At 70.0% G+C, this 57,671-nt stretch carries 37 protein-coding genes and 5 pseudogenes (2 of these 42 cut by a window edge); 12 read left to right on the forward strand and 30 right to left on the reverse strand.

The window, feature by feature from the left end; genetic code table 11:
* From AVL48_RS36175 to AVL48_RS36190, 6 genes and pseudogenes are all read right to left on the reverse strand, one after another.
* Positions 1 to 71 carry the 5' portion of a hypothetical protein gene (locus tag AVL48_RS36175; RefSeq protein WP_063054189.1) on the reverse strand. The gene continues 292 nt to the left of window position 1, outside the view, so 71 of the gene's 363 nt are visible here — the first part of the coding sequence; its start codon is at positions 69 to 71; its stop codon lies off the left edge, out of view.
* Between the two features lie 464 nt (positions 72 to 535).
* Positions 536 to 724 carry a DUF2188 domain-containing protein gene (locus AVL48_RS40425; RefSeq protein ID WP_279626633.1) on the reverse strand — a complete coding sequence of 63 codons (189 nt, stop codon included), beginning with the start codon at positions 722 to 724 and terminating at the stop codon, positions 536 to 538.
* 60 nt (positions 725 to 784) lie between these two features.
* Positions 785 to 1,588: pseudogene (locus AVL48_RS36180) on the reverse strand (manganese catalase); the annotation flags it as partial.
* A 493-nt stretch (positions 1,589 to 2,081) separates the two neighbouring features.
* The gene (locus AVL48_RS40430; protein WP_061981008.1) at positions 2,082 to 2,267 is read right to left on the reverse strand and encodes a hypothetical protein; all 186 of its coding nucleotides are present in this window, start codon (positions 2,265 to 2,267) and stop codon (positions 2,082 to 2,084) included.
* A 70-nt stretch (positions 2,268 to 2,337) separates the two neighbouring features.
* Positions 2,338 to 2,502 (reverse strand): annotated as a pseudogene (locus AVL48_RS40435) (long-chain fatty acid--CoA ligase); the annotation flags it as partial.
* Positions 2,451 to 3,218: a CoA transferase gene (locus AVL48_RS36190; RefSeq protein ID WP_061981007.1), complete on the reverse strand. Its 768-nt coding sequence runs from the start codon at positions 3,216 to 3,218 to the stop codon at positions 2,451 to 2,453. The pseudogene AVL48_RS40435 and the gene AVL48_RS36190, both read right to left, overlap by 52 nt.
* Before the next feature lie 140 nt (positions 3,219 to 3,358).
* Between AVL48_RS36190 and AVL48_RS40440 the strand changes: the two genes are divergently transcribed.
* The 4 genes from AVL48_RS40440 (at position 3,359) to AVL48_RS36205 (ending at position 5,689) form a co-directional block, all read left to right on the forward strand.
* Positions 3,359 to 3,556: a hypothetical protein gene (locus AVL48_RS40440; protein ID WP_244162449.1), complete on the forward strand. Its 198-nt coding sequence runs from the start codon at positions 3,359 to 3,361 to the stop codon at positions 3,554 to 3,556.
* Positions 3,557 to 3,594: 38 nt separating this feature from the next.
* Positions 3,595 to 4,284, forward strand: coding sequence for a PAS and ANTAR domain-containing protein (locus AVL48_RS36195; RefSeq protein WP_082857885.1), 690 nt, complete (start codon positions 3,595 to 3,597; stop codon positions 4,282 to 4,284).
* 101 nt (positions 4,285 to 4,385) lie between these two features.
* Positions 4,386 to 4,751 carry an STAS domain-containing protein gene (locus AVL48_RS36200; RefSeq protein ID WP_061981006.1) on the forward strand — a complete coding sequence of 122 codons (366 nt, stop codon included), beginning with the start codon at positions 4,386 to 4,388 and terminating at the stop codon, positions 4,749 to 4,751.
* Positions 4,748 to 5,689, forward strand: coding sequence for a sensor histidine kinase (locus AVL48_RS36205; protein WP_061981005.1), 942 nt, complete (start codon positions 4,748 to 4,750; stop codon positions 5,687 to 5,689). The genes AVL48_RS36200 and AVL48_RS36205 overlap by 4 nt, the downstream gene beginning before the upstream one ends.
* A gap of 40 nt (positions 5,690 to 5,729) precedes the next feature.
* On the opposite strand, the gene AVL48_RS36210 is transcribed toward AVL48_RS36205, so the two are convergent.
* Complete coding sequence (locus AVL48_RS36210; protein WP_061981004.1) at positions 5,730 to 8,444, reverse strand: ATP-binding protein; 2,715 nt, start codon at positions 8,442 to 8,444, stop codon at positions 5,730 to 5,732.
* A gap of 136 nt (positions 8,445 to 8,580) precedes the next feature.
* Here AVL48_RS36210 and AVL48_RS36215 point away from each other — a divergent pair, with 136 nt between their 5' ends.
* The gene (locus AVL48_RS36215; protein ID WP_061981003.1) at positions 8,581 to 8,943 is read left to right on the forward strand and encodes a nuclear transport factor 2 family protein; all 363 of its coding nucleotides are present in this window, start codon (positions 8,581 to 8,583) and stop codon (positions 8,941 to 8,943) included.
* Between the two features lie 98 nt (positions 8,944 to 9,041).
* Positions 9,042 to 9,476: a hypothetical protein gene (locus AVL48_RS36220; RefSeq protein WP_061981002.1), complete on the forward strand. Its 435-nt coding sequence runs from the start codon at positions 9,042 to 9,044 to the stop codon at positions 9,474 to 9,476.
* A 72-nt stretch (positions 9,477 to 9,548) separates the two neighbouring features.
* Here the strand turns inward: AVL48_RS36220 and AVL48_RS36225 are convergent, their stop codons facing one another.
* Together AVL48_RS36225 and AVL48_RS36230 are read right to left on the reverse strand one after the other, a co-directional pair.
* The gene (locus AVL48_RS36225; protein WP_061981001.1) at positions 9,549 to 10,877 is read right to left on the reverse strand and encodes an APC family permease; all 1,329 of its coding nucleotides are present in this window, start codon (positions 10,875 to 10,877) and stop codon (positions 9,549 to 9,551) included.
* Positions 10,878 to 10,972: 95 nt separating this feature from the next.
* Positions 10,973 to 13,702, reverse strand: a complete 2,730-nt coding sequence (locus tag AVL48_RS36230) for a SpoIIE family protein phosphatase (RefSeq protein ID WP_061981000.1) — start codon at positions 13,700 to 13,702, stop codon at positions 10,973 to 10,975.
* 519 nt (positions 13,703 to 14,221) lie between these two features.
* Between AVL48_RS36230 and AVL48_RS36235 the strand changes: the two genes are divergently transcribed.
* From AVL48_RS36235 to AVL48_RS39400, 3 genes are all read left to right on the forward strand, one after another.
* Positions 14,222 to 18,718 (forward strand): HAMP domain-containing protein, encoded by a 4,497-nt coding sequence (locus AVL48_RS36235; protein ID WP_208616230.1) that lies wholly within the window; start codon positions 14,222 to 14,224, stop codon positions 18,716 to 18,718.
* 14 nt (positions 18,719 to 18,732) lie between these two features.
* Positions 18,733 to 21,105 (forward strand): SpoIIE family protein phosphatase, encoded by a 2,373-nt coding sequence (locus AVL48_RS36240; RefSeq protein ID WP_082857886.1) that lies wholly within the window; start codon positions 18,733 to 18,735, stop codon positions 21,103 to 21,105.
* A 78-nt stretch (positions 21,106 to 21,183) separates the two neighbouring features.
* Positions 21,184 to 21,324, forward strand: coding sequence for a hypothetical protein (locus AVL48_RS39400; RefSeq protein ID WP_156515796.1), 141 nt, complete (start codon positions 21,184 to 21,186; stop codon positions 21,322 to 21,324).
* A 249-nt stretch (positions 21,325 to 21,573) separates the two neighbouring features.
* Here the strand turns inward: AVL48_RS39400 and AVL48_RS36245 are convergent, their stop codons facing one another.
* From AVL48_RS36245 to AVL48_RS39405, 3 genes are all read right to left on the reverse strand, one after another.
* A complete protein-coding gene (locus AVL48_RS36245; protein ID WP_061980997.1) occupies positions 21,574 to 22,128 on the reverse strand; it encodes a hemerythrin domain-containing protein in 555 nt (184 codons plus the stop codon).
* Between the two features lie 279 nt (positions 22,129 to 22,407).
* A complete protein-coding gene (locus tag AVL48_RS36250) occupies positions 22,408 to 22,692 on the reverse strand; it encodes a hypothetical protein (protein ID WP_061980996.1) in 285 nt (94 codons plus the stop codon).
* Between the two features lie 106 nt (positions 22,693 to 22,798).
* On the reverse strand, positions 22,799 to 22,966 hold the full coding sequence (locus AVL48_RS39405; RefSeq protein ID WP_156515797.1) for a hypothetical protein: 168 nt from the start codon (positions 22,964 to 22,966) through the stop codon (positions 22,799 to 22,801).
* Between the two features lie 687 nt (positions 22,967 to 23,653).
* Between AVL48_RS39405 and AVL48_RS36260 the strand changes: the two genes are divergently transcribed.
* On the forward strand, positions 23,654 to 24,799 hold the full coding sequence (locus AVL48_RS36260; RefSeq protein WP_061980995.1) for a hypothetical protein: 1,146 nt from the start codon (positions 23,654 to 23,656) through the stop codon (positions 24,797 to 24,799).
* Between the two features lie 97 nt (positions 24,800 to 24,896).
* Here the strand turns inward: AVL48_RS36260 and AVL48_RS36265 are convergent, their stop codons facing one another.
* The 10 genes and pseudogenes from AVL48_RS36265 to AVL48_RS36300 all read right to left on the reverse strand — a co-directional run bounded on the left by AVL48_RS36265 (position 24,897) and on the right by AVL48_RS36300 (position 31,325).
* A complete protein-coding gene (locus tag AVL48_RS36265; RefSeq protein WP_061980994.1) occupies positions 24,897 to 25,196 on the reverse strand; it encodes a hypothetical protein in 300 nt (99 codons plus the stop codon).
* Positions 25,189 to 25,542, reverse strand: coding sequence for a DUF3253 domain-containing protein (locus AVL48_RS36270; RefSeq protein WP_082857887.1), 354 nt, complete (start codon positions 25,540 to 25,542; stop codon positions 25,189 to 25,191). Before AVL48_RS36270 ends, AVL48_RS36265 begins: the two co-directional genes overlap by 8 nt.
* Before the next feature lie 50 nt (positions 25,543 to 25,592).
* Positions 25,593 to 26,381, reverse strand: coding sequence for an LLM class flavin-dependent oxidoreductase (locus tag AVL48_RS36275; RefSeq protein ID WP_061980993.1), 789 nt, complete (start codon positions 26,379 to 26,381; stop codon positions 25,593 to 25,595).
* A gap of 62 nt (positions 26,382 to 26,443) precedes the next feature.
* Positions 26,444 to 27,418: a glycine betaine ABC transporter substrate-binding protein gene (locus tag AVL48_RS36280; protein ID WP_061980992.1), complete on the reverse strand. Its 975-nt coding sequence runs from the start codon at positions 27,416 to 27,418 to the stop codon at positions 26,444 to 26,446.
* A 27-nt stretch (positions 27,419 to 27,445) separates the two neighbouring features.
* A complete protein-coding gene (locus AVL48_RS40445) occupies positions 27,446 to 28,351 on the reverse strand; it encodes an ABC transporter permease (RefSeq protein ID WP_341865672.1) in 906 nt (301 codons plus the stop codon).
* Between the two features lie 60 nt (positions 28,352 to 28,411).
* Positions 28,412 to 29,206: pseudogene (locus AVL48_RS40450) on the reverse strand (ABC transporter ATP-binding protein); the annotation flags it as partial.
* Between the two features lie 132 nt (positions 29,207 to 29,338).
* A pseudogene (locus AVL48_RS40455) lies at positions 29,339 to 29,809 on the reverse strand (ABC transporter permease); the annotation flags it as partial.
* Between the two features lie 205 nt (positions 29,810 to 30,014).
* A complete protein-coding gene (locus AVL48_RS36290; protein WP_061980991.1) occupies positions 30,015 to 30,365 on the reverse strand; it encodes a hypothetical protein in 351 nt (116 codons plus the stop codon).
* Between the two features lie 14 nt (positions 30,366 to 30,379).
* Positions 30,380 to 30,880 carry a TetR/AcrR family transcriptional regulator gene (locus AVL48_RS36295; protein ID WP_061981145.1) on the reverse strand — a complete coding sequence of 167 codons (501 nt, stop codon included), beginning with the start codon at positions 30,878 to 30,880 and terminating at the stop codon, positions 30,380 to 30,382.
* A 49-nt stretch (positions 30,881 to 30,929) separates the two neighbouring features.
* A pseudogene (locus AVL48_RS36300) lies at positions 30,930 to 31,325 on the reverse strand (winged helix-turn-helix transcriptional regulator).
* A 308-nt stretch (positions 31,326 to 31,633) separates the two neighbouring features.
* Here AVL48_RS36300 and AVL48_RS36305 point away from each other — a divergent pair.
* Entirely contained in the window at positions 31,634 to 32,056 is a 423-nt protein-coding gene (locus AVL48_RS36305) for a hypothetical protein (RefSeq protein ID WP_143104696.1), read from the forward strand.
* A 365-nt stretch (positions 32,057 to 32,421) separates the two neighbouring features.
* On the opposite strand, the gene AVL48_RS36310 is transcribed toward AVL48_RS36305, so the two are convergent.
* From AVL48_RS36310 to AVL48_RS36345, 8 genes are all read right to left on the reverse strand, one after another.
* Entirely contained in the window at positions 32,422 to 33,363 is a 942-nt protein-coding gene (locus tag AVL48_RS36310) for a TauD/TfdA family dioxygenase (RefSeq protein ID WP_061980989.1), read from the reverse strand.
* Positions 33,360 to 34,637, reverse strand: coding sequence for an ATP-grasp domain-containing protein (locus AVL48_RS36315; RefSeq protein WP_061980988.1), 1,278 nt, complete (start codon positions 34,635 to 34,637; stop codon positions 33,360 to 33,362). The genes AVL48_RS36310 and AVL48_RS36315 overlap by 4 nt, the downstream gene beginning before the upstream one ends.
* Positions 34,634 to 35,905 carry an ATP-grasp domain-containing protein gene (locus AVL48_RS36320; RefSeq protein ID WP_061980987.1) on the reverse strand — a complete coding sequence of 424 codons (1,272 nt, stop codon included), beginning with the start codon at positions 35,903 to 35,905 and terminating at the stop codon, positions 34,634 to 34,636. Before AVL48_RS36320 ends, AVL48_RS36315 begins: the two co-directional genes overlap by 4 nt.
* Positions 35,902 to 41,334, reverse strand: a complete 5,433-nt coding sequence (locus tag AVL48_RS36325) for a non-ribosomal peptide synthetase/MFS transporter (RefSeq protein WP_061980986.1) — start codon at positions 41,332 to 41,334, stop codon at positions 35,902 to 35,904. The genes AVL48_RS36320 and AVL48_RS36325 overlap by 4 nt, the downstream gene beginning before the upstream one ends.
* Positions 41,331 to 44,372, reverse strand: a complete 3,042-nt coding sequence (locus AVL48_RS36330; protein WP_061980985.1) for a non-ribosomal peptide synthetase — start codon at positions 44,370 to 44,372, stop codon at positions 41,331 to 41,333. Before AVL48_RS36330 ends, AVL48_RS36325 begins: the two co-directional genes overlap by 4 nt.
* Positions 44,373 to 44,463: 91 nt before the next feature.
* The gene (locus AVL48_RS36335) at positions 44,464 to 49,788 is read right to left on the reverse strand and encodes a type I polyketide synthase (protein WP_061980984.1); all 5,325 of its coding nucleotides are present in this window, start codon (positions 49,786 to 49,788) and stop codon (positions 44,464 to 44,466) included.
* Positions 49,789 to 49,798: 10 nt separating this feature from the next.
* Positions 49,799 to 53,257 (reverse strand): non-ribosomal peptide synthetase, encoded by a 3,459-nt coding sequence (locus AVL48_RS36340; RefSeq protein WP_061980983.1) that lies wholly within the window; start codon positions 53,255 to 53,257, stop codon positions 49,799 to 49,801.
* Positions 53,254 to 56,691: an AMP-binding protein gene (locus AVL48_RS36345; RefSeq protein WP_061980982.1), complete on the reverse strand. Its 3,438-nt coding sequence runs from the start codon at positions 56,689 to 56,691 to the stop codon at positions 53,254 to 53,256. Before AVL48_RS36345 ends, AVL48_RS36340 begins: the two co-directional genes overlap by 4 nt.
* A 673-nt stretch (positions 56,692 to 57,364) precedes the next feature.
* Here AVL48_RS36345 and AVL48_RS36350 point away from each other — a divergent pair.
* On the forward strand, positions 57,365 to 57,671 hold the 5' portion of the coding sequence (locus AVL48_RS36350; protein WP_061980981.1) for an HIT family protein. The gene runs 137 nt beyond the window's last position; only the first 307 of its 444 coding nucleotides appear in the window; it begins with the start codon at positions 57,365 to 57,367; its stop codon lies off the right edge, out of view.

Consider the following 57,671-nt stretch of genomic DNA (forward strand, 5'->3'; position numbering starts at 1 on the left):
TCGTCCAACGCCGGCGGGCCGCACGAAGCGTTCATGAACACGAGCACCAGACCGAACAGCACCAGTCTCACCGGAATCCCCCAGAGCCACCGTCTTCTCATACGAGAAGGGACGAGGGGACCGGCCGTTCCGGTTGCGTCGGTCCGCTCGTCATCGGCGTGGGCATGGAACGCCGCAAAGCACTCGGGCTTTGATCGCCGAGTGGGTCGGTCTTGCGAAGGGGAACTCGGGCCCTCACTCCGGCGGGCGGTCGTCCCGGCTCACCTGATGGGCCGGGTCGCCGCCACCTCCCGCATGCCGGCCATGTGCGCCGCCCCCTTCGGGGCCTTCCTCGTTGGCTGGCTGGCCACCACCTGCCAGCAACCGAACGGTCCAGGACAAACGCGCCAAGTAGCCTGACCGACGAAGGCCGCCCCGAGAAGTGCAGAGACTTCTCGAGGCGGCCGTTATCGAGCAGGAGTCAAGACCGCGCGGACGCACTCGCCTTTCTCGCTCTTGAACAAGTCGTAGGCGTGGGGCGCCGTCCAGCCGGGATTCAGCGTGAATCGCGGTGATAGTCCCGGCGCTGCCCGATCTGGCCGTCCCGGTTCCGGATGACGTGCTCCACCTTGCGCTTCTGCGCCATTTCCCGCCCTTGTGCGACGGCGTCGGTCTTGACATCGTGGGCGTTCGCGGCACGGGAACTGCCCACGAGCCGGTTCTTCCACCGCCCGTTTTCGAACAAGGTCTCGACGGCACCTTCACCGACAAGCTCATCGCGGTGGGCGTCATCACCCGGGCCGGTGGGCGCCGAAGTGCCATATAGGGCAGGATCCGGTGGCGGGGCGACGCCCGGACCGCCGAGCGCCTCAGGATCCATCAGGTACTCGAGACCTTCAGAGCCGCTGCTCCAGCCGCCTTTCGCGCCATCCGGCCCGTCGGAAAGATGCCAGATGGTGTTGTTGTGGTCCTGGTTCTCTTCGTCGAACAACGCCGACGGCGCGACGTCGCTTTCGAGCCCGTCGGCCTTCAATTCCTCGATCGCGGCCAGCCACTGCTTCTGATGTACCGTGTCGCGGGCGAGGTTGAACTGCAGCATCGCCTTCACGCCGGGATCGTCGGTCATGTTGTACAACCGCGCCGTCTGCAAGCGGCCCTGCGCCTCAGCGGCGACGTTGGCCCGGAAATCCGCCAGCAGGTTCCCGGACGCCACGACATAACGGCCGTTCCACGGCACGCCGTTGGAGTCCGCGGGCAGTGCCCCGCCACCGCCGACGATCGCCTGCTGCACATCCATCCCACCGATCGTCGCGGCCATCACCGGGTCCTTCACCGCCTCCGCGGTGACCGTGGCGGGAGCGCCTTCCAACAGCCGGGCGACCATGGTGGCGAGCATCTCCACATGCCCGATCTCCTCGGTCGCCGTGTCCATGATCAGATCCTTGTACTTGCCCTCCATCCGGCAGTTCCAGCCCTGGAACAAGTACTGCATCGTCACCGACATCTCACCGAATGCGCCACCGATCAGCTCCTGCAATTTCCGCGCGTAGACAGGATCCGGCTTTTCAGGTTTCGCTTCGAACTGCAGGAGCTTAGTGTGACGGAACATCGGCCCGGACCTTTCTTCGGCGCGCACCTGGCTTCTCGCCGGTGCTCTGCCCGCCGGATGCCCTCTGGCGCCGAAAATAATCATGTTCACGCTCGCAGGTGAAGGCACGGACGGCGCCGGTGCTTCTCTTCGACCTCGACGTGCAAGATCACCGGGCCGGCCTGTCGACGTCGACCACCCCTGGGGTTTCGGCAACTCACGTGAATGGGCCACCCCTTGCCCGGCGACCAGGGCCCCTGCCGAGCCGCTCTCGCCGTGCTCCGCGTCATCTCCACCCTTACCCCCTCACACGGCGGGCAAACGGGCGACATCACGACAGACCACGCCGACGCGCGAGTTCGGCCACCTTCCCGCACCCTCGGTCCAGGCCGGGCCATGACCGACGAGGACGGTGCCCGCGCCGGTCCTCGCGATCGATGTGTTCTCCCACCGTGACTTTGTCAGCAGGACGTCGCGACCGGGCGACCCGACGATCTCCAGCGCGCCTCAGGGTTCATCGCCCGAGACACGCGGCGGCGAGCCGGGTCAGCGTGCGGTGGCAGATTTCGCCGGTGCGCCCGAGCGGAAGTTCGGCGAGGACAAGCAGGAACTCCGGCAGTTTGGGAGTCGCGACGCCGTTGCCGGTAAGGAAGGCCGTGAGCTCCGCCAGCGCCGGTGAGCGTCCATTCCGGACAGTCACGCAGGCGGTCCGATCCCGGAGGCACGGGCAGGACCACGGCACCGACCGCGGGCACGGCCAGTTCCGCGATCACCGCGGCACGTCCGGTGGGCTCCCGTACCCCGACGATGTCCGTGGAGCCGCAGCCGGCGGCCTCCAGCCGCCCGGCCAGTTCCCGCGCCGCGGTGTCCAGTGCCGGGTAGGTCAGCGATCCCTCGTCGTCGATGACCGCTGTGCGCAGCGGATGCTCGCGCACCCGGTCACGGAACAACGAGTACAGATCCCTGTCCGGACAGTGTCCATTCGGACCCGCTCACGGCGCAGCTCGACCGGCACGAGGTCGGGCAGGACCACTCCGGTGGCGGAAACCCAGGTCATACGGTGAACTCCCACGGCGAGCGCGGCGAGGTCTTCGCAGACCGGCACGGTCAACGGCCGGTCACATCGCCGCCCGGCACCCGCGTTGAGCCGGGAGGCCGCGGACAGGAGCGACGAGTCGGCCCGCGTGGCGGCGCGCGCCAGTGCCGTCATGATCCCGTGTGCGGACACGATCCCGCCGAACACGTCGACGATCGTCATCAACGACGGCGATACGCCCGCGTAGGCCTGTACGACGTAGTCCGTGCCCACCGGTGGTTTCGGTCCGAACTCGGTGCCCCAGCCCGACGCGGACACGTACACGATCCCGGGCCGGACGCGCGCCAGATCGTTCGGGCACAACGACCATTGTCCCGCCTTTGCCGGCGCCCAGTTGTGCAGGAACACGTCGGCCCCGGCGGCGAGTTCGAGAAGTTGCCGCCTGCCGCCTGGCGTGGTCAGGTCGGCTTCGACGACTTCCTTGCCCTCGTTGAGCGCGCGAAACCTGGCCGAAGTGTCCCCGGCGATCGGCGGTACCCACCGCAGCGGGTCGCCGCCCGGCGGCTCGATCCGCAGCACCGTCGCGCCGAGAAGCCGTAACAGATGCCCCGCCATGGGCCCTGCACCCGGCGGCACGATTCGAGGACCGCCAAGCCCGACAGCGGCAGCAGCTCCGCAGGTGCCCGCGCTCGTTCCCGCTCACGACGAAGGCGGGCATCGGGTGGAGCGCCCGGTCCGAGACCCGCATCAGGGTCATGCCCGCGCTGTCGGCTGCCCGTTCTATCGCGGCGATCGGGAGCGCGGCGAGCAGCCCCGGCAACCGCGGCGGCAGCGGACAGGTCGCGGTCGCGAACCTGTGCGCGAACGCCGGCGGCCGTCGTCTCGATTCACTGTGGCAGCGCTTCCGCGGCGGACCTGCTGTGCTCGGGGCAGGCCGCGGTCCGGTGCGGTGAACAATCGTGACGGTCAGTGACCTTGGCAGAATAAGCCGGTGACCGACACCGCCGCCTCCGACAGAGATGCTCCGCAGTCAGCGCTGAACCGGATCATCGCCGGGCACCCCCACGCCATCGGCGGTTTCCGGTTCTACTTCGCCGACCAATCCTGGGAGTGGTCCGACGATCTCGCCCGCCTGCACGGCTACGAACCAGGCACCATCCAGCCCACCACCGAACTGCTCCTGTCACACAAACACCCCGAAGACCGCGACACCGTCGCCGAAACACTCGCCGCGGCCGTCCACGACGGCACCGCCTTCTGCAGCCGCCACCGCATCATCGACACGGCCGGCGTCGAACACCACGTCCTCGTCGTCGGCGACCGGCTCCACGACGACACCGGCACCACCATCGGCACCACCGGCTACTACATCGACCTCAATCTCACCGACGACGACCACCGCCGGCAAATCCTCGACGAAACACTCCCCGACCTCCTCAACGCCCGCGCCGCCATCGAACAAGCCAAAGGCGCACTCATGCTCGTCTACGGCATCAACGCCGAACAAGCCTTCCGCATCCTGCAATGGCGATCCCAGGAGACCAACACCAAACTCCGGACCCTCGCCGAAAAACTCACCACCGCCCTCCCCGCCCTCGGCGGCAGCCCCACCCAACAACGCACCCGCTTCGACCACACCCTCCTCACCATCCACGACCACCCCGACCAGCCGGACACCTAGCGCGTCCACGGCCCCGGTCCGGATGCGCGAGGGCTCCGCGACAGGCGCCTAGTAAGCTCCATTGGACGGTAAGGGCCGAGTTCGCGCCGGGAGGCAACGACGTGGAATACGCTGCCAGCGCCGGCGGCCAGGGCCATGGTCAGCCGGTCGAGGCTGAGTTGCGGATCCTCGACCTGCCCACCTCGAGCGGGATAATGGTGCTCGGGACGATCGACCCGGCGACCCGCGCATCATGGGAGACGAGCTTGAACCTGCTGGTCAACAATGGCGGTGGGACAGTGGATCTGTCCCGCCTGTCGTTCACCGACGTCCGCGGGATGAGTGCCCTCATCGACGCGGCCCGCCGCGTCCAGCCACCGCGGTCGCTGACGATCCGGCATCCGCCGGGCACCGTACGTAAGGTCCTGCGCCTCTTCTGGCCGGAAGAGGCAGCTCAGCTCATCACCGACGACGGACGGCCGACATGACTCCAGCTGTCACGACCGCGGACCCGTTCGTTCACCCCGCTCTGTTCTACGCAGGTCCGGATGACTACCTGGCGGGCACCGTCCCCTTCATCCGCCAAGGCCTGCTGGCAGGCGAACCGGTCGCGGTGTCGGTTCCCGGCCCCAACCTCGAACTGCTGCGCACCGCGCTGGGCCAGGACGCCGAGCAGGTCCGGCTGCTCGACATGACCGAAGAAGGCCGCAACCCCGGCCGGATCATCCCCGGCGTCCTTCGTGCCTTCGCCGACGCCCACCCCGATCAGCGGGTCCGCATCATCGGCGAGCCGATCTGGGCAGGGCGTTCGGAACTGGAGTACCCGGCCTGCGCCCAGCACGAGGCATTGATCAACCTCGCGTTCACCGGCCGCGACGTCACCATTCTCTGTCCGTACGACACCACCCGGCTCGACGCGCACGTCCTGGCCGACGCCGAAGCCACCCACCCCCTGCTGGTCGACACCGACGGCGAACGTCCCAGCGCCGGCTACGACCCCCAACGCATCATCGGCGGCTACAACACCCCCCTCCCCGAACCGGCCACCTCCATCACCATCGACACCGTCACCCGCGACTCGGCCTCCCTGGCCCATGCCCGCGGCGTGATCCGCGAACAAGCGGATCGGGCCGGACTCTCCCCGGACCGCAAGGAAGACGTCGAACTCGTGGTCGCCGAACTGCTCGGCAACAGCATCGACCACGGCGGCGGGCAGGGACGGCTCCGGCTGTGGACCGAGCCGGGCTACCTGGTCTGCGAAGTCCGCGACACTGGCCACCTCACCGACCCGCTGGCCGGGCGGCGCCCCGTCCCCGCCGGGGAACTACGCGGCCGCGGTCTGCTGCTGGTCAACCAGCTGTCCGACCTCGTCCGCGTCCACACCGGCCCGCATGGCACCACCATCCGGGTCTGCTTCACCACGTAGCCCCCGCACGGAGTTACCGCATGCGCGAGCCGGCAGCGCGCTAAGTGGCGGCAGGGTCGCGCAGGGTGAGGCCGGCGAGTTCGGCGCGGGATTGGACGCCGAGTTTGGGGTAGGCCTTGTACAGGTGGTGTCCGACCGTTCTCGGGCTGAGGAACAGCTGCGCGGCGATGTCGCGATTGGACAGTCCGGTGGCCGCCAGTCGGACGATCTGCAGTTCCTGCGGAGTGAGCTGGGCTAGCGGGCCGCGCAGTGTGGCGTGCCCGCCGCCGCTGCCTGTCACTCCGGTGGCACCGAGTTCGCCTTCCACCCGTTCGAGCCACGGCCTGGCTTGTAATCGTTCGAACGTCTCCTTCGCGGAACGCAGGTGGGTGCTCGCCTCCGCCTTGCGGCGGGCGCGGCGCAGCCATTCCCCGTAGAGCAACTCGGTTCGCGCCTGCTCGAACGGCCGTCGATCCTTGCCGTGCAGGGAAAGCGCGGCCGTGAAGTGGTGTTCGGCTTCCTGCTCGGGGCCGAGCAGGGCCCGGCAGCGTGCGACCAAGGCGTCGGCCCATGCCTGGCGCATGCTCCTGGCGCGCGTGGTGAACCGATCGAAGGCCTCGCCTGCCCTGGCCGGCTCGCCGAGCCGCACCGCCGCCTCGACCAGGTCGGGCACGCTGCGGGTCACCGCGACACCGTAGCCGCTCGGTGACTCGGCGAGCGTCGCGAGCCGGGCCAACGCGGCTGCGGCGCGGCCTCTGCCGAGGTCGAGCACACCAAGGGCCCAGATGGCTCGGTGGGTGCCGGGGCCGTCGGGCGCGGCGAGCACGCTGTCGGCGAGATCACGGCATCGGGTGTCGTCGCCCTCGATGGCCATGAGGTAGGCCAGCACCCCGGCGTGCATCCCGCGCCATTGGTGCTGCCCCGTGTCCTCCGCGATCTGGTTTCCCTCAGTGGCCGAGGCGAGAGCGTCGCGGTGGAGGCTTACCGCGAGTTGCGCCTCGGCGAGCAGGAACAAGAGGTTCGGCAGCCGCGCGATCCGGCCGTCCGCCCTGGCCTCGGTCACGGCCCGGCGGGCGAGCGAGAGCACGGCGGCGTCCTGGCCGGTCGCCAGCTCGAGACCGCAGACCAGCAGCAGCTGGTGCGGTGCGTCCGCGTGCAGGCCGGCTTGCTCGCCGAGCGCGGCCAGGTCGGCAGGCGCGACGTCGCGGTCGAGGAGAACCGAAATCGCCGCGACGAGTAACCGGGCCATCGCGCCCCTGGCACCATCCGGTTCGAGCCGCAGAGCCGTCAGCCGGTCGAGGCTTTCGACCAGTTCGCGCCGTCCGGCGAACCAGCCGAAGTAGGAACCCGCCAGCAGCAGGTCCAGCGACTGCTCCTGCCCGAGCCCGGCCAGGTTCGCCGCGTCGAGCAGCAGCCGGTGCGCTTCGCCCGCCCGCCCCTCGGCGAACCGGGCGAGGGCGTCGACCTGGACCAGGCGGGCTCGCAGCTCAGGATCCTCCGGCGGCTCGGTCACCGCGACGGCCAGCGAACGAGCCCTGGACACTTCTCCGGCCTCGGCGGCGGCTTCGGCGGCGAGCACGAGCCGGCGCGCGCGCTCGGCAACGGCGGGGCTGAGCTGCGCGGCCCGCTCGTAGGCCGTCGCGGCGGCGGTGTGGCCGTGACGACTGCCCGCGCGGGTCGCGGTCCGCTCCAGCTCTTCCGCCACCGCTTCATCCGGTCCGGTACTCGCCGTGGCCAGATGCCAGGCGTGCCGGTCAGCGTGTTCGGGGCCGCTGAGCGCGCCGGCGAGCGCCTGGTGCAGTGCGAGCCGGTCGGCCAGCGGGGCGCCCTGATAGGTCGCCGTCCGCACCAGCGGGTGCCGGAAGCCGACGGTGCCGTCGGCGACGACGACCAGCCCGGCGAGTTCGGCCGGCCGCAGGTCGGCGACCGTGGCACCGAACCCTGCGGCGGCGGACAGCACTATCGCGAGGTCACCGGTGTCCTCTGCGGCTGCGATCAGCAGCAGCCACCGTGTGGCGTCGGGAAGGCGGTCCAGCTGGGCACTGAAGGTCGCGCGTAGTTTTTCCGTCAGCGGCAGGTGCGTGTCCAAGGCGGAATCCGCGTCGCCGAGGGCGGCGGGGAGCTCGATCAGCGCCAGCGGGTTTCCCCCGGCTTCGGCCAGCAGTCGGTAGCGCAGTTGCGGCGTCAGATCGTCAGCGTGCTCGGCGAGCAACGCGGTGGCGGCCGAGGCGTCCAGACCAGTCAGTTCGAGCTCCGGAAGGCCATGCGCGGAAAAGTGCGACCGCGCGCCGAAGACCAGCAGCACGCCGTCCTCGGCCAGCCTGCGGGCAGCGAACAGCAAGGTCTCGACCGTGGCGCGGTCCAGCCACTGGGCGTCGTCGACGAGGCACACCAAGGGTTTGTCCTCAGCGAGCCGGGCGAGCAGGGACAGCACCGCCAACCCGATCAGGAACTGGTCACCGCCGCCTGCCGGGGCCAGGCCCAAGGCGCTGCGCAGCGCCGCCGCCTGCGCCTCCGGCAGCGCGTCGAGGTGTCGCAGCGCCGGCCGCAGCAGCAGTTGCAGGCCGGCGAACGGCAGTTCGGCCTCGAACTCCACACCGCTGCCGCGGAGCACTCGCGCGCCTTCGGACGTCGCTGTCTTCGCCGCGTAGTCCAGCAGCGTGGTCTTGCCGATTCCGGGCTCACCCAGTACCACTAACGCCCCACTGTGCCCGGCCATCACGGCCGACAGCAGTTCGTCGAGGACGCGGTGTTCGGTGTCCCGGCCGTGCAGCATGTCGCGAACCCTACTTATGCCTGCCCGCCGCTCGTGCCAGAAGTACTTATTCGTGACCGATTCCTCGGCCGTTGACCGCGCATAACGTTCTCATCAGCAAGAACAAGCAAGCAGGAACACGGCAAGGAGCACTCAGGTGAGCGACCTCAACGAACTCGTCGACGACTACCTCGCGATCTGGAACGAGACCGACCCGGCCGCACGCCGCGCCAAGATCGACGCGGTGTGGACCGCGGACTGCAGCTACATCGACCCGATGGCGGAAGCACACGGTCGCGACCAGCTCGACGCCACGATCGGCGCGGTCCAAGCCCAGTTCCCCGGCTTCGTGTTCACCCTGGGCGAGGGTGTCGACATCCATCACGAACAGGCCCGGTTCACCTGGGAGCTCGGCGCGGAGGGCGCAGAGGCCATGGTGGTCGGCTTCGACGTCGCGGTCTTCGAAGACGGGCGTATCCGCAGCGTCTACGGCTTCCTCGACGAGATCCGCACTCCTTGAGCCTGGCCATGCCGGGCAGCGCTTCGTCAGCCCCTCGCAAAGCAAGGCTCACCGCAACCAGCTCGACAACTACTCGCCATCGGACAGAGGAGAATGAGATGACCGCCCCCACCGCAACCGTTCCGGCCTCCACCCCCACGACCACGTCCGCCACGACGATCCTGCGCCGGGTGCTCGTGCTCGACGCGCTCGTGACCGGCGGCAACGGCTTGATCTACCTGGTCGCCTCCGGACCCGTCGCCGGACTTCTCGGCACCAGCGCGGGTCTGCTGCTCGGCATCGGCGCCTTCCTGGCGGCCTACGGACTCGCGGTCGGTGCGCTGGCCGCGCAACGGAAGCCGTCGGGGTCGATGACGAAGCTGGTGATCGGCGCGAATCTGCTGTGGGCACTGGTCAGTGTCGGAGTCGCCGCGTTCGGTGTCCTCGGCACGAATGTGATCGGCACGACCTGGACGGTGCTGCAAGCCGGTACCGTCGCCGGATTCGCCGCCCTGCAAATGTGGGGACTGCGCAAACTGCGCACCCACCACTGACCTGTGGCACCACGTCACCACGCCGAGGACCGGGAACCTCCCGTCCTCGGCGTTCCTCATGCCCTTGATCGCTCAGCCGGCTGCTCGGTCGGCGTGGGACGCGTCGGGATGCGGGGCACGCCGGCGGGTCACCACGGCGTGCACCACCGCCAACAGCAAGGCGATCGCGACCAGCACGCCGCCACGCAGCCATACGGCGGCCTCGATCTGTGTTGCCAGCAGGACACACGATCCCAGCCCGAGCACGGGAAGCACCGAAGGCACGCGGAAGTGCGGCACCGCTTGCGTGTCCTTTCGCAGTACCAGCACCGCGGTGTTCACCGCCGCGAACACGATGAGCAGCAACAGGACGAGCGTGGAGGCGAGAACGGCGATCTCCCCGGTAAGCGCCAATCCCAAGGAGAGACCGCTGGTCGCGACGATCGCGACCCACGGGGTGCGCCGGCGGCGCAGTGTCTTCGTCAGCACCGACGGCAGGAGCCGATCCCGAGCCATGCCGTAGGCCAGCCGGGAGGACATGATGCTGGTGAGCAGCGCGCCGTTGGCCACGGCCACCAGGGCGATCACGCCGAAGACCCACGGCGGTACGCCACCGGCCACGCGCACCACCTCCAGCAGCGGCCCGCTCGACTCGGCCAACCGGGACGCCGGGACGACCGCGCCGGCGACCACACCCACCAGCAGGTACAACAGGCCCGCGGTGGCCATCGCGCCGAACAACGCCCGCGGATAGGAGCGGCGAGGGTCTTTGGTCTCCTCCGCGACATTCACCGACGTCTCGAAGCCGACGAACGAGTAGTACGCCAGCACGGCGCCGGCCAGCACCCCGGCGACCGGCCCGCGCTCCGCGGTACCCAGCTCGACCAGCCGGGCCGGTTCGGCATCCCCTCGTCCGATGACCCAGAGGCCCAGCCCGATCACCAGGACCAGACCACCGGTCTCGATCAGCGTGGCGACCATGTTGGCACGCAAGGAATCCTTGATGCCGCGGACGTTGAGCGCGGCCAGCACGAGCAGGAACACGGCGATCACCGGCACGGGCGGCAGATCGACGAACTCCCCCAGATAATCGCCTCCGAAGCCGCGCGCGAGCGCGGCCACCGAGACCACCCCGGCGGCCAGCATGCAGAAGCCGATCACGAAACCGGTGAACGGCCCGAACGCCCGGTGAGCGTAATGCGCGGCGCCGCCGGCCCGGGGATACTTCGTCGCCAGCTCCGCGTACGACGCCGCCGTGAGCATGGCCAGCACCAGCGCGACCACCAACGGTACCCACACCGCGCTCCCGGACACGCCGGCGATCTGCCCGATGAGCACATAGATTCCCGCGCCCAGCACGTCACCCAAGATGAACAGATAAAGCAAGGGTGTCGTCACCGCGCGAGCCAACGGTTCGGTCATCGGCTCAGTCTCCTGGAGAAGACCCGGCCCCGCCGATCAGAAGGAACACAGGACCCGGCGCACGACCGCCTCGTGCCACGCCATGCGGCCCTCAGTCAGTTCGTCGAAGGAGCCGGCACGGTCTCGACGGTGAGAGGGTCGCTGCCGGGCCCGGTCAGCCCGGCGAGCTCCAGAATCCGCAGTGGCATGGAACCCGCCGTTGTCAACACCGTCAACGTCGTGTCCAGTCCGGACGCCAGCCCTGCGGCGTCGAGCAAGAGCGCGATGCCACAGCTGCTGAGGTAACGCACTCCGGTCAGGTCGATCGTCAGTTCCGGCGCGTCGGCGGTTTCGATGCGGTGGAGCAGCGCCTGCCTCGCGTCGGCGGTGGTCGCCAGGTCGAGGTCACCTGTCAACCGCAGGACGGGTTCGCCGGGCGTGTCGTCCACCGGAACATCCATGGCTGGTCCGGCGGCCAGGACGGGGGGCACCGTCCTCGCGGCCGAGGTCGGGATCCGGAACCTGACTGTGGTGCCGTGCTCGTTCTGTTCGATGGCGGCTTCTTCGGCCAGCGCCTTGATGAGCTGGATGCCGCGACCGCGATGTCCGTTGTCGGCCGGTTCCGGCCGCCAGGTGCCGTGATCGGTCACGACCACCTCGACCTTGCCCGTCGCTGTCCTGGCCACCGAGTAGGCGACCTCGCCGGCGGTCTGCGAATAGGCGTGCTCGATGGAGTTCGCGACGGCTTCGACGAGGGCGAGGTTCAGGTCTTGGTACAGCTCGGCGGAGATACCGGCGAGTTGCGACCACTGAACGACCTCCGCGCGCAGCTCCCGAAGGATACCGGGTTCCGCCGTTCGGCTGCGTCGCAGCGGCGGTGGTGTCAGCCGGAGCCCGAGCAAAGCGACGTCGTCTTGCTGCCCGGAGTCGAGCAGGTTGTCGATGATCGTCGCGACCAGCGGTTCCGGGGACAAGGACCGGTTTTCCGTCAGGGTTTCACACAGCCGTCGCAACCCCTCGTCGATGTGCTCGTCGCGCCGTTCGATCAAACCGTCGGTGTACAGCAGTACCGAAGCTCCGGGATCCAGGGTCGCGGTCTCCTCGCGGTAGCGCGAGCGTCGCGGCCCGCCCAGCACGCTGCTTCCGCCGGGAAGCAGCGTCGCCGTCGAGCCGTCGACGACCACGGGCGGCGGGTGCCCGGCGAGGGCCCACCGCAATTCGCCGGTTTCCCAGTCGAGGGTCAAGCAGGCGCAGGTGGTGCCCGAAGCTCCCTCGATGCGGGCAGCGAACGCGTCGAGGCGTTGCAGCGCCGCGGCGGGCCCATGTCCGTCGAGCAGGCTGACGGCCAGCGCGCTGCGCAACTGCCCCATGATCGCCGCGGCCTGTGGTCCCTTGCCGACGACATCGCCGACCGAGAGCGCCACGACGGAGCCACCCAGTGAGATCAACTCGTACCAGTCTCCGCCAGTTTGCGCGTGGGCGGCGACGGGCAGATAGCGTGCCGCGGCGGCGATCCGGGACAGCGCGGGGAGTTCACGGGGCAGCAGACTCTGCTGAAGGGTCTCCGCGATATCGCGTTCGCGTTGCAGCATCAGGTCGCGTTCGGCTTCGCGGCGACGTCGTTCGGTGACGTCGCGACCGATCGCCTGCACCCCGGACGGAGTGGCCTGGACGCTCAGTTCGAGGGCGATGCCGGTTCCGTCGGCCCGACGGAAGTGGTGCACATCGCTGGTCTCCCAGACCTTCCCCAGATCCGCGACGAATTCTCGCCACCGGTCGCTTCCGTCGTTCTCGAGCAGGTCGGTGATCGGGGTGCCGATGAGCTCGTCACGGGAGTAGCCGAGCAGTTCGCAGGCCGCCGGATTGATCTCGTCGAATCCGAGGTCGCGGTCCAGCATCCAGATCGCGTCGGTCGCCCGTTCCACGAGTAGCCGGTAGCGCTGTTCGCTGTCTCGCAATGCCCGGCCCGCGTGCGTGCGCTGGATGGATTCCCAGCAACGGTTCACGATCATTTCCACCAGGCCGATTTCGGCCTCCGTCCAGTGCCGGACGGTCGCCTGGTGGACGGCCATCGCGGCGACGAACCGGCCGCCGCGCAGCAGCGGCACGCAGATGACGGCCCGGATACCGGTCACCTGGTAGGCATTCAGGTCCGATTCTTCGAGGCGGTCGTCCTCGGCACTGTCGGCGACGATCCACGGCAGACCGGCGCGCATCGCGCGCAGGCAACCCTTTCCGAACTCCGACATCGCGAACCGGCCGGGCAACGGCGGAAGACCGGTGGCATGGTCGCCACTCATCAGGAAGTGGTCCTCGTCGTCTTCGGCCTCGGCGTAGGCACAGCGATCGGCGTCCAGGTGATCGCCGAGGCTCCGGGCCGCGTACGCCATGACCTGCTCGGCGTCCTCCAGCTCCTGAAGCCCTCGCTCGAATTCGGCGAGGAACTGGTGCCGCTCGGTCTCCAGCCGCCTCCCGGACACGTCGAGCAGGACACCGCTGACGACGCCCCCAGGCAGTACCCTCCCCAGCTCCTGAAGCCAGACGATCCGCCCGTCCGCGGCGATCGCGCGGTAGGTGAGGTCGTAGTCGGGACGGGCCCAGCCTTGGGCGCGCACGCGGCGGTAGCGCCCGCGATCCTCTGGGTGCACCAAGGAAATCGCGAAGGCCGGATCGGCCAGCCAGGCGGCGGCAGGATGCCCGAGCAGGCGCCGGCATCCTTCGGACACGAAAGAATAAGCACCGCTCTGGACATCCGCCTGCCATACGACGACCGGAGAACCACCCACGACGTCAAGGAGGTCCTGGCCACCGTCGCCGGAACCCGGCGGCGGGTCTTGCGTTTCCATGAGCACAACCTCCAGCGGGGACACCGGGACCCGGCCGGAAAGTGGCCTGTCTCGAAAGCCGTATACGTGAAAGAATCTAAACGGTCGCGGCCTGCTCGAGCTCTCGGCATGCTCATTTACAGGGCAACAGCGCCGCCCTCACCGCGCCGGGCGAAATCGGCGACCTGTCGCCGTCGTGCTGAACCTGTCGCGGATGACCTTCTGCTCCAGTGGGAAAACCGCACACCGAAATTGCCCAGGGCGCGAAGCGGCATGGACAAGTCCGGTATGGCGTTTCGCGCGAAATACGGTTCATCTCGGAGCGACCAGAAAACCGTTGACCACGGGAGCACGCACGCCGGGCGGGTCGCGGCTGGTTGCTCAACCGTCACGATGCACAGTAGTACAGCTTCGCTATGCTCGTGAACCGTGCGGGCCGTTCCTTCTCGCCCGAACACTCCCTCGGCCGGTCAGTCGGTTCTTTCCTCGACCTTGTGAAATGAAGAGTGGTGGCGGATGAGTGGGTCGGCGGTTTCGACGATGAGTCGTGCTGGGGAAGAGGAGCTGCGGCAGCTTCTCGCCGGTTTGACGGCGGTGCGGGACGGGGACTTCGGCATTCGGCTGCCGGACGGCGACGGCGGTCTGCTGGGCGACATCGCGACGGTGTTCAACGGGATGGCGGACCAGCTGTCCCTGTTCACCTCGGAGGTCACCCGGGTCGCCCGTGAAGTCGGCAGCGAGGGGCAGCTCGGCGGCCAGGCGAAGGTACCGGGTGTGTCAGGCACCTGGAAGGACCTCACCGACTCGGTGAACGCGATGGCGGGCAACCTCACCACCCAGGTGCGTGACATCGCCCAGGTGGCGACCGCGGTGGCCCGAGGCGACCTGTCGCAGAAGATCGACGTCGACGCCCGCGGTGAGATCCTGGAGCTGAAGGACACCGTGAACACGATGGTGGACCAGCTGTCCTCGTTCGCCGACGAGGTCACCCGCGTCGCCCGTGAGGTCGGCAGCGAGGGCAGGCTGGGCGGCCAGGCGGAGGTTCCGGGCGTCGGCGGTGTCTGGCGTGACCTCACCGACTCGGTGAACTTCATGGCGGGCAACCTGACCGACCAGGTCCGGAATGTCGCGCAGGTGACGACCGCGGTCGCCAAGGGTGATCTGTCGCAGAAGATCACGGTGGACGCGCGCGGCGAGATCCTCGAACTGAAGAACACCATCAACACGATGGTCGACCAGTTGTCCTCCTTCGCCGACGAGGTCACCCGCGTCGCCCGTGAGGTCGGCACCGAAGGCCGCCTCGGTGGCCAAGCCGACGTCAAGGGCGTCTCCGGCACCTGGCGCGACCTCACCGACTCCGTGAACTTCATGGCGGGCAACCTCACCGACCAGGTCCGCAACATCGCCCAGGTCGCGACCGCGGTCGCCAAGGGCGACCTGTCGCAGAAGATCAACGTGACGGCCCGCGGCGAGGTCCTGGAGCTGAAGGACACGCTGAACACCATGGTGGGGCAGCTGTCCGCCTTCGCCGACGAGGTCACCCGTGTCGCCCGTGAGGTCGGCACCGAAGGCCGCCTCGGCGGCCAAGCCGACGTCAAGGGCGTCTCCGGCACCTGGCGCGACCTCACCGACTCCGTGAACTTCATGGCGGACAACCTCACCGCCCAGGTCCGCTCGATCGCCCAGGTCACCACCGCGGTGGCTCGCGGGGACCTCTCCCAGAAGATCCGGGTCGACGCGCGCGGCGAGATCCTGGAACTCAAGGACACCATCAACACGATGGTCGACCAGCTCTCCGCCTTCGCCGACGAAGTCACCCGCGTCGCCCGCGAAGTCGGCACCGAAGGCAATCTCGGCGGGCAAGCGACGGTACGGGGTGTTTCCGGCACCTGGAAGGACCTCACCGACAACGTCAACGTGATGGCGTCCAACCTGACCGGCCAGGTGCGCTCCATCGCCCAGGTCGCCACGGCGGTAGCGCGAGGCGATCTGTCCCGCAAGATCACCGTCGAGGCCAAGGGCGAGGTCGCCGCGCTGGCCGACGTCATCAACACGATGGTCGACACGCTCTCCGCGTTCGCGGACGAGGTCACCCGCGTCGCCCGCGAAGTCGGCACCGAGGGCATCCTCGGCGGGCAGGCCCGGGTCCCGAACGTCGCCGGCACCTGGAAGGACCTCACCGACAACGTCAACTCGATGGCGAACAACCTCACCGGCCAGGTCCGCAACATCGCCCAGGTCACCACCGCCGTCGCCCAAGGCGACCTCACCCGCAAGATCGACGTCGACGCGCGCGGCGAGATCCTGGAACTCAAGACCACCATCAACACGATGGTCGACCAGCTCTCCGCCTTCGCCGCCGAGGTCACCCGCGTCGCCCGCGAGGTCGGCAGCGAAGGGCGGCTCGGTGGCCAGGCGGAGGTCGAAGGCGTCTCGGGCACGTGGAAACGCCTCACCGAAAACGTCAACGAACTGGCCGGGAACCTCACCCGCCAGGTGCGGGCGATCGCCAAGGTCACCAGCGCGGTCGCGGAAGGCGACCTCACCCGCTCGATCACCGTGGACGCCTCCGGCGAAGTCGCCGAACTCAAGGACAACATCAACTCGATGGTGGAGTCGCTGCGCGAGACGACCCGGGCGAACCAGGAACAGGACTGGCTGAAGTCGAACCTGGCCACCATCACCGGGCTGATGCAGGGGCGTCGTGACCTCGCGGTCGTCGCGGCCGCGGTGATGGACGAGCTGGTGCCGCTGGTCGCCGCGCAGTACGGCGCGTTCTACCTCGCCGACGACACCACGGAGATGCCGGAACTGCGCCTCGTCGGCGCCTACGGGCATCCGGAGGGCGAGGACGGCCCGGTGGTGCGCTTCAGGATCGGCCAGTCACTGGTCGGCCAGGCGGCGCGCAGCCGACGCCCGATCGTCGTCGACGACGTCCCGCCGGACTACGTGGCGATCTCGTCCGGTCTGGGAAAGACGAGCCCGGCCAACCTGATCGTGCTCCCGATCGTGGTGGAGGATCAGGTCCTCGGCGTCATCGAGCTCGCTTCGGTCCACGGCTTCACCGCGGTGCACCGCGCCTTCCTCGAACTGCTGATGGAACAGATCGGCGTCAACGTCAACAGCATCGTCGCCAACGCGCGCACCGACGAACTTCTCGGCGAATCGCAGCGGCTGACCGCCGAACTCCAGACACGTTCGCAGGAACTGCAGTCACAGCAGGAAGAACTGCAGCGTTCCAACGCCGAGCTGGAGGAGAAGGCCGCCCTCCTGGCGACCCAGAACCACGACATCGAGACGAAAAACCTCGAAATCGAGCAGGCCCGGCAAGAACTCGAGACCCGCGCCCATCAGCTGACACTGGCGTCGAAGTACAAGTCGGAGTTCCTGGCCAACATGAGCCACGAACTACGAACCCCGCTCAACAGCCTGTTGATCCTCGCGCAGCTGCTCGCCCAGAACCCGACCCGGAACCTCACCGCCAAGCAGGTGGAGTACGCGAGCATCATCCATTCGGCCGGTTCGGATCTCCTGCAGCTGATCAACGACATCCTCGACCTGTCCAAGGTCGAGGCCGGGAAGATGGATGTCACCCCGGAGCAGGTGCCGCTGCGGCAGCTGCTGGACTACGTCGAAGCGACTTTCCGCCCGATGACCTCCCAGCGGCATCTGGACTTCCGGATCGTCGTCGGCCAAGACTCCCCCGCGCAGCTGCTGACCGACGACGCGCGTCTGCGGCAGGTTCTGCGGAACCTTCTCTCCAATGCCGTGAAGTTCACCAATACCGGCGGAATCGAGCTGCACATCGCGCCGGCGGGCAGGGAAGAGCTACCTCCCGCCATGCACGCGAACGGCCCGGCGGTCGCCTTCCGGGTCGTCGACACGGGTATCGGGATCGCCGAACACCAGCTCGAATCGATCTTCGGCGCGTTCCAGCAGGCCGACGGCACCACCAGCCGCAAATACGGCGGCACCGGTCTGGGGTTGTCGATCAGCCGGGAGATCGCGAAGCTGCTCGGTGGGCACCTCGCCGCGGAGAGCACTCTCGGCGAGGGCAGTACCTTCACCTTCTACCTTCCGATCGCGCGACCGGATTTCACGGCGCGGCCCGCGATCGGTACGGAACCGGCGCCCAAGCCGGACACCGAGCCCGCAGCACAGCCGTCCGCCTCGGCCCACCGGCGATTGCTGGTCATCGAAGGACGTCAACGTGGCTTGCTGACCCTTGTCGCCGAGAGCGCGGCCGGCGATCTGGCCGACAGCAGGGACTTCGGTGTCGTGACCGCCGACGTCGAGGTGGTGAGTGCGGCCGGGACACGACAGGCGGCCACGGCGCTCGCCACCGACGCCTATCACTGCGTCGTGCTCGACCTCGACCTACCGGACGGGACCGCGTTCACCTTCCTCGAAGCCGTGCAAGGCGACCATGCCCTGAGAACCGTCCCGATCCTGGTCCACAACACCAGGCGGCTGGACCAGGAGCAGGAACAGTTGCTGCAGGCGCGGGCCGAGACCTTGTCGCTCGAGGTGCTTTCCGGCCTGGACGAACTGCGTGAGCGGCTCGCGTTGCACTTGTCGGCCGAGAAGCCGGGAGCCGTCCTGCCGCTGGTCCAGCCCGGCAACGAGTCGGCGCCCGTGCGCACTCGGAACGTGGACAGCACTTTGACCGGCCGCACCGTGCTGATCGTCGACGACGATCCGCGCAACGTCTACGCCCTCACCGGAATCCTCGAGTTGCACGGCCTCAACGTGCTGCACGCCGAAGACGGCCGGAAAGGTGTCGAACGGGTGGCCACGCAGCCGGGCATCGATCTGGTCCTGATGGACATCATGATGCCCGAGATGGACGGATACACGGCCACCGAGACGATCCGGGCCATGCCCGAACACGCGAATCTGCCCATCGTCGCCGTCACGGCGAAGGCGATGCCTGGAGACCGCGAAAAGAGCATCGCCTCGGGCGCGAACGACTACGTCACCAAACCGGTCGACACGGATGAGCTGATCGCCTGCCTCAAACGACACCTGACGGTCTGAGCGGGAACGACCCCATGTCCGTCGATGACACCGCGCGAGGGCACTCCGCCGACCTCGCACCCAACGTGGCACGCCTGGCCGCCACGGTCACCCGTCTGCGCGGCGAGGTGGACCACGCGCACGCCGTCGCCGACGGCCGCGCCCTGATCGAGCTCGCCAAGGGCGTGCTGATGGAGCGCCTGCGGTGCGGCCCGGGCGACGCGGCACGGCAGCTCGCGGCACTGGCCGAGCGCGCCGGAATGACGCGCTTGGAGTTCGCCGCCGACATCGTCGGCGAGGCCGCGAAGGATCGGCTCAGTGAAGTAGCCGCGGAATTCCTGGCTCGCGCGGACGACCACGAAGACGAAGGTTCGGTCGCCGTACGGCTCCGGACGGCCGAAAGTGGCGCGCTGGCCACGGGTGACACCCAGCGCGTCGCCGAAGCGATTCTCGAGCACGCGCTGCATCCTCTCGGGGCGACCGCGGTCGCGGTCTGGCTCGCGGGCCCGGACGGTTCGCTCACACTGGCCGGCTCAGCCGGGTTCTCCGCCGAGGAGGCGGCCCGCTGGTGCTACGTCCCCCCAGGGGTGCCGACACCCGCGCATTCGGCGTTGGTCGAACGCGATCTGGTGTGGTTGCCGGCGTTGCGCGACTCCGGCCTTCCCTCGATCGGGCAGCACACCATGGCCGACGGGGGCCGGGCGACCATCCCGACCGGCACCGGCGGACGCATCGTCGGCGTCGTCGAAATCTGCTGGCCCGACAAGCCCGCCCTCGAATCCGACCGGCTGCGGCGGCAGTTGGAGGCACTGGCCGAGCTGTGCGCGCACACCCTCGACAACTCGACCGAAAGCGCCGTCAGCTCCCCTGTCCGCTCCGCCCCGCAGCTGCTCGGCGAGCTGGTCGATCTCGTGGACAGGTTGCCTGATCCCGCCCTTCTGTTGTGCCCGTGCGTCGACGAGGCCGACCGGCTCGACGATTTCCGGATCCACCACGTCAATTCCCGATTCGCCGACCCGGCAGGACGTCCGGGGAGTCGGATCGTCGGCTCGCGGCTGCTCGAGGTGTATCCGTTGACGGCAGAGGAAAACGGCCTGCTGGACACGATCCACCGCGTCTACGCCACGGGCGAGCCGTTTCAGGATCGGAACATGATGCTCACCACCTCGGTGGACCAGGTTCCGTTGCCCGTACTCGCCGACGTCACCATCAACCGGATCGCTGACACGGTCCTGGTCGGCCTCCGCCTTCAGGACGACGCCGCGAAGCTGACCATGTTGCTGCAGCACGCCCAACGACTCGGCCGGATCGGTGGTTTCGAGGAGAACGTCGTTTCGGGTGCGGTGCTGTGGAATTCGGAGCTGTTCTCCCTCTACGGACTCCCTCCCACCGCGGCACCGCTTCCCCTCGCCCGCCTCGCTGACTACGCACACCCCGACGATTCCCACTCGATCGGCCGATTTCTGCGCACCCTGTTGCACCATCGACGTTCGGCGTCGACCGCGTTCCGGCTCCAGCGATCCGATGGCGTCTCCCGCTACATCCGGGTCGTCGCCGAGCCGGTCGTCGACAGCCGGAACGAGCTCATCACCATTCGCGGCGCCTACCAGGACGTCTCCGCCCAGCACTGGGCCGAAGTCGCGCTCGCGGCCACTCACGACCGATTGGCCGAGACCGAACAGCAGGCGATCGAACACAACCGGCTCACCCTGCAACTGCAGCACGCGATCATGCCACCCGCCCGGGCCCCACTCGATGTACCAGGGTTGCGTGCCGCCGTCCGTTACCGGCCCGCCGAGAAGGAGAATCTCGTCGGGGGCGACTGGTACGACGCCGTCACCCTGCCCAGTGGCGAGGTCCTGCTGTGCGTCGGCGACATCGCGGGGCACGGTATCGAGGCGGCCACCGGCATGGTCAACCTCCGCAACGCACTACGCGGACTCGCCGCCACAGGCGCCGGACCCGCTCAGCTGCTCACCTGGCTCAATGTGGTCGCCTACAACCTCACCAACCAGGTGACCGCCACGGCGATCGCCGCGCTCTATCACCCGTCCAGCCGGACACTGCGCTGGGCACGCGCCGGGCACCTGCCGCCCATTCTCCGGCAGCAGGGCCATACCACCACCTTGCCGCTCATCCAGGGAACACTTCTCGGCGCACTCCCCGACGCGACGTACGACGAGGAGCGACTACAACTCGACGATGGCGACGTCCTGCTTCTCTATACCGACGGTCTCATCGAACGCCGCGACCGTCCCGTCCAAGACTCCATCTCGCATCTGGTCGAGCTCGTCGATACGCACAGCGGCAACCTGGAACAACAGCTCGACGCCCTCCTCACCTTCAGCACCGCCGACACCGACGATGACACCTGCGTCGTCGCCATCGAGGTCGTCTCCGTGCCCTGACCGCGTGTGGCCATTGACGCCTTGACCACACGAGGGCCGCTGTCGGACCGATCAGTGCTCCTCCGCAGATCGCGAACGGTGCGCCGATCACGGGACTCAAGGTTCAGCGTCGCCGCGGCGGCGTTGCGGCTCAGCCCGCGCGGTAGAGAGGTGCCGTTCACCGACGACGAGTTCCTCAAGGAGCAGGAAGCCGCCTGGGGCCGTAGCACGGCCTGGTGACACCAGCCGGGGTCCGTGCCGCGCCGGTGCCGGCTCCAGCGAGGCAGGACCCGATCCCACAGTGACGAAAGGCCGCCCGCCTGGCGAGTTTGTCCAGGCAGGGCGGCTTTTCGTGGCAATTCATTCGAGAATTGAGTTGACGAACCTCAGGAACTGTTCAGGAGCGGGAAAATCTGGAGCACAGAGCGGGCCGGTGCCCGGATTTCACGGACGGACCGCGTCTTACCGAGCATGACGACACAGGCGCGGCTAGCTTTTCTCGTCCTCGTCCGACAACAGGCCCTCTTTCTCGGCCCGGGCCACGACCTTCTTGACGAAGTCGAGGGATCCGCAGTCCTGGTCGAGCAACGCGTTGCGGCGTGTGGCCCAGGCCGTCCCCAGCTCCTGCCGCACCTTTTCGCTCACGTCGGTGCGTGCCGGGTTGAGAATCGTCTGTTCCTCCTCGCCGATGTGGTGCATCAGCGTCTCGGCGAGCTTCTCGACCGCGTCGTCGAACTTCTGGGTATCGGTCCCTTTACACTCCAGCAAGTCCAGCAGTGCCTGATTGCCCTCGGCGTGCTCTTCCTCACTGTGTTCCTGCTCGTGCTTGTCGATCGCGTCTTTACGTCGCAGCGCCGGGTAAACCTCGTTCTCCTCAGCCTCCCCGTGCGCGATCAACGCCGCGGACAGCGCGGCCCGGGCAGCACCACGGTCCGCGGTGGCGTCCCGCAGATCACGGAGGAGTTGCTCGAACAACCGGTGATCATCCAAAATCAGGTCTACGACATCACCAGCGACAGGGCGCGGGATTTTCACGGCAGTCATCTCCTAATGATTCCCTCACAACGTCCGCCGGGCAACACGAAGCACCACGCGGCCGACACTTCTCACCGTTACGGAAGCTCAAAACGCCACCGAATAAACCACTGCTCTGCTGACCATGACCTCCAGGGCCCAGTCTCCTTGGCGTTGCTCTGTCCGGCGTGCGCACAGTCGATTGAGTGAGTCTCGACGCTGACGATTCTTCCCCCGAATTTCCGTGCAGGAAGGAGGGCCGCCGACGCGGTCGCCCCTTCGGCGGTCCTCGCGCGCCCTCCGAATCCGTCAGCGTCTCCGGGTGGCAGTGCGGCGCGGGGTCGTCGGACGCTTCGCGGTCGTCGTGGTGCGATGAGTCGTGGCCCGCGTCGTCTCCGGCGTCAGCTGGGTCGTAGTGGTCACCGGGGTTTCCGAGGGTGACGACGTCGGCGTCTTCAGGGGGCCGGTCGCCACCGTCTTCGGGACCTGCGGGGTCGCCGGGGGCACCACCTGGCCATTCCCGGACCCGCCCCCGGTGCACGCGCCGACCAGCACACCCGCGCTCACGACCAGGGCACACCACCACATCCGCATGGCCCGGACCCTAACAGCCGACGCCTCCCCGATCTTCGGCTTGCGGTTTCACCGCCTCGGTACCGGCCTGCGGTGTTTCGGCGCATTCGCTTCTCTCGGGCCGAAATCACGCCGACCGCGGTACTCGGCCGGTCGACGCCACCAAGGCCGCACAGCGTGCCAGCGAGATGTGCCGACGGCGTGCCATCTCCCTCAGTTCGCCGCCGGCCCGCTCACGGCTGACACCTCGAGCGACCAGAACGGCCATCGCCCGCTCGACGTCACCGACGGGCACCACTGCTTTCCTGCGAAACCACACTGCTTTTGTCCTCCGGGGCTGCTCACGACGACTCAGACCCTTTACCCGCGAACGGTCGCCCTAAACCTCTGTGATGCGGCACACCTGTGCCGACGGAGAAGGCAAAACTTCCCAACATGGAAGCGAAACCGGGACAGCGGTGTTTGACGCGACGCCGGAGGGGGCAGTACGAGCACCAGTCCCCATCGTCGCGGCGGATTCCTCCCGCCGCTTCAGAAAGTGAGTAACCATGATCGTGCTCGGAGTCATCATTCTCGTGATCGGCCTGATCGTCGACATTCCCGTGCTGACCACCATCGGTGCCGTCGTCGCCGTCGCCGGTGTGGTGCTCGCGATCCTCGGCAGNNCGGCCCCGGTCCGCGCTTCGCGCCGGACCGGGGCCCCGGCTCGACCAGAACGAGCCCGCGCGCCTGCCACTACACCGAGTCAAGACGTAGCATGGTGATCAGGCAGCAGGCGTGACGCTGTTGACGGTGCCGATCGGGGCAAGCTCCCTGCTGCTGGTGCTCGCGGCTGTCGATTGGCCGACGCTGTCGTCTCTTCTCGATTCTGCCGCACACCACAGCCGGCTCTGGCCGGTCCGACTCACTCCACAGGAGACTCTCCATCAGCGTCCCAGTCGTTCTGCCGCACGCCGTCAGCGCTCCTCGCTCTTTCACCGACGTGTACGGTCCCGGCATCGCCGTCTGCGCGCGGCCCGAACTGGCCACCACCGAACCGGTGAACAAGCACCGCCACAGCCGCGACGTCGTCTCCGCGCGACCGATCGCTGTCGCGGCTGACACGCCGGTGATCTGCAGCGCGGGTGGCACGGACCCGGATTTGCTGGCGCACCTGCGTGACAGCGGCCTGCCCGTCGGCACCGACCTGCGCGAGTTCCGAACCGAAAGAGAATTCGCCGCGCGTGTGGCCGAAGCGATGTCCGACGGCTTGCTGATGTCGATGGAGTATCCGCAGCCGACCACGCTGTGCCCGGACGAACGCGCGCTCAAAAGCGCGCAACTCGTCGGCTACTTGAACAACAAGGCCAGCATCACCACGTTGGTCGATCCACGTTTCCAGGCGCACCGCAGCGTCGTGACCCGCGGGCAACTCGCGGAGGCGGCACCGGTGGAGAAGTCGTGGGTGCTCAAGGCCGCGACCAACGACGCGCACGGCGGCAGCCTTGATGTCTATCTGCACCGGGCCCACGAGCAGCTCACCCTGCCGGCGTTCACCGAGGTGCTCACCGAGTTCGTCGTCGAGGAGTACCTGCAGATCCTTCGCAACTGGGGCCTGCAGTTCTACGTGGGAGCGGACGCGCGGGCTCGCCTGCTGGCTGTGACCGAACAACGCGTCGACGCGACCGGTGTCTATACCGGCGGCAGGTTCGGTGCGGTCACCACTCCCCCTGCCGAACTGCTCGCCGAATGCCTGGCGATCACCCAGCGCGCGGCCGATGGCGGCTACCGGGGTCTGTGCAGCCTTGACTGCGCCCGAACCCAGGACGGCCGTCAGGTCGTGCTCGACCTGAACTTCCGGATCACCAGCGGGTCGATCCCGTTGCTGGCGATGCAGTCCGTCCGCCCCGACGCCCTCGACCGCCCCGCCGAGTCCGTGAAGCTCACCGTCGACGGCGCACTCACCGACCTGCTCGCCGGGATACGCCCGGAATTGGCCGCCGGTGGCCTGCTCCTCGTGGCCGGTCATGACACCGGCCACACGGACAATCCGATCAGGCAAAGCACCTTGCAACTGCTGGTCCTCGGGGACGACCCCGACGAGGTGGCCGCTCGGCGCCGTATTCTGGAAGAGAAAACCGGCCGATAACGTTCCTCCTGCCCCAGCCCGGCTCGGTTGAACTTCTGCCCCGGACATACGACTGGGTCGACAAGTGGTTCGCAACGGAGCACCGGCGGCGGCGCGCTCAGCTCAAGGTGTCCAGGCCGCGCTGCCACCGTTGCCGCCGCTCGGCGGAATCCTGTTCCCACCACGGGGTACCGCGCTCGCCCAAAGCGACCTTGGCGGTGTGCACCCGCGCCCGGGCTTCCCGCTCGGCTTCGGAATCCCGGGCGCGGCGGGCCGCGCCGACGTCCCGGCGAGCCCGCATCAGCAGACCACGCAACCGAGTCGCCGCTTCTTCCGGGATCTCCGGATCGGTCGCCCGCCAGCGACGGCCGTCGATCACGATGAAGCGCCCGTCGGGCGTGCGGTCCGGCTCAGCCATGCGCGTGCCCCGCCAGGCGGATCCTGATCGGCCCCTCCCACTGTCCATCCGGGTCGAGCGACCGGCCACTCTGGGTCAGCCGCACCTCACCGGCTCGCGCGAGTTCGCGGGCCAGTTCCCGCGCCTGCGGCAACAGCGGGCGCCACTCGTCCGCCAGCGCCCTGGCCGCGTCCGACGGACACGTGCTGCTGCCTTCACCTCGTGCGCAAGCCAAGGCCAGGATCGCGGCCCGCAACCGATCGGGAAGCGGCCCGGCGCCCAGCGCGATCCGGGAATGAGCCGCACCCGGCCCAGCACTCTCCCGAATCCGCTCCAGTTCTCGCCGTGGCCCCGGCCGATCGATCATGCCTCCAGAATCGCACCGACCGGCCTCCGCCGCCGGGCAGCGGGCGGCTGTCAGCGGGACAGTGCGGCGATGAGCGGGCCCGGGTCGGGATGGCGCGACGTGCTTTGCAGGATGACGGAGGTTGCCCCGGCCGCGGCCAGTTCGTCGATCAGAGCGCGGGCACGGTCGCCGAGGGCGGGTACGTCCGGTTCGATCTCCGCGAAAACGATGACCTGCGGCGCCGGTCGGCCCACGGCCTGTGCGGCCTCGGCGACCCGGGCGGCCTCCGAAGCGACATAGCCCGGGTTGACGAGCCCGGCGTCCAGGAGCACACCGTCGCCCACCTCTCCGGCCAGCGCGACGGTCTTCGGCCCCCGTCCGCCGATGATGAGGGGCGGGACCTGCACCGGCGGCCAGTCCAGCGCCACCGCGTCGAGGTTCACATAACGCCCGGCCACGCTGACGGTCTCGCCGTGCAGCAGCCGCCGGACGGCGCCGGCGTGTTCGCGCAGCAATGTCATCGGTGACGTGACCCGGGCGCCGACCTGCCCCATCCAGTCGAGCACCCCGTGCCCGGCGGCCGGGACGAACCGGCCGGGGAACATCCGTGCCAGCGTCGCGATCTCCATGGCGGCGACGGCCGGGTTGCGCAGCGGCACCGGCATCAGGCCGATCCCGACGGTGAGTCGCTCGCTCCACGCCAGCGCGGCCGCGGCACTGGTGAGACCACCTTCGAGAAAGCAGTCCTCCCACAGCCATAACTGGTCGATACCGGCCGCGTCGGCCGCGACGACGGTCTCCCGCAGCTCCTCCGGCGGCGATTGCGGACGGAACACCACTCCCACACGAACCTCGGCCATGGTCTCCACGCTAGTCCCACCCCTGCGCTCCGCCGCGGGGTGATCAGCTCACCACAGGGACTTCAGCTGATGAAGCCCGCCGACTTGAGCCAGTCGCGGGCGACGGTGGCGGGCTTCAGGCCGTCGACGCTGACCTTCTTGTTCAGATCCGTGAGCGTCGCCGTGTCGAGCTTCGTGGCGATCGGTGTGAAGACCTGCTCCAGCTGGGGATATTTCCGGGCGAGCGGAGTGGCGATCGTGATCGCGGGGTTGTACGTCGGGAAGAAGTGCTTGTCGTCTTCGAGCACGGTGAGGTTCTGCGCGGCCACGCGTCCGTCGGTGGAGGCGACCGAGCCGAAGCCGCAGGGGTCTCCCTTGCCGACGCTCGGGTAGACGACGGCGTCGTTGAGCAGGTGCACGTGCGGGTCGGGCAGGGTGAACCCGTAGGTCTTCGCCAGCCCGGGGAAACCGTCGTCCCGGCTCTTGAATTCCGGCCCCATACAGGTCGAGGCCGCGGCCGGGTCCCGCTGCACCAGGGCCGCGTAGTCGGACAGCGTCTTGACGCCGGTCCGGTCCAGTGTCGCCGGGTTGCCGGCGAGGGCGTAGGTGTCGTTGGCGGGCGAGCGTGCCCACCAGGTGACGCCGTTGGCGGTGTCGGCTTGTTTGACCGCGTCGTACTGCGCCTGCGCATCGCTGATCGGCTTGGTCTGGTTGAGGTAGCTGATCCAGGCGGTGCCGGTGTATTCCCAATACAGGTCGACCGCGCCGCTCGTGAGCGCTTGGCGGACGTTGCTCGAACCGGTGATGTTGGTCTTGTCCTGCGGGCTCGCCCCGGCCGCTTGCAGTGCGACGAGAGCGATCTGGCCGAGCAGCAGCTGCTCGTCGAACTCCTTGGAGCTGACGCGGATCTGGGCACCGTTCAGCGCGTCGATCTTCTTGATGGAGCCCGCGCCGACCTGGGCGCCGGTCTCGTCCTTGCCGATCGTGCAGCCGGCCGTGAGCGCCGCCGCCGCGACGAGCGCGAGCGCGGCGGCTGTTGTGCGCTGAAGCATCCGCATGGTTGGTCCTCCTCGAAGTCGGTCGGGCTAACTGCCGCGCGGGTGCAGGAGCTCCTCGGCGACCAGTCCCAGCCAGTCGACGAAGAGCGCCAGGACGGCGACGATGATGCCGAAAGTCAGGCTCAAGATCGGGCGGTACAGCCCGATGCCGGCGACCAGCCCGCCGCCGAGACCGCCGCCGTCGATGAACGTCGCGAGCGTCGCGCTCGCGACGGTGAGCACCAGCGCGGTCCGGATCCCGGCGAGAATCACCGGGACGGCCAGCGGTAGTTCGATCCGCCACAGGATGGCCGTCTTGCTCATGCCCATGCCTCGCGCGGCGTCGACGACGGCCGGGTCGACGCCGTCGAGCCCGACGATCGTGTTGCGCAGCACCGGCAAGGTCGCGTAGACGACGAGTGCCGTCACCGCTGTCGCGGTACCCGTGCCCATCCAGAGCGCGAGCAGCACGACAAGCCCGATCGACGGGATCGCCTGGCCGAGATTGCCCAGTCCCAGGCCGATGGGCCGGGCCCAGCGGGCGCCGGCACGGGTGAGCAGGATGCCGAGCGGGAGGGCGATGGCGATGGTGCACGCCGTGGAGATCAGGGTGAGCCGCAAGTGCGCGCCCAGTTCGGTGAAGATCTCGCCGGAGTTGAGAAAACGCTGTTCGATCGAGTCGATCGGGTGCGCCCGCACGATCATGAAGAGCGCCAGCAGGACAAAGGTCAGCAGGACCGGGCGCACCAGTAACCCGAGACGGCGGCGAGGCCGCGCGGGCACCGTGGTGCCCGGCCCCGGCCCGGGCGCTTCCTCCGCGTCCGGGATCGCGGGCGCGGGCCCCTCTTCGGTCGGCCTGAGCGCCGCGACGAGGCCGGGCAGATCGCACACCCCCAGCGGTTGCCCGGCGCCGTCCCCGGTGACCATGACCGCGGTGCTGCCGGTCCGCACCATCACGTCCAGCACGTCCCGCAGGGTGGCGTCGAGCCGGACCGAAGGCAGGCCGTCCGGCCCGGCCGCCGGCCGGAGGTCCAGGTCCCCCACCCGGATCAGCGCGAGCCGTTTCAGGTTCCGCTTCGGGCCGATGAAACTCGCGACGTAGTCGTCCGCCGGCGCGGCGAGGATCGCCTCGGGCGTGTCGTACTGAGCGAGCACCGACCGCGGCCGCAGTACGGCGATCCGGTCGCCGACCTTCAGCGCCTCGTCAAAGTCGTGCGTGACGAACACGATCGTCTTGCGCACTTCCCGTTGCAGGCGAAGCAATTCGTCCTGCAGCCGGGCGCGTGTGATCGGGTCGGTGGAGCCGAACGGCTCGTCCATCAGCATGACCGGCGGGTCCGCGGCCATCGCCCGCGCCACCCCGGCGCGCTGTTGCTGACCACCGGAAAGCTCACGCGGATAGCGGAGGCCGTGCTCGCGGGTCAAGCCGACGACGTCGAGCAACTCGCGCACACGGTCGGCGATGCGTCGCCGAGTCCAACCGAGCAGCCGCGGCACCACGCCGATGTTGGCGTCCACTCGCAGGTGCGGGAAAAGCCCGACCTGCTGGATGACGTAGCCGGTGTGGCGCCGATGTTCGTCGAGGTCGAGTGCCGACACGTCGGTGCCGCCGATCGTGACGACGCCCGAGGTGGGCTCGACGAGCCGGTTGATCATCCGCATGGTCGTCGTCTTGCCGCATCCCGACGGACCGGTCAGCACGACGATTTCCCCCGCGGGGATGCGCATCGTCAGGTTTTCGACCGCCGGTACCGCTCGCCCGGGATAGAGCTGGCAGACGTTCCGCAGCTCGATCGTCTCGCCACCCATTCCGGCCGCTCCCCCGGACGTAGCCGAAGCAGCCGCCCGGCGGGCACGGGGACGTCGCCGGGTGGTCAGCTTGCCGACCACCACGAAGGCCAGGTCGAACAGCAGCGCCAGCACCATGATCCCGAGCGTTCCGGTGAGCACCTGGTTCAGCGAGTTGACCGAGCCGAACCGGCCGAGCCCGTCGAAGATCTCGTTGCCGAGGCCGGGGCCCTTGACATACGCGCCGATGGCCGCGATACCGATCGTGATCTGCGTCGAGACCCGGATGCCGGAGAGGATCACCGGCCAGGCAAGCGGCAGGCGCACGCGAAACAGCAGCCGCGCGCGGCCGAATCCCATGCCTCGCGCCGCGTCCACCACGGCCGGATCGACGCCACGCAGCCCGACGATCGTGTTGCGCGTGATCGGCAAAAGCGCGTAGAGCACGAGTGCGAACAGGACGTTCGTCAGCCCCAGCCCGAACGGGCCGATCAGGATGCCCAGCAGCGCGATCGACGGGACGGTCAGGAACGCCGCTGTCGTCGTGGTCGCCATCGCGCCGAGCCACCGACGCCGGTAGGTGAGCAGACCGATCGTCATGCCGACCAGCACGGCCAGTGCCATCGCCACCAGCGTGAGATCCACGTGCAGGATCGCGTCGTTCACGACGTCGATCCAATTCTCCCGGAGGTACTCCGACAGGCTCAGGGCGCCGCTCCTCGACGTCGCAGGGCACGAACAGCCGACCACCCCGGTTCGGCCGCGTCTCAGCCCAACATGTCCGCGGCGCTTCTGTCCACAGCTCGACGTAAAGATTCGGTGCTTGCGTTCAGCGGAGGGCGTTCTCGACCAGCGCGACGGTCGTGCGAGGGTCGTCGACTTGGAGGACCAGGCGGGCGTAACGCTCGTCGGCGAGTTCGATCACGACGGCCTTCGACGGATCCTTGACGTCCCAGAAGACCTTCTCGCCGTCGAGGTGGAACGTGCCCGCCGTGATCACACCGGGCAAGTGGGCACCCGGCGCTCGGATTCCCTTGGGATCGGCGGCGATGCCCGGGTCCTCGGTCGCGCCGCGGACGTTGGCCAGCGGGATGGTCAGACTGCTCTTGAAGGCCCAGAGCTTGTCGAGCCCCTCGATCACGACGACGAGGTCGTTGCCGTCGATGTGGACCAGTGCCATGTCGGTTTTCCTTTTCAGTCAAGAGGATCGAGCCGCCGGGTCAGCGCGGTGCCGACGCCGTCGGGGTCACCGCGCAGGAGGATGCCCAGTGCGGCGGATGTGAGGGCGGCGGCCAGGGCGGGGGGAATGCCGAGCGCGTCGGCGATCGCCTGGTCGACGGAGGCCAACGCGGCGGCCACCTCGGCGGCGACCTCCTCGTCGACCGGTGCCCGCTCGACCGCCGCGAGCAGCAGCAGACCGAGGTCGGCCGACGTGACCAGCCGCAGCGCGGTCGCGGCATCCGTCGCCGCGGCGAGTGCTTCGGCCAAGGGGCGGACATCGTCGGCGAAATGGCGGCGCAGTGCGACCAGGTAGAGGCCGCGCTTGCTGCCGAACGTCTTGTAAAGGCTGTTGCGGTGCACGCCGAGGTGAGTGACGAGGTCGTCGATGGACACCCCGTCGTACGCGCGGCCACCGAACAATCCCACGGCGGCGCGCACCGCCTTCTCTTCGTCGAACGCCCTTGGCCTGCCCATGACACGACCGTAGACCATTAAGGAACGTTCAGTCAAGAACGACCGTTCCTTAATGGTCCGGCTTGGCGTGCTCACTGGCCGCGTTGGCCAGGTCGATGGCCGCCATGTGCGTCTCCGCCCAGTCGCGAAGGGCGGCGAGGGGCGCTTCGAGAGCGGCCCAGATCGGTGAGTCGATAGTGGACCTTGGGTGGCACCGTGGGTTCGACCCGCCGCGAGACCAGGCCGTCACGGGTCAGGTTCGGCGGGGTCACGACAACGTCTTCTGGGAACCACCGGGGATACGGCGTTGTAGATCGGCGAAGCGAATCTCCTCGCGTCCGGCTTCGCCGAGCACCTTGACCACCATCGAAGTCCACTTCGTACCGATGCGGTCCAGTAATCGTCGAGTGGGGCACTGCGGGTCGAAGAGATCGCCGCGCACGCCTCGGGCCGCCCGGGAGGTCACCTGGAGCACCAGGTCGGTTGAGCGGCGGGATCCGCTGCCCGCGGTCGTCGCCGATCCCGCTCATGGGTATCCGGCCCTTGACGAAGTGGATCTACCCTGCCAAGCTGAAGTGACATTCACAGACGATATGTCACAGACGGGCCCGGTCCGGTGCACACCGGAGCGACGACGTCATCTGGGGACCGCCAAGCCGGGGCGGACCGGCATTTGGTGTCCGATGAAATCCGAAAGCGACCGGCCACCCGAGGCTTTCGATGTTCAGCTTCGAGACCGTCATATCGAAAACATGACCAGCGCAAGGAGTGATGATGCAGAAATCGAAGTCGAAAATGAGCGGCGCGGTGAAATTCCGCAAGGTATTCGTGGGGGCGGCCATGGTGGCCGCGGCTTGCGGCGGCACCGTGCTCACGGCACCGGCGGCTTCCGCACACGACGCGTCAGTGCCTGTGAACCATTGCGGGGTTTTCCCCCAGCTGGCATCGCAATGCGGCTATGGAGGCGTCACCAACAACCACACCCGCGCCTACTCATGCGACACCTACAGCGACGGCATCGGCGTCCGCACCGAATTCACGCTCCGCAACGGCACGCCGGGGCACGTGGATGACGCGAATGGCAGCGACAAGGGCTGCAGTGCCGTCATTTCGGGGTCATCGTCCAATCCGATCGTCTCTTTCCGCGTCTGCCAGAAATCGAACGTGTGGTTCTGCACCCGCTGGAGTCCCGCGTGAGCCTTGTTTCCAGTGAGGGGTAAGTCAACTTTGACGTGATCGGCTCCTTGCCGTGAAGGTCCCCTTGCTTACCCTGAAGGTAGTGAACGAGGCCTTCGCTACTTGGTTGCAGTCCCCGGTGAGACGCGGCGCGTCCTTGACTGTCCACAAGGGACATTGTTAGGCAACTCTGTGTCCGATTCATGCCTTCGTGTGCGGTTTTGAGCGGGGTCGTGAGTGCTGATTAGGGTTAGAACCCCACTTGGCACTCACGACCCCTGTCGAAACCGGGCAGACCCAAAGCGGGCACCGCGATGTCGAATCGTGTTCTTGTGGACATTCGAGCAGGCGCAGGTCGTTGACACTCGGCCCCGGCGACGCCCGGGTCACGTCATCGCGACCAGGGTCCGCCGCTTGCCCGTGAACGGCTCGCGTCCGTGGGCCATCAGCATGTTGTTGATCACCATGATGTCGCCCGGCTGCCACGGGAACGCGTAGCTGACCTCGTCGTAGGTCGCCTTGATCGTGGCCAGGTCCGCCCGCGGGATCGGCGAGCCGTCGGCGAAGTACGCGTTGCGGGGCAGGTCTTCCTCGGGGTACAGCTCCAGCAGCGCCTCGCTGACCTCCTCCCCCAGGCTCGACACGTGGAACAGGTTGGCTTGGTTGAACCACACCGTCGCGCGGGTGTGCGGTTCCTCGACGAAAGACGGCCGCACGTGCCGGGTGCGCAGGCCCTCGTCGGTCCATTCGTAGGTCTGCCCGTTGCCGGTGCAGTAGTCCTCGACCACCTGGCGGTCGCCGGTCTGGAACGCCTCCTGCCAGGTCAGCCCGAGGCCCTCACGGAATGCCCGCGTGTAGGTGACGCCGCCCGCGAACCGCTCGCGCAGGTCGGCCGGCAGCAGGCGGTACATCGCGCGGCTGTCGGCGATCGGTGTGGCGCCGCCGGTTTCGGCCGCCGTGTCGCACAGGAAGAACAAACGGTCCGGCCAGTGCGCCGAGTACGAGTTCTCGTTGTGCATCGGGATCGACTCGGCAGGCGGGTACTCCGTCGAGGTGTAGATGTTGCCCGAAACCGCCGACCGCGGTGTCGATCGTTCCGTGTAGGTCAGCAGCGAGCCGCCGATCTCCTCGGTGACTTCGTTGAACAGTGTCAGGTCGGCGGGCATCCCGCGCAGCAGGATCGCGCCGTGCTCGCGCAGCCGGTCCTGCAGGACTTCGCGGTGCGCGCGCACCCAGTCCAGGCCCGTGGCCGCGTACGTGGTGATCTTCGTGTGTTCGTTGCCCTCCACGTCGTGGGCGCTGTCGAGGTTCGCCGCGAGTTCGGTCATGACTCCTCCAGTTCGAATCGGATCAGCTTGGCGGCCTCGGCGTGCAGCGCGGCGAGGTCTTCGGTGTCGCCGAACCCCGCGGCGAGCACGTTCACCGCGTAGATCTCCTGGTCGTCGGTGAGCAGCTGCCCCGGGCGCACGATGGTGACGACCTCCAGGACCTCGGGCAGGTCGGCGACCTCGTCGGTGCCCTCGACGCGGACCAGCCGCCCGGAGCCCTCGGCGTAGAAGATCAGGTAGCCCACCGGCACCGGCAGGCCCGCACCTCGCGCGGGCGGTGGCGTGCCCAGTGCCAGCGACACGGCCTCGGCGATGACGTCGATGCCGGTCGCCAGCTTCAGCAGCACCGGCTGGGCGCCCCCCGCGGGGCGGCCCGCGTTCACCTCGACGATCGTCGGGCCCAGCTCGGCGTCGTCGATCAGCTCCAGATGAGCGCAGGTGTTGTCCAGGCCCAGCGCGAGCACGGCGGCCGTGGCGGCCGAGAACAGCCGCTGACTGTCCTCTTCGGACAGGTCGACCGGTGGGCAGACCATGCCCAGTTCGAACTTGCGCTCGTCGATCAGCGACTTCTCCACCACGGCCACCGGCTCCGCGACACCGTCGCGCACCAGGACGTCGACCGCGTACTCCGGCCCGCGCAGCAGGCCTTCCACGAGGAACACCTTCGTCGGGTCGATCGGCGCCGGTCCGCCACCGATGAAGCGGTGGTATCTGGCGTCCTCCGACAGCGGCAACCGCTCGGACAGCAGCCGGTACGCCGCCGCCAGTTCGTCCACAGTGGACACCGTCCGTACCAGATTGCTCGCCGCGCCGTTCACCGGCTTGACGATCGCCGGGAGCCCGACCGCCGAAGCCACCGACGCCGCCTCGGCAGCCGACGAGATCAGCGCGCAGCGCGGCCCCGGCAACCCGGCCGCGGCCAGCGTCCGCCGGACCGCGAACTTGTTGTGTGTCACGGTGAACACCGACGCCGGGCAGCGCGCGACACCGAGCAGCTCGGCCGCACGGGCGACCTTCGCGATGATCCCTTCGGCGGCGGTCACCACCCCGGCCGGACGGGCGTCCCGCGCCCGGATGGCCTCGGCGACGGCTTCGGCGTCACGGACGTCGTCGACAACGACGAAACCGTCCACGAGTTCCGTGAGCTGTGCCTGCTCGGCCGGTTCCAGGGGCTGGGTGACCAGTTCGGCCCGCAGGCCGGTCGCGTGCACGGCGGCCACGACGTCGGCGATCCACTGTCCGGCGGTCTCCCGGACCACGAACGCGGTGCTCACACGTCCTCCAGTTCCAGACGGACGAGTTTGCTCGCCTCCGCGTGCAGGGCGGCGAGGTCGTCGTGATCGGCGAACCCGGCCACGACGAGGTTGACCGCGTAGATCTCCTGTTCGTCGGTGAGCACCTGTCCCGGCGAGACGGTGGTGACGACGTCGATCACCTCGGGCAGCTCGGCGATCTCGTCGAGTCCGCCGATGCCGGTCAACCGGCCCGAACCGGCCGCGTAGAGGATCAGCATGCCCAGTGGGATCGGCAGTTTCGCGGGTTCCCGCACCGGCGGCGGAGCGCCCACCGCGAGTGCCGCCAGCTCGGCGAACACGTCGATGCCGGTGCGCAGCTTCGCCAGCAGCGGCATGATCGACCCGGCGGGCCTGCCCGCGTTGACCTCGACGATCGTCGGACCGCGGTCGACGTCGTCGATCAGCTCGACGTGGGCGCAGGTGTTGTCGAGTCCCAGCGCGCGGACAGCGGCGACCGCGGCCGCGGTGACCAGCTCGGCCCGGTCGGCGGTGAGCCCGGCGGGCGGGCACGACAGGGCCAGCTCGAACTTCCGCTCGTCGATCAGGGGCTTGTCGAGGATCTCGACCGGCTCGGCCACGCCATCGCGGACCAGCACGTCCACCGCGTACTCCGGACCAGACAGGAATCCTTCGACGAGGAACGTCTTCGACGGGTCCAATGTCCCCAGTGGACGATGGTAGCGCGGATCCGCGGACTCGGGCAGCCGCGCGGCCAGCAGTTCGTACGCCGCCGCCAGTTCGTCCACAGTAGACACAGAGCGGACGAGGTTGCTGCCCGCGCCGTTGACCGGCTTGACGATCGCCGGGAGCCCGACCGCCGAAGCCACCGACGCCGCCTCGGCAGGCGACGAGATCAAGGCATACGCGGGTCCGGGCAGCCCGGCCGCGGCGAGCGTCTCCCGGACCGCGAACTTGTTCGCGCACAAGGCGAACACCGACGCCGGGCAGCGCGCCACCCCGAGTAGCTCCGCGGCGAGGGCGGTGCTCGCGATGGCGCCGTCCGAGCCGGTGAAGATCCCGGCCAACGCGCCGCCGTCGATCTCCCGGACCTTCGCCGCGACGGCTTCCGGGTCGTGGACGTCGTCGAGCGCGACGACGTCGTCCACCACCCCGGCCAGCGCGGCCCGCTCGGCCGCGTCCATCGGCGGGGCGAGCAGCACCACACGGTGCCCGGCCGCCCGCAGTGTCGGCGCGACCTCGCCGATCCAGTGCCCGCGGGCCTCCCTGACCAGCACTGCCGTACTCATGCGGTTTCCTTCCCGGCGAGCTTGCGCTCCCGTTCCTGCGCCCCGACCAGGTCGTCGGGCAGGGAATCGGGCACCTCGGTGTCGAACCGGCGCAGCAGCCGCAGCGAGAACCCGCCCACGTTGATCAGCAACAGGATCAGCGCGAAGACGACATAGGCGAGCCCGATACCCCGGGTCTCGCCCGTGCCGAGCACGGCACCGACCGACCCGGTCAGCGCACCGCCCGGCGCCAACAGCGGCGAGAACCAGCCGACGGCCAGCGGCGCCAGCACGGCGAACCCGATCGGCAGCGTCGACCACGTGATCGTCTGGTTGATCGCGAACACCCGGCCGTGGAACCGCTGCGGCACCTTGACCTGCACCAGCGTCGCGTAGATGCCCTGTGACACGGCCATCGCGGCGGCCAGCAGGAACACCCCGGCCGCGACGACGATCAGCGACGGCCGCAGGCCCATCACCAGGCTGCCGAGCGCGATCCCGATGTTGCCCGCCAGCACGCCGACCATCCGCCGGTGCCGCGGACCACCCCACAGTGCCATCCCGATGCCGCCCGCCACCGCGCCGACGGCCTCCGCCAGCGCCACCTGCGCGACGTCGGTGACCGAGCCGAACGACAGCACGAGCGGCGATACCAGCACCAGCGCGGGCGCGAGGAAGACGTTCGCCAGCGCGAAGTACAGCAGCATCGTGCGGAAGCCGCGGTGGTTCCACGAGTACCGCAGGCCGCCCGCGATGGCGGTCAGCAGCGGTTCACGCGGGCGCCAGCCCAGCAGATCCGGGAACCGCACCAGCAGCAGGCCCACGATCGCGAACGCGTAGCTCGCCATGTCCAGGATCAGGATGCCGGACAGCTCGATCGCCGCCAGCAGCCCGGCCGCGAGCACCGGCATCAGCAGCTGGGCGAACCCGGTGGACAGCTGCGCGAGTCCCATCGCGTGACCGAGGTACTGCTTCGGCACCAGCTGCGCCACCGACGACTGGTAAGCGATGCGCTGGAACGAAGCGGCCACCGACCCGAGCGGGATCAACAGGTAGAACAGCCACAGCTGCACGTGCCCGGTGATCAGCAGCAACGCCAGGATCAGCTGGATCCCGCCGGCGACGCCGCTGGCCGCGATCATGATCCGTCGCCGGTCGCCGCGGTCGACCAGCGCACCCGCCACCGGCAGGACGAGCACGCCGAACAGCAGCGCGAGCGCCCACAGCAGGCCGAGGTCGGCGACCGAGCCCGTGCGGGTGTAGAGCCAGATCGGCACCGCGAACGACGTCAGCGCCGAGCCGGTCGAGGACACCAGTTGCCCGACCGTGATCGTGAGGAACCGGGCCATGCTCGGCCGCACCGCGGGTTTGTCGTCGACTTCCGCTCGATGGGTCTCGTGCACCGCCCAGGCCGCGTCGTCGCCGCGCGCCCGGACATCGAGTTCACCGGGATCGTCCAGCGCCGGGTGCACGCGGGTGACGATCTCCGCGAGTTCGTCGGCCCGGTAGCGCAGGAAGAAATGCCCGGCCCGGTCGAGCACCACGAGCGCGGTGGTGCCGGTGAGGAACTCCCATTCCCGGTACCGCTCGGTGTAGTAGTCGGTGACCGGGTCCTCGGAGCCGACCACCGACACGATCGGCGCGCGCAGCTTGGCCACGCGGGCATCGAGCAGGCCGCTGAAGTACTCCTCGGCGGCGCGGCTGTCGGCGCGCATGTTCGTGATGATCTGATCGGCCTGCGCCGGGTCGAGGTCGTCGGTGTCGACGCCCATCCCCTTGAGCCAGTTCGAGTAGTACCGGTTGCTGCGCAGCTTCTCCAGCCGGGTGCGCAGCGTGCCCACCACGCCTTTCATCCGCGCGAACGGGAAGATCGCGCCGATGTAGACGACCTCCAGCTCGCGGCCGCGTTCTTCGAGCAGCCGGGCGACGCCGACGGCCAGGGCGTTGCCGACCCCGCAGTGGCCGTAGATGGCCAGCGGGCCGTCGACGCGGTCGAGGATCTCGTCGGCCAGCCGCTCGACCAGGTCGTCGAAGGGCAGAGCCTCTTCGGTCAGTCCGACGTCGTGGCCGGGGATGGCGACCGAGTAGAGCGAGTAGCCCTCCGGGAGCGCGTCGGCCAGCGGCTGGTAGACGATCGCACTGCCGCCACCGTAGGGGAAGCAGACGTAGGTCAGTGTCCGCTGCTTCGCCGGCTTGGTCAGCTCGTACAGGAGATGCCGCGGCCGGTCGGTGGTGTCACCCTCCATAAAGGACGCCAGCTCGCGGATCGTGCGGTGCTGGAACAGGTCCATGACGCCGACCTGCCCGGCGTCCGCCTTGCCGATCCGCGCCACCACCTGGGTGGCCAGCATCGAGTGGCCACCGAGGTCGAAGAAGTCGTCGTCGATGCCCAGTTCGTCCACTTTGAGCACGTCCCGCCAGATCCCGGCCAGCAGGATCTCGGCCGGGGTCGACGGCTCGACCAGCTCCTTGGTCGCGTCCCTGGACGCGACCGGGGCGGGCAGCGCCTTGCGGTCGAGCTTGCCGTTCGGGGTGAGCGGCAGTTCGTCGAGCGGGACGAACGACGGCGGGACCATGTAGTCCGGGAGGCTCTGCTTGAGCGCCGTCCGCAGCGCGCCGGGCTCGGCGTCCCCGACGACGTACCCGACCAGCCGCTTGTCCCCCGGCGTGTCCTCGCGGACGATCACGGCGGCGTCGCGCACACCCGGCTGGGCACGCAACGTCGTCTCGATCTCCCCCAGTTCGATCCGCAGGCCGCGCAGCTTGACCTGGTGGTCGATCCGGCCGAGGAACGCGATCGTCCCGTCCGGGCGCCAGTGCGCGAGGTCGCCGGTGCGGTACATCCGTCCACTGTGGAACGGGTCGGGCACGAACCGCTCGGCTGTCAGTCCGGGACGGTTGTGGTAACCCAGCGCGAGGCCGACCCCGGCGATGTGCAGTTCGCCGGGCACGCCGACCGGACAGGGCCGCCCGGCGCGGTCGAGGACGTAGATCCGGATGTTCTGGATCGGCGCGCCGATCGGCACCGACGCGACCTCGGCGAGCGCGGCAGGCGTGCAGTGCCAGGCGGTGACGTCGATGGCGGCTTCGGTCGGCCCGTAGAGGTTGTGCAGCTCGCAGTCCGGCAGCCGCCGGGTGAACTCGCGGGCGGCGTCGAGGGGCAGTTCCTCGCCGCTGCACACGACCCGCCGCAGCGCCGTGCAGGTCTCGACGCCTTGCTCGGCAAGGAAAAGCGTGAGCATCGACGGTACGAAGTGCGCGGTGGTGACGCCCTCGGACGCGAGCAGCTCACGCAGGTACGCGGCGTCCTTGTGGCCGCCGGGTTCGGCGAGCACCAGCCGCGCGCCGGTGATCAGCGGCCAGAAGAACTCCCAGACCGACACGTCGAAGCCGGCCGGGGTCTTCTGCAGCACCGAATCGGTGCCGTCGAGGCGGTACGCGCGCTGCATCCAGTCGAGCCGGTTGACGATGCCGCGGTGCCCGTTGGGCACGCCCTTCGGCTGACCGGTCGAGCCCGAGGTGTAGATGACGTACGCCGGGTCTTCCGGTCCGGCGAGCGGCTCGGGCGAAGCGCCCGGTTGCCCGGCCGTCTCGGCGAGGTCGTCCAGGACGACGACGGTCGCATCCCCCGGTGGCAGCGTTTCGCGCAACGCCGCCTGCGTCAGCACGACGGGCGCGGCCGCGTCCCGCAGCATGAACGCCAGCCGGTCGGCCGGGTACTCCGGGTCGAGCGGGACGTAGGCACCACCGGCTTTCAGCACGCCGAGGAGCGCGACGACCAACTCGAACGATCGCTCCGCGAACACGCCGGTGAGCACACCGGGCCCGACGCCGAGGCCACGCAGCCGGTGCGCGAGCCGGTTGGCCCGCTCGTCCAGTTCGCGGTAGGTCAGCGACGCGCCGCGGAAGGTCACCGCGGGCGCGTCCGGCGTCCGGGCGGCCTGCTCCTCGACGAGCGCGTGCAGCGTGGTCTGCGGGAACTCGGCCGTCGTGGCGTTCCAGCGCTCCAGGACGAGTTCGCGTTGCCCGGCGTCGAGGAGGTCCAGTTCGGACAGTCGCCGCTCCGGATCGGCGACGATCGAGCGCAGCAAGGTGACCAGCCGCTCGGCCATCCCGGCGACCGTTTCCGCGGTGAACAACGCCGTGTTGTGCACGAACTTGCCGATCAGCCCGCCTTCGACCTCGATCGCGTGGAACTCGAAGTCGAACCGGGTCGCGGGCAGGTCCATCGGCAGCCAGCGGAAGTCCACAGCGGACTCTCCGGCCGCGCCCATCCGCCCCATCTCGTAGTTCTGCAGCACGAACATCGCCTGGAACACCGGCGAGCGGCTGACGTCGCGGGGCACGCCGAGCGCGTTCACCAGCCGCTCGAACGGGACGTCGGCGTGCTCGAACGCGTCCAGCACGTGCCGCCGGGTGCGGTCGAGCAGTTCGGCGAACGTCGGGTCGCCCGCCAGCTGGGCACGCAGGGGCAGCATGTTGATGAACATGCCAGCCACGCCCTCCAGCTCGGGCAGGCCCCGTCCGGCCGACGACGAGCCGATCGCGAAGTCCTCCTGGCCCGAGTACCGCGAAAGCAGTACCTGGTAAGCGGCCAGCAAGGTCATGAAGAGCGTGACGCCGTGCCCGCGGCTCAGCTCGCCGAGGGCACGGGCGAGGTCGCGTTCGACGAAGAATTCGTGGATCGCGCCGTCGAAGCTCTGCTTGGCGGGCCGCGGCCGGTCGGTGGGCAGTTCCAGGGGCTCGACCCCGGTGAGCTGCGCCCGCCAGTGCTCCAGCTGCCGGTCCAGTTCGCCACCGGTGAGTGTGCGGCGCTGCCAATGCGCGAAGTCGCCGTACCCGATGCTCAGCGCGGGCAACTCGGCCGTGCCACCGGTGCTCAGGGCGTGGTACTGCGCGGCGAGGTCACGCAGCAGCAGGTCGACCGACCAGCCGTCACCCACGATGTGGTGCGTGCACAGGACCAGCAGGTGCTCCTCGTCGGACACCCTGGCCAGCGTCGCCCGCAGCAGCGGGCCGGCGGCCAGGTCGAACGTCTCGGCCGCGGCGGCGTCGACGGCGGCGCGTGCCGCTTCCTCGCTTCCGGCGTCCACTATGGACAAAGTGACCGTCACCGAGGGTTCGATGTGGACGGTCGGCTGTCCGTCGTCCCCGGCCGGGAACCGCATCCGCAATGCCTCGTGCCGGGCGGGCAAAGCGTCCAAAGCGGACTGGAGCACGGCGACGTCGAGCGTGCCGGTCAGCCGGATCGGCACCGGGATGTGGTAGGACCCGGTGCCCGGCGCGAACTGCTCCATGAACCAGACGCGTTCCTGCTGATAGGACAGCGGGACGACGGCGTCGGCAGGGCGCGGCGTGATGGTCGCGGCCTGCTCCGTGCGCCGTCGCAACCGCCGTTCGAGCAGGGCGCGGCGCGCGGCCGCGCTGCTGGTTTCGTCGATCGCGGTCATGAGTGCTCGCCTTCGGCCAGCTGGCGCTGGACCTCTTCGTCGCTGAGCTGGTCGAGGTCTGCCTCGAGCCGCCGCTCGATCTCGGCGGCGAGCCCGGCGATGGTCGTGAGAGTGAACAGCCCCCGCACCGGGATGTCGACCTCGATCTGCTTGCGGAGCCGGGCCATCGCGCGGATCGCCAGCAGCGAGTTGCCGCCACGGGCGAAGAAGTCGTCGTGCACGCCGAGGTCATCGACGCCCAGCAGCTCACCGAGCACCTCGGCGACGAGTTCTTCGGCGGCGGTCCGGGGTGCGACGTAGGCCGTCGCCTCGCCGGGTTCGGGATCCGGCAGCGCGGCCCGGTCGAGCTTGCCGCTGGCCGCCATCGGCAGCGCGTCGAGCGTGACGAACCGGGTCGGCACCAGGTAGTCCGGCAACGTCTTCCGCAGGGCCTCGGCCGCCCGCTCGGTGCTGCCGACGACATAGCCGACGAGCGTGTCTCCGCGCACCGCCACGGCCGCGTCCCGGACCTCCGGCAGCTCGCGCAGCGCCGCTTCGACCTCGCCGGGCTCGATGCGGTAGCCGCGCAGCTTCACCTGCTCGTCGACGCGGCCGAGGTAGTCGAGCGTGCCGTCACGGCGCCGGCGGACGAGGTCGCCCGTGGCGTACATCCGGCCGAAGGGGCCCTCGGTGAACTTCCCGGCGGTCTGGTCCGGCAACCCGAGGTAGCCGCGAGCGAGCTGCGGCCCGGTGACATACAGCTCACCGGGGACGCCCGGCGGCACCGGCTGCCGCCGCTCGTCGAGGACGTACACGCGAGTGCCGGGCACCGGACGGCCGATCGGGACGGGTCCGGACGCCGGCTGGTCCCCTGGTTCGATCCGGTGGACGACGCAGCCGACCGTGGCCTCGGTCGGGCCGTATTCGTTGACCACGAGTGTGCCGGGGTGCCGCTCCCGCCACGGCTGGACGGCCTCGGCGGTCAGGGCTTCGCCACCGAGCACCAGCTCACCCGTCGGGAACAGCTCCTCGGCGAGGACGGCGAGGTGCGTCGGGGTCGCCTTCACGAACGTCGGGCGGCCACCATCGACCACCGCGCCCCCGGCGGTCAGGGTGCCGAGCAGCGTCGTCACGGTGAGGTCGAACGACGGCGACGTGTGCAGCAACGCGCTTCCGGCCAGACCGGGGTACGCCTCACGCGCCCACGCCAGGTACGTGTCGACGGCCCGGTGCTCGACCTCGACGCCCTTCGGCCGTCCGGTCGAGCCCGACGTATAGATCACGTAGGCGACGTCGCCCGGCCCTGCCGCCGGTTCGGCGTTTTCGGTGGCCGCGGCGGACCACTCGCCCGGGTCGTCGAGGGCCAGCGTCTTGGTGTCCAGTGTGGACTGCCCGGTGACCAGTACGAACGGGACCCCGGCGTCGGCGAGGATCAGCGCCTGCCGGGGTGCCGGGTTGGCCGGGTCGAGCGGGACGTAGGCCGCGCCGCTCTTCAGCACCCCGAGCACGCCGGTCAGCAGATCCGCCGAGTTCGGCACGCATACGCCGACAACGGTGCCGGGACCGGCGCCCAGCTCGCGCAACCGGTGTGCGACCCGGTTGGCCCGCGCGTTCAACTCCGCGTACGTCAGGCGAATCCCGCCGAAGTCGACGGCGGGCGCGTCCGGTGTCCGCCGGACCTGGGCCTCGAACCTGGCATGCACCGGCATAGTGTCCGAAGTGGACACCGTGGCTGCCGTATTCCACTCGGTCAGGACCAGTTCTCGCTCGACGTCCGACAGCAACGGCAGGTCAGCGATCGACCGGGCGGGTTCGGCCAGCGCCGCGGTCAACAGCCGCAGATACCGCTCGGCCATCGCTTCGGCGGTCTCGCGGTCGAACAGGTCGGTACGGTAGACGAGCCTGCCGTCCACGGCGGTCAGGTCGATCGCGATGTCGTCCTTCGCGGTGGCCGAGCGGATCGGCTCCAGCCCCGAATCGGGCAGGAAGTTGAACCCGAGCTGATACAGCGTCTGCACGCCGGGGTCCCGCTCGGCCCCGACCGCCTCCGCGACCGCCTGGAACGGCACCTGGCTGTGGTCGATCGCCTCCAGCAGCGTGGTTCGGACCCGGCCGACCAGCTCGGTGAAGGCGGGCGCGCCCGAGCAGTCGACGCGGACGGCCATCTGGTTGACGAACATGCCGATGAGGTCGGCCAGCTCGGGCAGGTCGCGACCGGCGACCGGAACGCCGACGACGACGTCGTCCACTCGGGACAGTCGCGAAAGGAGTGCCGCGTAACCGGCCAGCAGCACCATGAACGGCGACGCCGAAAGCTCCCGGCCCAGCTCGCCGACCCGGTCGATCAGTCCGTCCGGGAGGGGGAAGTCCACCTGGTCACCGGCGAACGTCAGCTCCGCCGGACGCGGCCGGTCGGTGGGCAGGCCGTGCACCGGCGGGAGACCGGCGAGCCGCGTTCGCCAGTAGTCCAGCTGCGCGCCGGCCGTTTCGAGCTGCCCGCGCTGCCAGGCCGAGTAGTCCGGGTACTGGATGGCCAGCTCGGGCAGCTTCGGCTCGCGGCCTTCGAACACGGCGTCGCACGCCTCACCCAGCTCGGCGCCCAGCACCAGCACCGAGCCGGCGTCGAACACGGTGTGGTGCACGACGAACGTGAGCACCCACTCGTCGTCGGCCATCCGGCACACCTGTGCCCGCCACGGCGGCGGCGAGTCGAGCGGGATGGCCTCGCGCGACACACCACCGGCGAGTTCGGCGAGCCGGGCTTCACGGGCGTCGGCGGGCAGGTCACGCAGGTCGTGCACCTCGGGCTCGATCGGCACCTCGGCGTGCACCACCTGCATGAGCGCGCCGCCGTCCATGCGGAACGACGTGCGCAACGCCTCGTGCCGTCCGACGATGACGCCGAGCGCGGCGCGCCACTGCTCGGCGGTCAGCGGGCGGTCCAGCCGGGCGCGGCAGTGCAGGTTGTACACCGGGGACGCCGGGTCGAGCTGGCCCGACAGCCAGATCCGCTCCTGGCCGAACGAGGCCGGGAACGTCCATTCCTTCGTGTCGCTCATGATTTCCTGTTCTCAGTCTCTGTGGCGGCTGCCGGGAGTCGTGCGTGTTTTGGGTCGTCAGAACGACCCAAAACACTCACGAGTCACCGCTTCAGCGCTCGAGCTTGGGGATGGTGGTCCGGGCGGCTTCGGCCGGCGCCTCGGCCTTGTCGGCGCGCAGCTCCTCGATCCGCTCGACCAGCGTGGCCACTGTGGACGCTTCGAACAGCGTCTTCATCGCCAGCCGCGTGCCGGTGGCCTTGCGCACCTGGGCGATGAGCTGGATGGCGACCAGCGAGTTGCCGCCGAGGGCGAAGAAGTCGTCGTGCACGCCGATCTTCTCCACCCCGAGCAGCTCGGTCCACTGGCGGGCGATCTCGGCCTCCAGGTCGGTGCGCGGGGCGACGTAGTCGTCCTCCGACACCTTCACCGGCGCTTCCCCGGGTTCGTCCAGCTCCTCGGCACTGACGCGGCGTTCGATCAGCTCCCGCACCGGCAGGGTGGTGATCACCACCTGCCCGCCGAGTCCGGGTGCCAGCGCCCGGACGAACGCCTCGGCGCCGTCCACCGGCCGGATCCCGGTCGACGTCTTGTCCACAGTGGACACAGTGGACACGGTGGACGCCGAGGTCAGGCCGCCGCCGACGGCGTCCTGATCGACCTGGCGCAGCACGAAGTCCTCGATCGCGACCAGGACGCGGCCGGTCTCGTCGCACAGCGACAGGTCGGCCGCCACCACCTGGTCACCGCCGGAGTCGCGGTAGCGCAGGTGGCTGCGGAAACTCGCCGGGAGCGCGTCGTGCACGACGATCCGGCCGTAGCTCATCGGCAGATAGGTGCCGCTCCCCCGGCCGCGGCCGAACGCGGTCGCGATGTCCAGCAGCGCCGGATGCAGCCCCCACGCCCCGATGTCATCCGCCGCCGCCTCGGGCGCCGTGATCGTCGCCAGCTCTTCCTGTGCGCCGATGCGATGTTCGCGCAGTGCCGCCCACCGCGGGCCGAAGGTCACCATGCTGGTGCGGCCGGTGCCGAAGCCGTGCCCGTCGTCGATCGGCTCGGTCCGCCCGGTCACCGCCTCGATGTCCACGGTGGACGTCGTCCCGGCCGCGACCCACCCGGCGGATCCACGCACGTGGGTCCGGCTCGCGCCGGCGATGTGGCTGGTCACGGTGAAGTCGTCGCCGTCGAACTCCACGCGGTACTCCGCGGTGGAACCGTCCGGGACACCGAACGGCTCCAGGAACGCGACATCCCGCAACTCGACGACGTGCCCGTCACCGGGCTTCGGCAGTGCCGCGGCCACCGCCGCGCGGACGGTCTCCAGATGTCCCGTGCCCGGTACCACCGGCACCCCGGCGATACGGTGCTCGTCGAGCAGCCAGTGCGTGGCCGCCGAGACGAGCCCGTGCGCGCCGTCCTCGGTGCGGGTGGTGAGCACGGGGTGCTCGACCGGGCCGAGCGACCGCGACCGGGCGGCACGGATCGTGGTCGGCGCGGCCACCTCGGCCGCCATGCCGACCTCGTCCCAGCCACCCCAGGCGTGCGAGACCAGCCGCGCCCGCCAGCCGTGGCCGCCCCGCGCGTAGGCGTCGAGGAAGTTGTTGGCGGCGCAGTAATCGACCTGCCCGATACCGCCGATCACCGCGGTGATCGACGAGCACAGCGCGACGAAGTCCATCGGCAGGTCGGCGAACGCCTCGGCCAGAGCCAGCGTCCCGGCGATCTTCGGGACCAGCACGGCCTCGGCCGCGGCCCGCTCCTTCACCTCGGCGACACCGCCGCCGGGCATTCCGGCGGCGTGCACGATCCCGTCGAGACCGCCGAACTCGCGCTCGGCCAGCTCACGCACCTCGCGCAGGCGCGCCGCGTCGGTGACGTCGGCGGCGACGACGTGCACCACCGCGCCCGCGGCCTCCATCCGCCGCACGGCGAGCATCGTGCGCCCGGCGCGGTCGGTGCCGCCGTGCGCGGCGAGGTGCGCGTCCCATTCCGCTCGCGGCGGCAGCCCGGTGCGGGCGAGCAGCACGAGCTTCGCCCGCACGCGCCGGGCGAGGTCCTCGGCGAGCGTGATGCCGATACCGCCGGTCCCGCCCGTGATCAAATACCGGCCGCCGTCTCGCAGCACCGGCTCGGCGGCCGGGGGCAGCTCGATCTGGGTGTGCTCCAGTACCCAGCGACGCCCGGCCCGCAGCGCGACCTCGGCCGCCGCGTCGGCCGGTCGGAACAGCTCGGCGACGGCGTCTTGCGGACGGTCGACGTCGATCCGGCGCACCACCGTGCCCGCGACCTCCAGCGGCACCACCCGGGCGATACCGGCGAGGGTCGCGTGCTCGGGGCGGGTCAGGTCGGTGCCGGTGACGTCGGCGGTGCCGGTGCTCAGCACGTCGATCCGCACCGGCTCTCCCCAGGCCTGGACGAGGTTGAGCAGGCTGAAGAACCCGAGGTCCTGTGCGGCCATGCCGCGCTCGTCCCCGGCCAGTGTCCAGGCGTGGACGACCCGCTCGGGCCGGGTGGGCAGCGCGGCCACGAGCGCGTCGTAGTCCTCGCGCACCCCGGGCCGGACGGTGAACCCGGTCTCCGTCGCGGCGAACCCCTCACCGGGACGCACTTCGGTGACCGTCACATCCGCGTCGCGCAGCAGTCCGGGCAGGACGTCGTCGGCGGCGAAGACGAGCGCGTGCGCGAAGGGCTCGCGTCTCAGATCCGGTTCCGCCTGCCGCCACACCGGGACCGCGAACCACTCGGAAAGGGGCAGCGGACCACTCCGCCGCGCGGGCTGGGTGGCCGTGACCGGATCCGGGTCGACCCAGTACCGCTTGCGCGCGTACGGGTAGCCGGGCAGTGGTACCCGGTGGCCGGGCGCGCCGAACATCCGCGTCTGGAGGGCAACCCCGTTCGTCCACAAGAGACCGGCCGCGCCATACAGCGTTTCGACGTCGCCGATGCGCTCGGTACGGCCCGGCAGGCTCGGCTGCGGCGCGGGCATCCCCTTCGGGACCTGTCCGCGAGCCAGCCCGGACAGCTGATGTCCCGGTCCGCATTCGACGAGCGCCCAGCGGCCGCCGCGCGCGAACAGATTCTTGACACAGTCACCGAACCGGACGGCCTGGCGCAGGTGGGAGGCCCAGTACGCGGGATCGGTGGCCTGGGCGTCGGTGATCCAGTCGCCGGTGACGTTCGACAGGAACGGCAGCGCGGGCGCGGTGCGGGCGACGGCCGCGACGGCCTCGGTGAACCCGGCGAGGATCGGGTCCATCATCGGCGAGTGGAACGCGTGCGAGGTCACCAGCTCGCGGCACTGCACGCCGCTGGCCTTGAGCGTCGCCGCGAAGTCCGCGATCGCGTCCGACGGCCCGGCCACGACGCACGTGCCGGGCCCGTTCACCCCGGAGATCGCGAGCGTGCCCGGCAGCCGTGTGGCGACGCTCTCCTCGTCGAGCTGGACGGCCAGCATCGCCCCGGCGGGCATCGACTGCATCAGGCGGCCGCGCGTGGCGACCAGGTTCAGCGCGTCCGGCAGGGTGAAGACCCCGGCGACGGTCGCGGCGACGTACTCGCCGACCGAGTGCCCGATCATCGCCGCGGGCCGCACACCCCAGCTCTGCCACAGTTTCGCCAGCGCGTACTCGACGACGAACAGCGCGGGCTGGGTCACGCGGGTCTCCCGCAGCGCCTGCTCACCGCCGGGCCGGAAGATCAGCTCGCGCAGCTCCGGCAGTTCGGATTCGAGCAGCCGCAGGCATTCGTCGACGGCCGCGGCGAACACCGGCTCGGCCCGGTACAGCTCGGCGCCCATCCCGGCGTATTGGGAACCCTGCCCGGGAAAGAGGAACGCCACGTTCGTCTCTCCGGCCTGTCCGGACATCAGGCGCCGGGGGTCCCGCAGCCCATCGACCGCGTCTTCCAGGTCACGGGCGACGACGACCGCGCGGTGCGGGTACTCGGTGCGCCCGGCGGCCAGGGTGTGGGCCACGTCGGCGAGATCGAGGTCGACGTCCCCGGCCAGCCGCTCGGCCAGCCGGTCGACCGCGGCCGAGAGCGCTTCCGCGGTGTTGGCCGACACCCGCAGCAGGTGCGCCGGGTGCGGCGTCCGGTGCCGCTCGAGAACCGGCGCCTCCTCCAGCACGACGTGCGCGTTGGTACCGCCGACGCCGAACGAGCTGACGCCCGCCCGCCGCGGCACCCGGTCCGCCTCCCACTTCGTCACCCCGCGCGCGGGGTAGAACGGGGTCGCCGGGAAGTCGATGCCCGGGTTGGGTTCGTCGTAGTTGATGGTCGGCGGGATCAGCCCGTGCTCCATGACGAGCACGGCCTTGATCAGTGAGACCACACCCGCCGCCTGCGACAGGTGGCCGATGTTGGACTTCACCGAGCCGATCGCGCACCAGCCGGTGTCCGCGACCCCGTTCCCGTACACAGTGGACAGTGCGGTGATCTCCATCGGGTCGCCCAGCGCGGTGCCGGTGCCGTGCGCTTCGACGTAGCCGATGGTGCGCGGATCGACACCGGCCATGCCGACGGCCTGCGCGATCGCCTCGGTCTGCCCGGACACACTGGGCGCGGAGAAGCCGACCTTGGTGGCGCCGTCGTTGTTGATCGCGTTGCCCAGCACGACACCCCGGATGTGGTCGCCGTCCTCGATCGCCTGCGACAGCCGCTTCACCAGCACGACCCCGGCGCCGCTGCTCCATACCGTGCCGTTGGCACCGGCGTCGAACGCGCGCACGTGGCCGTCGGGCGAGGTGAAGCCCTCGACGCCCAGGTAGCCGATGCCGTGCGGCATCTCCAGGTTCACCCCGCCGGCCAGCGCCATGTCGCATTCCCCGTTGCGCAGCGCCTCACAGGCCAGGTGCACCGCGACCAGGGACGTCGAGCAGGCGGTGAACACCGCGAGGCTGGGGCCGCGCAGGTCGAGCTTGTACGACACCGAGGTCGTCAGGTAGCTCGGCTGATTGCCGGTCGAGATGCCGATACCACCGTGCTGCGAGGCCATGATGCGCTCGTTGCGCAGCAGGTTCTCCTTCAGGTAACCGGTGCCACCGGACCCGCCATACACGCCGATCGCGCCGTCGAAACGGGCCGGGTCGTAGCCCGCGTCGGTCAGCGCGGCGTGACACGACTGGAGGAACAACCGATGCTGCGGGTCGGTGATCTCGGCCTCGCGGCTGGTCATGCCGAACAGCTCGGCGTCGAACTCGTCGAAGCCGTCGACCACGGCGGTCGCGTTCACCCAGCTCGGATCGTCCACAGTGGCCTCTTCGGCGCCGCGGGCGATCATCTCCTCGCGGGTGGCGGGCACGATCGACTCGACACCGTCGACGAGGTTGCGCCAGAACTGCCGCGCGTCGCGGGCGCCGGGCACGCGCACGTCCAAGCCGACGATCGCGATCGGTTCGGCTCCGGGATCGCCGGCGCCGGTTTCGGGAAGGTGGGTCACGGTGGTGCTCCTATCCGAGGCCGGCCGGGCCGGCGGTGCTACGGGGTCTTCTGGTCTGGGTGCGGGCGCGGCGGGCGGCGACGCGTTCGGCGGCGCGGGCCAGCTCCGGGCCCGCGGTGCCGCCGGAGTGCAGGTGCGCGGCGAGGGCGCGGACGGTGGGATGGCTGAACAGGTCGACCATCGGGATCCGGCGGCCGAGCCGGGCGGTGACCTGGGCGTGCACCCGGGCCAGCGCGAGCGAATGCCCGCCGACGTCGAAGAAGTTGTCGGTGTGCCCGACTTCGGCGACGCCGAGGATGTCGCACCAGGCACGCGCGATCACGGCCTCGGTCGCGGCGAGCGCCGCCGGATCCGCGACCGCCGCCGGTGGCCGTGCCGGGGCACGGGTCATCGCGGCGGGCGCGGCGGTGCGGACGCCTGCCCGCGGCAGCTCCGGCGCGCTCGTCCCGACCGGCGCGTCCGGCGCCGCGGCGAGCACGTCGAGCAGGGCGACGTAGTCCTCGGCGAGCCCGGCCATCCGGGCCTGGTCGAACAGGTCCGGGTTGTACAGCAGCTCGACGCCGTCGTCGTGGACGTACACCGTGAGGTCGAACGGCGATCCCGGCTTGTCCACCGGCAGCCACGCCGAGGCCACGCCGGGCAGGTCCAGCCGCGGCTCGGTGAAGTTCAGGACGTTGAACATCACCTGCACGAGCGGCGCGTACGCGGGATCACGGGGCACGCCGAGCGCCTCGACGAGCCGCTCGACCGGCGCGGCCGGATGCGCGGTCGCGGCGAGGAGTTCCGCGGCGCCACCACGGACGTGCGTCGCGAAGTCCGCCGCGTCGTCGGCCCGCAGCCGCACCGGCACGATGTCCACGAAGAACCCCGCGACCTGTTGGAACTCGGCGAGCTGCCGGTCCGCGACGACCGTGGCGACCAGGTGATCGGCCGCGCCGGTGAGCCGCCGCAACAGCTGGCCGAACGCGGCGAGCAGCACCCCGGCACGCGTCGCGCCGGTGCGGGCGGCCAGTGCCCGGACCGAATCGGCGGTGCCGTCCGGAAAGGACTGACGCAGGCTCGCGCCCCGGTAGGTCTGCACGGCCGGGCGCGGCCGGTCCCGCGGCAGGTCCACTGTGGTCGGTGCACCCGCGAGATGTCCGGTCCACCAGGCGACGTCCACGGCCTCCCGGCGTTCGTCGCGCCCGGCCCGCCACACCGCGTAGTCCGCATAGGACGCCACCGGCGGCGGCAGCGGCTCACCACGGTAGGCCGCCGACAGGTCAGCACAGAGCAGCTCCTGCGACCAGCCGTCGAACACCGCGTGATGCAGCGTGAGGCCGAGTACGTGCTCGGTCTCACCGAGCCGGTAGAGCCGCACGCGCCAGGGAGCATCGCGGTCGAGGTGCACCGGCGTCGCGACGTCGGCGGCCAGCCGGGACCGCAACCCCTCCTCGGTCACCGGCGCCACCGACAGCGGAACTTCCGCGGGCGGCAGGCGATCCGCCAGCGGCGCGCCGTCGACGGCCCGGATCCGCCACCGGAGCACGTCGTGCCGCTCGGTGACCGCGCGCAACGCGTGGCGCAGCGCGTCCACGTCGAGTACGCCGGTCAACCGGAACGCCATCGCGATGTTGTACGGCGCGGCGTCCGGAGCGAGCTGGTCGAGGAACCACAAACGCCGTTGCGGCGGGGACAGCGCGGGCGCGTGCCCGGTGGTCAGGCCCGGTCCGGTCAGCGGCGGCGCGGCCGCGACCCGCCGGGTGAGCCCGTCGAGCGTGCCGCCTGCGAACACGTCGTCGGTGGCGATGTCCGCGGCCAGTTCCGCCCGCAGTGCCGCGACCAGCCGCATCGCGGCGATCGAGTTCCCACCCGAGGCCAGGAAATCCGGCCCCGCGCCGTCACCGAGCACCCGCCGCCAGATGGCCGCGACCGCGCGTTCGGCCGGGGTGTCCAGCGGGCCGAGGTCCGCCCGTGCTCCCGCCAGGACCGCTTCGGCCAGATCGCGCAGGGCTGGCCGGTCGATCTTGCCGGTGACCGGGTTGACCGGCAGGCGGTCGAGCACCCGGACCGCGGCGGGGCGCATCGCCGCGGTGAGCCGGTCCCGGCCGAGTTCGTCCACATCGGACGGTGCGGACGCCGGTGTCAGGAAGGCCACCAGCCGGGTTCCGCCCGGTCCGGGGACGGCCGCCACGGCGGCGGTGTCGACGTCCGGGTGAGCCGTGAGCGCGGCCTCCACCTCGCCCAGCTCGATCCGCTGGCCGCGGACCTTCACCTGCCGGTCGGCGCGGCCGGCGAACTCGAGACGGCCGTCGGGCAGCTCACGGGCCAGGTCGCCGGTGCGGTAAAGCCGTTCACCCGGGGTGGCCGGGTCGTCGACGAACTTCGCGGCGGTCAGCTCCAGGCTGCCCAGATAACCGAGCGCGAGGCCAGGCCCGCCGATGAGCAGCTCGCCGACCTCGCCGGGCGCGACCGGCCGGAGCCCGGCGTCCACGACGTAAGCCCGGTGGTTCGGCGTCGGACGGCCGAGCGGCAGCGGGTCGGCGGGGATGCCGGTCACTTCGTCGGTGAGGACCACCACGGTGGTCTCGGTCGGGCCGTAGGCGTTGAAGAACCGCCGTCCCGGCAGCCAGCGCGCGGCGAGTTCCGCGGGCACCGGCTCGCCACCGCAGGCGATGACGCGCCAGCCAGGGACGGCCGCGGGGTCCAGCATGGACAGCAGCGTCGGCGTGACGAAGCCCCACTCGACGTCGTGCTCGACGAGGAACCGCCGCAGCCGTTCGGGATCGGCCCGGTCGGCGGTACCGGCGAGCTGGACCGATCCGCCGTGCGCCAACGGGACGAACACGTCCATGGTGAAGGCGTCGAAGGCGAGGGAGGAGATGCCGAGCGCCCGGGCGCCGGGCCGGATCCCGAGGGCGGCGGCGAACCCGGTGACGAACGCGACCACGTTGCGGTGAGTGGTCAGCACGCCCTTGGGGCGACCGGTGGAGCCGGAGGTGTAAAGGAGGTGGACGAGGTCGTCCGGCCCGGCGGGGCACTCGGCCGGCCCGTCCGCGGGCCGGGGCACGTCAAGCGCCTCGATGCCTTCCCTGGCACCGAATTCGGCCCGGGCGCGATCACCGACGACGAGGGAGACCTCGGCGTCCGCGGCGATTTCGGCGAGCCGCGCCTTCGGGCCGCCGGGTTCGAGGGGCACGTAGGCGGCCCCGGACAGCAGCACCCCCACGACGGCCGAGATCAGCTCCGGCCGCCGGTCGGCGCAGACGCCGACGCGGGCACCGGGACCGGCGCCGCGAGCCCGCAGCAGCCGGGCGACGCCGGTCGCCGACGCGACCAGTTCGCGGTAGGTGAGCCGGGCCTCGCCCTGGCGGACGGCGACGGCGTCCGGGGTGCGCGCGGCCTGGTCGAGGATCAGCGCGGTGAGCGTGGTGTCCGGAGAGGACAGTGGCGGGCCGTGGCCGCCCGCGACGGGCAAGGTGTCGGTCACCGAGGGCTCCCCTGGTCGGATGTGTGATGAGGCGGTGGGTCGATCCAGTGCCGCTCCCGCTGGAACGGGTAACCCGGCAACGGGACGCGGCCCGGTTCACCGCCCGCGAACCGGGCGGCCCACTCGACGTCGCCGCCCCCGGTCCACTGGACAGCCAGGTCCCGCTCCGGCCCGGCCGGGCCTTCGACGTCGGTTCCGTTCGCCAGCACCGCGTCGAGCGCGGTGACCGCCGACGTGACCGAGTCCGCCACCACGGCGGCCCGGTGTCCGAACGTCCGTCGGGCCGAAAGCGTGTACGCCGCGTCCCCGAGGTCCGGCGCGTCGGTGGCGAGCCGCTCGCGCAGCCGGGCCACCGCTTCGCGCAACACCTTCGCGTCACGCGCGGACACCGGCAGCACGAACGGACCGCTCGCCGCCTGCCGTGGCGGGAGAGCCGGGGCCTCCGCCACGATCATGTGCACGTTCGTGCCGCCCATGCCGAACGAGCTGACCCCGGCCACCCGCCGGTCGCGGGCGGGCCAGTCGGCGGCCTTCGCCGGCACGTACCAGGGGCCGCCCGCCAGGTCGACCTCCGGGTGCGGGGCCGTGAAGTGCAGGCTCGGCGGGATGACGCCGTGCCGCACGGACAGCACGGCCTTGATCAGCCCGGCGATGCCCGCCGCCGCGTCGAGGTGCCCGATGTTCGTCTTCACCGAGCCCAGGGCGCACGTCTCCGGCGACGCGTCCCGGTAGACGCGGTTGAGCGCGGCGACCTCGATCGCGTCACCGAGCGGGGTGCCGCTGCCATGGGCTTCCAGCAGCGCGACCTCGTCCGGGGTGACCTCCGCGATGGCCAACGCCTCGGCCACCGCGGCCGCCTGACCGGCCGGTCCCGGCACGGCGTAGCCCGCGCGGTCCGGGCCGTCGTTTGTGATCGCCCAGCCGGGTAGCACGGCGTAGACGTGGTCGCGGTCGGCGAGCGCGTCCGCCAGCCGCCGCAGCACGACCACCCCGGCGCCCGAACTGAACCCGGCGCCCGCCGCGGCGACGTCGAACGCGCGGCACCGGCCGTCCGGCGAGACGAGCCCGCCGCCGCGGTACCGAGGCCACGTCACGTTCGCCCCGCCGGCCAGCGCGACGTCGCACCGGTAGTCCGCGAGGCTCTGCGCCGCCAGCGCCACGGCCGCGAGCGAGCTGGAGCACGCGCTCTGCACGGCCACCGCGGGGCCGGTCAGCCCGAGCCGGTAGGCGACCTGGCCGGGCAGGTGGTCGGTGAGCTGGCGACCGGTCAGCCGCCCCTCCCAGTCGTCCGGGTCGACGTCGCCGGTCACCGCCGGGTTGCCGAACAGGTGGAACAGGAAGTAACGGTTCACCGAGGCGGCCGTGAACACCCCGACCGGCCCGGTCTCGGTGGCGGGGTCACGTCCCGCGTCCTCGAGGGCCCGCCACGCCGTTTCGAGGAACAGCCGGTGCTGCGGGTCGGTCCGCGCGGCCTCGTCGGCGGTGAGCCCGAAGAACCCGGCGTCGAACTCCTCGACACCCTCGATCCGGCCACCCGCCCGCACGTACGCCGGGTCGGCACGCAGGCCCGGCCCGATGCCCAGCGCCGCCAGCTCGTCGTCGGCGTAGTCGTGGATCGAGTCGGCACCCGCGCACAGGTTCCACCAGAACGAGGCGGCGTCCGGCGCGCCGGGGAACCGGCAGGCCAGCCCGACGACGGCGATGAGATCCCCGGCCGGCTCCTCCGCGGCGACCGTTGGCTGAATGTCCGAAGTGGACTCCGTGAGCCAGGCCGCCTGTCCGGCGATCGTCGTGCGCTCGAACAGGGCGAGCAGCGGGACGTCCCTCTCGAACTCGTCGGCCAGCCGCACCTGTACCCGGCCGAGCCGCAGCGAGTCACCGCCCGCGTCGAAGAACGCCTCGGTACGCCCGACCCGGTCGCGGCCCAGCACCGCGCACCAGATCCGGTGCACGCGTTCCTCGGCCGGGGTCAGCCGCTCGGCCGGACCGGTCGAGGCCGTCCGCGGGTCCGGCAGCGCTCGTTCGTCGAGTTTTCCGGTGACGGTCAAGGGGAACTCGTCCAGCACCGCGACGGCCGCGGGTACCGAGTAGCCGGGCAGGACGTCCGCCAGCGCGGCCCGCAGCGCCCGGCCGTCCGGCCGTGAGCCGGCCGTGGTCACGTAGGCGAGCAGGTCACCGGCACGCACGATCGCGCGGGCTTCGGCGACGCCGGGCTGTTCGGCGAGCCGGGTCTCGATCTCGGTCAGCTCCACCCGGAAGCCGCGGACCTTGACCTGCCGGTCGAGGCGACCGAGACACACGAGGTTCCCGTCCGGCAGCAGCCTGCCGAGGTCGCCGGTCCGGTAGCGACGGCCGCCGTCGGTCGTCACCCCGAACGCCGGGCTGGGCTGGTCGAGGTAGCCGTCGACGAGATGGCTTCCGCGCACTTCGAGTTCGCCGCTGTCCAGCACGGTGAGGGCGAACCCGGGCAGCGCGCGCCCGATCGGCAACGGCCCGTCGACGTCGGGATCCAGCTCGGCGGCGGTCGTGCGGTACTGGGCGGCGAAAGTCACCTCGGTGGCGCCGTAGCCGTTGACGAACACGCACCCCGGCGCGAACCGGCCGCGGCGGACGTCGGCGTGGGTCGCTTGCTCGCCGCCGAGCAGCACGGTGCGCACGGACGGGAGGCCGGTCTCGCCGAGGACGTCGAGCAGGTGCCGATAGACCGTGGGCGTCGAGTGGTAGACGGTCACCTCGTGCCGGGCCAGCTCGCGCGCGGCATGGGCGAGGCCGTGCGCGCGCAGGTCGACCGGCACGAGTGCGGCGCCGGTGAGCAGTGCCGGGTAGAGGTCGGGGATCGCCGCGTCGAAGCCGAACGACGCGAGCAGGCTGAGCCGGTCGGCGGCGGTGATGCCGAGCGCGGCGATCTGGTTGTCGACGACGTGCAGGAGGTTGCGGTGGGTCTGCGCGACGGCCTTCGGCCTGCCGGTGGACCCGGAGGTGAACAGCACGTACGCCGGACTGTCCGGATCGGTTTCGGGCACCGGGAGCGGCGCGGTCTCCGTGCCAGGGTGCACGAGCCGCGCGGATCCCGTGCGGCACAAGAACTCTGCCAGCTCGACGTACTCGGGATCGGCGAGTACGGCGGTCACCCGCGCTGCCGCGAGCTGGTACTCCAGGCGCTCCCGGGGGAAGGTCGGGTCCAGCGGGACGTAGGTGCAGCCCGCGGCGAGGGTGCCGAAGAGCGCCGCGATCGTGGCGCTGCCGTGCCCGGTGACGAGCCCGACCCGCTCCCCCGGCTGGACACCGGCGTCGCGCAACCTCAGCGCGCGGCCGCCCGCGAGCCCGGCGAGCCGGGCGTAGGAGAGGCCGGTGCCGTCCTCGAAGACCGCGATCCGGTCGGGCGATCGCCGGACGTGTCCGTCGAATCGGCCGACGCAGCCGGATTGGGTCATCGGGCGTCGAGCAGTCGCTCCGAGGTTTTCCGAACGCGCGACGACAACGGCGTGGACTTCATCTTGCTCCCCAGTGACCATTCAAGTGAAGAATTACGCAAGGTTAAGTCGACCGGCCGCGTCGAGGAATACGAATTCCATCGATTTAGGCCAAATAGCCCACGATCTTGGACCGCATGTTGCAGTTATCGACGTCTTTCAGCCCAATCTGCGCACTGGTTCGCACTTCACGCTCGATTTCTCGACCACCTTCGACACTCGATCGATTACGTTCGGTAATGTGTCGGAGATTAACCGACACCTTGTTGCGGAATACGTTCACGAACCACTCGCAGGCGAATTCTCTGTAATCGATTCAGATATACGACGCCGGTCGTACCGCCTCCGAGGAAATGTCGCGTTCGCGTAACTTGTTCGGCACGGTGGCGTGCTTGACACCCGGTCGGCCGCCGGATCGAGCCAGGGTCGGCCGGGCTGCCTGTCCCGAGCGCCAGATGCTTCGACGCTGGGCAGTGGCAACGTGTCGCGAGCGAAAACTTCGAAGAAACGCGCACCGCGAAGATTCCAGCCACGACAACTTCGCCTCGCCTCCGGCCGCGGTGTGACCTCGGGGAGTGATATGTCTAATGTGGACAGTTACGATCGGATACCCTCTCGCTCTACAGTCGGCGACATGACTGAAACCGACACCGCTTGCGTGTTCTGCGAGATCGCGGCCGGGCGCGAAGGCGCCGGGCGCGTGCTGTTCGAGGACGAGCGGACGATCGCGTTCCTCGATCACACCGCCGTGATGCCGGGGCACACCCTCGTGGTGCCCCGGGTCCACGCCGCGGACATCTGGGAGATATCCACCGAGGACGCGGCCACCGTCATGCGGACCGTTCACTCGATGGCCGCCCGGATCCGCGACGTGCTGCGGCCGGACGGACTCACTTTGTTCCAGGCCAATCGATCCGCCGGCTGGCAGGACGTCTTCCACC

This window comes from Amycolatopsis regifaucium, from assembly GCF_001613935.1.
In the GTDB taxonomy this organism is placed as follows: Bacteria; Actinomycetota; Actinomycetes; order Mycobacteriales; family Pseudonocardiaceae; genus Amycolatopsis; species Amycolatopsis regifaucium.

Coding starts and splice junctions, on each gene's coding strand:
- AVL48_RS36190 (WP_061981007.1), bottom strand. CDS start 3,218: ATGGCGGGGCATCTGTTACGGCTTCTCGGCGCGACGGTGCTGCGGATC.
- AVL48_RS40440 (WP_244162449.1), top strand. CDS start 3,359: ATGCCCGCGCTGTCGGCTGCCCGTTCTATCGCGGCGATCGGGAGCGCG.
- AVL48_RS36205 (WP_061981005.1), top strand. CDS start 4,748: ATGACTCCAGCTGTCACGACCGCGGACCCGTTCGTTCACCCCGCTCTG.
- AVL48_RS36210 (WP_061981004.1), bottom strand. CDS start 8,444: ATGCTGCACGGCCGGGACACCGAACACCGCGTCCTCGACGAACTGCTG.
- AVL48_RS36220 (WP_061981002.1), top strand. CDS start 9,042: ATGACCGCCCCCACCGCAACCGTTCCGGCCTCCACCCCCACGACCACG.
- AVL48_RS36225 (WP_061981001.1), bottom strand. CDS start 10,877: ATGACCGAACCGTTGGCTCGCGCGGTGACGACACCCTTGCTTTATCTG.
- AVL48_RS36230 (WP_061981000.1), bottom strand. CDS start 13,702: ATGGAAACGCAAGACCCGCCGCCGGGTTCCGGCGACGGTGGCCAGGAC.
- AVL48_RS36235 (WP_208616230.1), top strand. CDS start 14,222: ATGAGTCGTGCTGGGGAAGAGGAGCTGCGGCAGCTTCTCGCCGGTTTG.
- AVL48_RS36240 (WP_082857886.1), top strand. CDS start 18,733: ATGTCCGTCGATGACACCGCGCGAGGGCACTCCGCCGACCTCGCACCC.
- AVL48_RS36245 (WP_061980997.1), bottom strand. CDS start 22,128: ATGACTGCCGTGAAAATCCCGCGCCCTGTCGCTGGTGATGTCGTAGAC.
- AVL48_RS36250 (WP_061980996.1), bottom strand. CDS start 22,692: ATGCGGATGTGGTGGTGTGCCCTGGTCGTGAGCGCGGGTGTGCTGGTC.
- AVL48_RS36265 (WP_061980994.1), bottom strand. CDS start 25,196: ATGGCTGAGCCGGACCGCACGCCCGACGGGCGCTTCATCGTGATCGAC.
- AVL48_RS36270 (WP_082857887.1), bottom strand. CDS start 25,542: ATGATCGATCGGCCGGGGCCACGGCGAGAACTGGAGCGGATTCGGGAG.
- AVL48_RS36275 (WP_061980993.1), bottom strand. CDS start 26,381: ATGGCCGAGGTTCGTGTGGGAGTGGTGTTCCGTCCGCAATCGCCGCCG.
- AVL48_RS36280 (WP_061980992.1), bottom strand. CDS start 27,418: ATGCGGATGCTTCAGCGCACAACAGCCGCCGCGCTCGCGCTCGTCGCG.
- AVL48_RS40445 (WP_341865672.1), bottom strand. CDS start 28,351: ATGGTGCGGACCGGCAGCACCGCGGTCATGGTCACCGGGGACGGCGCC.
- AVL48_RS36290 (WP_061980991.1), bottom strand. CDS start 30,365: ATGGCACTGGTCCACATCGACGGCAACGACCTCGTCGTCGTGATCGAG.
- AVL48_RS36295 (WP_061981145.1), bottom strand. CDS start 30,880: ATGGGCAGGCCAAGGGCGTTCGACGAAGAGAAGGCGGTGCGCGCCGCC.
- AVL48_RS36305 (WP_143104696.1), top strand. CDS start 31,634: ATGCAGAAATCGAAGTCGAAAATGAGCGGCGCGGTGAAATTCCGCAAG.
- AVL48_RS36310 (WP_061980989.1), bottom strand. CDS start 33,363: ATGACCGAACTCGCGGCGAACCTCGACAGCGCCCACGACGTGGAGGGC.
- AVL48_RS36320 (WP_061980987.1), bottom strand. CDS start 35,905: ATGAGTACGGCAGTGCTGGTCAGGGAGGCCCGCGGGCACTGGATCGGC.
- AVL48_RS36325 (WP_061980986.1), bottom strand. CDS start 41,334: ATGACCGCGATCGACGAAACCAGCAGCGCGGCCGCGCGCCGCGCCCTG.
- AVL48_RS36330 (WP_061980985.1), bottom strand. CDS start 44,372: ATGAGCGACACGAAGGAATGGACGTTCCCGGCCTCGTTCGGCCAGGAG.
- AVL48_RS36345 (WP_061980982.1), bottom strand. CDS start 56,691: ATGACCCAATCCGGCTGCGTCGGCCGATTCGACGGACACGTCCGGCGA.